This window comes from Pseudomonas sp. RIT411 (genome assembly GCF_003057735.2).
Lineage (GTDB): Bacteria > Pseudomonadota > Gammaproteobacteria > Pseudomonadales > Pseudomonadaceae > Chryseomonas > Chryseomonas oryzihabitans.
This window is the reverse complement of sequence record NZ_QBIZ02000001.1, coordinates 167979-222952: the sequence shown is the minus strand read 5'-3', so window position 1 is coordinate 222952 and position 54974 is coordinate 167979. Positions and strand designations below refer to the sequence as shown.

Here is a 54974-nt window from a genome sequence, read left to right as displayed (position 1 = left end):
GGGCCGAGGTGGGCTCGTCGAACAGCATGATCTCCGGTTCCATCGCCAGCGCACGGGCGATGGCGACCCGTTGCTGCTGACCGCCGGACAGGAAGGCGGGGTACTGTTCGGCGACTCGGGCGGGCAGGCCTACCTTGTCCAGGTACTTGCGTGCGCGGTCTTCGGCTTCCGCCTTGCTCACGCCCAGGGCCTTGCGCGGCGCCAGGGTGATGTTGTCCAGCACGCTCAGGTGACTCCAGAGGTTGAAGTGCTGGAAGACCATGGCCAGGCGGGTGCGCAGATTCTGCAGCTGGGCCGCATCGGCCACCCGGACGGCGCCGCGATCATCGGCCATGCGAACGGTCTCGCCGTCCAGGGTCATGGTCACGGCGTTGGGCTGCTCGAGGAAGTTGATGCAGCGCAGAAAGGTGCTCTTGCCCGAGCCACTGGCGCCGATCAGGCTGACCACATCGCCGGTCTTGGCCTTGAGCGACACGCCCTTGAGCACTTCATGGTCGCCGTAACGCTTGTGCAGGCCTTCGACGGTCAGTTTGTACATGGATAGGGATTCCACAGCAGAAAAGGGGTAGGGATCACGGCGAGAGCAGGTAGCCGCTGCGATAGGCCTCGGTGCCCGCCACATGGGCGATCACCATGCCGGCGGTGGCCATGCGGCGATTGGAGCGCGCATAGAGGATGCCGGCGACCGCGCTGCGCACCTCTTCGACGCGATCGCTGATCGGATCTATGACGTGCGCCAGCACCTGGCCGACCGCGATGCGCTCGCCCACCTGGGCCTTGAGCACCAGCACACCGCCCTGGGTGGTCGCCACCGGCTCCACGGCCGCCAGCGGCGTGGCCGGTTGCAGCAGCGGTGGCAGCGGGGCGGCGGTGCCGCTCAGGAAGCCCTGGTGGCGCAGGTAGTTGACGATGGCCTCGGCATCCGCGGCGGCGAGATCATCACGCACGTCCAGCTGGCCGCGCAGCTCCAGGGTCACCGACAGGCTGCCCAGGGGCAGGCGCTCGCCAAAGCGCTGGTTGAGATTCCACCAGAGCAGGGTGAAGCATTCATCGAAGGACTGGCCGCCCGAATCGGTGGCGAGCAGGCTGGCTTCGGAACCGAAGTAGCGCGCCAGCGGTTCGACCTCGGGCCAGGCTTCCGGCGTGGTGTAGAGGTGGGCCACGGCGTCGAAATCGCAGTGCAGGTCGAGCACCACCTCGGCGTCGCAGGCGAGGCGCTGCAGGGTCAGGCGCTGACTGTCGAGCTGGGTAGTGGCGGATTCCGCGGCCAGGGCCGTGCGGAAGACCTCGCGCACCAGGGCCTGGTTGGCGGCCACGTCATCGCCGAGGCGCTCGGCGATGACGGCCTCCACCTGGGCGGTCATGTCGCGGAAGCGGCGATTGAAGTTCTGCCCCGTCTCCAGCTCGTAGCGACCGAGGTGGACGTCGGCGACCTGCTGGTCCTGGCCGATGGGGTTGGCTACCGGCACCAGCACCACTTCCGCCAGCAGTTCACCGGCGGCTTCCAGCGCCTTGAGGCGCTGCTTGAGGTGCCAGGCGGTAAGCATGCCGGGCAATTCGTCGGCATGCAGCGAGGCCTGGATATAGACCTTGCGACCGCTATCGGCGGGGCCGAAGTGGAAGCTGTGGATGCAGCGCTCGGTGCCCGGGACCGGGGCGACCAGCGGATGGGTGAGATGGCGCATGACAACTCCGGGGCCGCGCCGGGCGCGGCCGCTTGGGTCAGTGGGTCGGGCCGAGGAAGGCCAGCCAGCGGCGCTCCGCCAGGCGGAACAGGCCGATCAGGATGAAGGACACCGCCAGGTACAGCAACGCGGCCAGGCCGAAGGCCTGGAAGGTCAGGAAGGTGGCGGTGTTGGCATCGCGGGCGATCTTGAGCAGGTCCGGCACCGTGGCGGTAAAGGCCAGGGTGGTGGAGTGCAGCATCATGATGACCTCGTTGCTGTAGAACGGCAGCGAGCGGCGCAGCGCTGAGGGCAGGATCACGTGCACATAGAGGCGCCAGCCGTCCAGGCCGTAGGCCTTGGCCGCCTCGACCTCGCCATGGGGGGTGTTGCGGATGGCCCCGGCGAAGATCTCGGTGGTGTAGGCGCAGGTGTTCAGGGCAAAGGCCAGAATGGTGCAGTTCAGGCCGTCGCGAAAGAAACTGCCCAGCATCGGCTGGTCACGCACGAAGCCCAGGCTGTAGATGCCGGTGTAGCAGATCAGCAGCTGCAGGTATAGCGGGGTGCCACGAAAGACGTAGGTATAGAAGCCGATCGGCCAGCGCAGCCAGCGGCGCTCCGAGACCCGGGCTACCGAAAGCGGCACCGAGACGATGAAGCCGATCACCACCGAGGCCACCAGCAGCCAGAGGGTCATGGCCAGGCCGGTGATGTGGTAGCCGTCGGTCCACAGCAGCGGTTTCCAATATTGCTGCAGGAGTTCGATCATCGCTTGGCCTCCCGCACGCCGACGTGGTAGCGCCGTTCCAGCGCCCCGAGGATGGCGTTGGTCACGGCGGTGATGAGCAGATAGATGACGCCGGCGACGATCAGGAAGTAGAACAGCTTGAAGGTGCCCTTGCCGGCCTCCTGGGAGGCGCGGACCAGATCGGCCAGGCCGATGATGGAGACCAGCGCGGTGGCCTTGAGCAGCACCTGCCAGTTGTTGCCGATGCCGGGCAGGGCGAATCTCATCATCTGCGGAAAGGTGATCAGGGTGAAGGTCTGCCAGCGGGTCAGGCCGTAGGCCAGGGCCGCTTCGCCCTGGCCGCGCGGCACCGCGAGGATGGCGCCGCGAAAGGTCTCGGTGAAGTAGGCGCCATAGATGAAGCCGAGGGTGGCGATACCGGCGGCCATGGGATCGATGTCGATGTAGTCCCAGCCCATGTAGTCGGTGAGGGCGCCCAGCCAGTTCTGCAGGCTGTAGAAGATCAGCAGCATCAGCACCAGATCGGGCACGCCCCGGATCAGGGTGGTGTAGCTCTGGGCGATGAAGCGCAGGGGTGCGAGGCGCGACAGCTTGGCCGAGGCGCCGAGCAGGCCGAGGATGACCGCCACGATCAGCGCGAAGCCGGCGAGCTTGAGGGTCGTCAGGGTGCCTTCCAGGATCAGCGGGCCGTAGCCATGCAGGCTGAGCGTGCCCAGTCCGATGGACTGCAAGAAGGAGTCGAAGGAATTCTGCTGCATGCGTCTTGGGAGAATCGCCTGGTGAGGCCGCGGGCGCCACGAGCGCCAACGGTCATACGTAAAACGCCCCCGGTGGCACCGGGGGCGTCTGCCGAACCGACCTTACTTGGGATCGTAGAGGTTCAGGTCGCCGAAGTACTTCTTCTGGATCTTGTCGTAGGTGCCGTCGGCGTGGATGGCCGCGATGCCCTTGTTGACGAAGGTCTTGAACTCGTCGTTGCCCTTGCGGATACCGATGGCGGTATCGGCCGGCAGCAGCTCGTCGTGGATGGCGGTGTTGGTGTAGCCCTTGCCCTGGGGCGACTTCATGAAGCCACCTTCGGCCTGCAGCATGTCCTGCATGGCGACGTCGATACGACCGGACACCAGGTCGGCATAGACCTGATCCTGGTTCTGGTAGCTCTGGACGTTGACGCCGTTGGGCGCCAGCTTCTGCTTGGCGAAGGTTTCCTGGATGGTGCCCTGCTGCACGCCGACGGTCTTGCCCTTCAGGCTTTCCGCGGTGGCCTGCAGGTTGGCGCCTTCCTTGGTGACCATGGAGGAGGGACCCGACCACAGCAGGTCGGAGAAGTCGATCTGCTCGGCACGCGCCGGGGTCTTGGTCAGCGAGGACAGGATGCCGTCGAACTTGCGCGCGCGCAGGCCGGGGATCAGGCCGTCGAAGTCACTCACCACCCACTTGCACTTCACTTCCAGCTTCTCGCAGATGGCGTTGCCCAGCTCGATGTCGAAGCCGACGAAGCTGCCATCGGCGGCCTGGGATTCGAAGGGCGGATAGGTGGTATCCACACCGAAGCGGATCTCTTTCCATTCCTTGGCCATCGCCGAACCGGCGGCCAGACACAGGGCGAGCGCAGAGAGAGTCAGCCAGCTTTTTTTCATGTCGGATCCTAGTGCGAATGTGGATGAAATCATGGCGCCAGTACGACGCCCGTGCCCTCGCGGGAGCAATAAGCTTACCAGTCGGCGAAGATCGTCCCAAATCTGTACGCGGTTGCCGCGTTGGTTACATCCTGTAGCAGCCGACCCAGCCAAGCGGCGCGCATTATGCACCGGAAAGGCGCGGCTTTCCTGCCCGTGGCGGACGAACGCACTGCTTTGGGTCTAAAAAGACACGCGTGCGCCAAAGGTGGGCAAAAAGGTAGCAGAAGACCCGATTCGATAAGACATCGTATCTGCTCGGTAGCAATAGCGGCGTGCGGCTGTGTGCAAAGGAAACGGGAGCGAGGCGAGATGACCTTTCAGGGAGAAGCTGTGGTACCAGGCGATATCCAGGTGGCGACGGTTGATCAGGCTACGGCGGTCGCCCGCGGTTTTCAGGCTTTCGTCAGCGCCCAGCATCCACAGTTGGCCGACGAGTCGGCCGATATCCCGCTCCGATTGGTCGTCGTCGAGGATTCCAAGGTCATTGCTGGCCTCTTGGGTCGCGTGTTCTGGCAGGGTCTGGAGATCGAGGTGCTCTGGGTCGAAGAGCGGCATCGTCAGCGGGGATTAGGGCGGCAGCTCTTGCAGCGGGCGGAAGTCGAAGCTCGCGCCCTGGGGGCCCAGGTGGCCTATCTGCGTACTGCCCAGAGCGCAGCCTTCTATGAACGCTGTGGGTACCAGCACTGCGGCTTTCTGCCGCGACCGCTGGGGACAGGCCTGCACAGCTACCACAAGGCATTGGGCTAGCCGGTGGCGCGAGGCCTGGGCAGGCTGCTGGCGCTGATCGCCCTGGCCGCCCTCTATGGGGCGCTGCATGATCAGGTCAGCTATGGCCTGGGTCCGGATTACTTCACCTGCCTGAAATTTCCGCAATTCGGCCTGCTCGACACGGCGCTGGCGCCTCATTGGCGAGCGGCCAGGGTCGGCCTGCAAGCCGGCGCGGTAGCCGGACTGCCGCTGGGCCTGGCGTTGCTCTGGCTCGCCCGCGGGCGGCCTGCCGGTGACCGCTATCTCTGGCGCGGCAGCGCGGCCGTGCTGCTCGGAGCACTGGGCTGCGCCCTGCTGGGCCTGGGCCTGGGTTTGCTCGCCCTGGAGCTGGGCAGCGTCCTGCGGGTGCCGGCCTGCGTGCAGGATCGTCGTGGTTTCCTGCTGGCGGCCTGGATGCACGATGGCAGCTACCTGGGCGCCTTGCTGGGGTTGCTGGTGTTCGCCTGGCGCAACCGACGTCGCCGTTGAAGGCGGGCGAGTCCCTGTTCGACGCCGGCCTCCAGCGCCAGAAAGAGCAGGGCGACCGCGCCGCCGAGCAGGGTGCTGCCGATCCGTTCGCGGGCGATGCTGGCCTCGGGCGCGCCGGCCAGGCCGACCATCAGTACCGTGGTGCCGGTGATGAACAGCGTCTGCAGCGAATAGCGCCCGTCCTGCAATAGATAGGCGCCCGCCGCACACAGCAGGCAGGCGCCGGCCAGGACGGCAGGGGTGTCATCGAGCCAGACCACCGCGCCTGCCAGCAGGCAACCGGCCAGGGTGCCGCCCAAGCGGCCGAGGCCGCGCCGCCAGGTGTCGCCCAGGCGCGGCTTGAGCACCAGCAGTGCGGTCATCGGCGCCCAGTAGCCGTGACCGTACTCCAGCAGGCCGGTCAGGGTCTGGCAGAGAGCGACCACGGCGGCGGCATAGAAGCCGTAGCGGCCGAGGCGAAACCTGTCCGCGAACAGCACCACGACCTCGTGGAGGTGGGCTTTCAGGGAGCCGGTGCGCAGCCGCCACTGGGAGCGGTAGAGCGCCTTCTGCACCAGGGCGAAGAGCACCAGTTGCAGCAGCCCACCGCCCAGCACCAGGCCGCCCCGCAGCAGCGCCTGCTGCAGGTCACCGGGAAAGCCGCCGGCCACCAGCAGGGCCACCGTCCATTGCTGGGTGATCCACCAGGGGCCGTTGCCAACGGCGAACAGCCAGGCGCAGCAGGCGGCCCAGAGGGCACCGGCCAGAACCAGCGCCGGCAGCTGGTGGCCCAACAGGGAGCCGACCACGGCGGAAAAGGTCATCCCCAGCGCCGCCACCAGCATGGGTGCCAGGGGTTCGGCGGCAAAGCTCTTGTAGGCGCCGAAGCCGACGGTATAGGCGCCGCCCAGGGCCACCACGCAGGGCAGCCAGGCACCCGTCCAGCCGCCGGCGAGCAGGATGATCGCCAGCGCCGGCAGGCAGGCCAACGCCAGGGCCCAGCGCGGTTCCCGCGGGGCCCCTATGTCGCCATCGGCGACCGGCGGCGCGGTCTGACCGGACATGGGCTAGGCCAGCAGATTCTGCAGGATGTCTAGGGTGTCGGCTTCGGCCACCGGCTTGTCGTGACGCCAGCGCAGCATGCGCGGAAAGCGCACCGCGACGCCGCTCTTGTGGCGCTTGGACAGGGCGATGCCCTCGAAGCCCAGTTCGAACACCAGGGTCGGCTCGACGCTGCGCACCGGGCCGAACTTTTCCACCGTGGTGCGCCGGACGATGGCGTCCACCTTGCGCATCTCTTCGTCGGTCAGACCCGAATAGGCCTTGGCAAAGGGCACTAGGGTGCGTTCGCTGCTCTCCGGCGGACCATCCCAGACGGCAAAGGTGTAGTCGGAATAGAGACTGGCGCGTCGCCCGTGGCCGCGCTGGGCATAGATGAGCACCGCATCCACCGAGAAGGGATCGACCTTCCACTTCCACCAGGTGCCCATGTCCTTGGTGCGACCGACGCCATAGAGCGAATCCTGGGCCTTGAGCATCATGCCTTCGACGCCCAGGGTGCGGGAGGCCTCGCGCTGGCGGGCGAGATCCTGCCAGTCGCGCCCGTGCAGCAGCGGCGAGGGTCTCAGCAACGGGCTGGCGCAACGGGCCACCACCCGCTCCAGCTCGGCGCGGCGCTGGCGTTGCGGCTGGCTGCGCAGGTCGTGGCCCTGCCATTCCAGCAGGTCGTAGGCGAGCAGGATGACCGGCACGTCTTCGAGGATCTTCTTGCCCAGGGTCTTGCGGCCGATGCGTTGCTGCAGCAGGGCGAAGGGTTGCACGCCGAAGGGGATGGGCGCGGCCGGATCGCGGCCGTCCTGCTGCTCGCTCACCTCTTCGCTGCTGAGCAGGGTGTCGGGCGCGGCGTCTTCCTTCCAGACCACGATCTCGCCGTCGATCACGGTGCCATCGGGCAGCGCTTCCGCGAGGGGATGCAATTCGGGAAAACGATCGGTGACCAAGTCTTCGCCCCGCGACCAGATCCACAGCCGACCGTCGCGCTTGACCAGCTGGGCGCGGATGCCATCCCACTTCCATTCCACCTGCCAGTCCTCGGCCGGCCCCAGTTGCGCCTCGAACTGCTCCACCGGCAGTTGCAGGGCGTGGGCGAGAAAGAAGGGATAGGGCTGGCCGCCGCGCTGGGCGTGCTCGTCCGGACTTTCCGGGGCGACCAGGCGGGCATAGCCCTCGGCGGTGGGACGGTGGGAGAGATCGGTATAGCCCACCAGGCGCTGGGCGACGCGCTTGGGATCCAGATCCGCCAGGGTGGCCAGGGCCCGGGTCACCAGCAGCTTGGAGACACCGACACGGAATTCGCCGGTGATCAGCTTGATGCAGACCATCAGACTCTGCCGATCCAGCTGGCCCCACAGTGGCGGCAGTCGCTCGGCCAGCTCCTCCGGAGGCAGGCCGCGCAGGGGCAGCAGGTACTCCTCCAGCCAGAAGGCCAGGCCCTCGGCATTGGCGGCATCGGCGGTGGGAATCAGCAGGGCCATGGTCTCCGCCAGGTCACCCACCGCCTGGTAGCTCTCTTCGAACAGCCACTCGGGCAGGCCGGAGAGGGCCATGGTCAATTCGCGCAGCTGCCGGGTCGGCACCAGCCGACGGGGGCGGCCGCCGGCGAGGAAGTACACCGCCCAGGCGGCATCCGCGGCCGGGGCGCTGCCGAAGTAGTCCACCAGGGCCGCGAGCTTGGCATTGCTGGAGGTGGTGGCGTCGAGACGCCCGTAGAGTTCGGCGAAGGCCTTCATGCCTGGGCCTCCGCGGCGACGGGGGTGTCGTCTTCCTCACCGTATTCGGTGGTGAAGCCCTGGGCGTCCAGCCCCTGGTCGCGCAGGTAGCGCACCAGGGTGGCGACCGAGCCATGGGTGACCATCACCCGCTCGGCGCCGGTCTGCTCGATGGCCCACAGCAGGCCCGGCCAGTCGGCGTGGTCGGAGAGCACGAAGCCGCGATCCACGCCGCGCCGGCGGCGGGTGCCGCGCAGCATCATCCATCCACTGGCGAAGGCGTCGCTGTGTTCGCCGAAGCGGCGGATCCAGGTACTGCCCCCGGCCGAGGGCGGGGCGATGATCAGCGCCCGACGCAACGTGGGATCGCTCTTCTTGAAGTCGCCGGCGTAGTGGGTCTCGGGAATGCGGATGCCGGCCTCGCGATAGACCCGGTTGAGCGGCTCCACCGCGCCATGGGCGAGGATGGGGCCGATCTCCGGATCGAGGCCGTGCAGCAGGCGTTGCGCCTTGCCGAAGGCGTAGCTGTAGAGGACGCTGGCCAGCCCCTGGGCCTGGTTGGCGCGCCACCACTGGTTGACCTCGGCGAAGATCTCGGCCTGGGGTCGCCAGCGATAGATCGGCAGGCCAAAGGTGGATTCGGTGATGAAGGTATGGCAGCGCACCGGCTCGAAGGGGGTGCAGGTGCCATCGGGTTCGACCTTGTAGTCCCCCGAGGCCACCCAGACCTCGCCGCGGTATTCCAGGCGTACCTGGGCCGAGCCCAGCACATGGCCGGCCGGATGGAAGCTCAGCCTGACCCCATGGTGGTCGATGACCTCGCCGTATTCCAGGGTCTGGAGGTTGATGTCGGCACCCAGCCGGGCGCGCAGGATGCCGGCACTGGCCGAGGTGGCGAGATAGTGACCGTTGCCTACCCGGGCATGGTCGCCGTGGCCGTGGGTGATGACCGAACGTTCCACCGGATGCCAGGGATCGATGTAGAAGTCGCCGGGCGGGCAGTAGAGGCCGTCCGGGCGAGCGATGACGAGGTCCATGGGCGCCGCTCTGCTGGGGGATTACCCATAGGAACGGCGGCTGGGCTCCGGAGTTCGCCGCTCAGGCCTGGGCGGCGAAGCTCAGGGCCTGTTGCAGGGCGGCCTGGCCGACCACCTCGCCGATCACCAGGATCGCCGGGCTGCGCAGCTGGAAGAGGGCGGCGTCCACCTGCAGATCCTGCAGGGTCGAGCGGCACTCGCGCTGGCTGGGCAGGGAGGCGTTCTCGATCATGGCCACCGGGGTGGTCAGGGCCAGACCGCCGTCCAGCAGGCCCTGCTGGATCTCGGCCAGGCGCGCCACGCCCATGTAGACCACCAGGGTGGTGCCGGTGGCGGCCAGGGCCGGCCAGTTGGGCGCGCTGTCGTCCTGGGTGTGGGCGGTGACCAGGGTCACGCCCCGGGCCACGCCTCTCAGGGTCAGGGAGATGCCGCAGGCGGTGGCGCCGGCCAGGCCGGCGGTGATGCCGTTGACGATCTCGCTGCTGACGCCACGGGCGGCCAGCCATTCGGCTTCCTCGCCAGCGCGACCGAAGATGCAGGGATCGCCGCCCTTGAGCCGGGCCACGCAACGGCCCTGACGGGCATAGCGCAGCATCAGTCGATGGATGAAGGCCTGGGGCGTGGAGCGGCAACCGCCGCGCTTGCCGACGCGGATCACCCGGGCGTTCGGGCAGTGTTCGAGCACTGCCGGATTGACCAGGTCATCGATCATCACCACCTCGGCCTCGCCCAGGGCGCGCACGGCCTTGAGGGTCAGCAACTCGGGATCGCCGGGGCCGGCACCGATCAACCAGACTTTCCCGCTCATGTAGTGACCTCTCGTATCCAGGGTGGCGACTGTAACGCAAAAAAAAGGCGTCCCGCTGCAAGCAGCTGGGACGCCTTTGTCCGGAGGGTCTTTCCTCGCCGTTGAAGAAAGACCTATGTTGTCTGAGGATTTGCAGGCTTCGTGCCAGTTGCTCCTGCGAGACAAACCCTGGGTTTGCGCGCGCGGGAGACCGTAAAATCGCCCCGTTTCGAGGCGTGTTGCCTCGAAACGGGGCGAATCTTCAGGCTACGGCACCGGGGTGGCTGTGCTTCTCGTAGAGGAAGCTCAGCACCGCGTGGCGATAGCCGTTGTAGCGGGGATCGTCGACCAGGGTGATGCGATCGCGCGGCCGCGGCAGGTCGATGGTGAGGATCTCGCCGATGGTGGCCGCCGGGCCGTTGGTCATCATGACGATGCGATCCGAGAGCAGCACCGCCTCGTCCACGTCGTGGGTGATCATCATCACGGTGTTGCGCAGTTCGCTCTGGATGCGCATCACCTCATCCTGCAGATGCGCCCGGGTGAGGGCGTCCAGGGCGCCGAAGGGCTCGTCCAGCAGCAGCACCTTGGGCTCCATGGCCAGGGCCCGGGCGATGCCGACCCGCTGCTTCATGCCACCGGAAATCTCGCTGGGTCTTTTGTGCAGGGCATGGCTCATGTTGACCATTTCCAGGTTGTGCAGCGTCCAGGCATGGCGCTCGGCCTTGCTCTTGGCGCCCCTGAACACCTTGTCCACCGCCAGGGCGACGTTCTCGTAGACCGTCAGCCAGGGCAGCAGCGAGTGGTTCTGGAACACCAGGCTGCGCTCCGGACCAGGACCGCGGACCTCGCGGTTCTCCAGCAGGATGGAGCCGGAGGTGGGTTCGATCAGGCCGGCGACGATGTTGAGCACCGTCGACTTGCCGCAGCCGGAGTGGCCGATGATGGAGATGTATTCGCCGCGTTCGATCTTGAGGTTGACGTCGCGCAGCACCGTGGAGGTCAGGCCGTTGCGGGTGAAGCTCTTGTCGACGTGCTCGATGCTCAGGTAGGGCTGGGCCATGGTGGGAGTCCTCTAGTTCGCGGTGCCGCGGGTGACCAGCCGGCCGATGAGGGCCACCAGCCGGTCGAGCAGGAAGCCGATGACGCCGACGTAGACCAGCGCCAGGATGATGTCGCTGATGCGCGAGGCGTTCCAGGCATCCCAGATGAAGAAGCCGATGCCCACGCCACCGATCAGCATCTCGGCGGCGATGATGGCCAGCCACGACAGACCCACGCCGATGCGCAGACCGGAGAAGATGTAGGGGGCGGCGGCCGGCAGCATGATCTTCTGGAAGTATTCCCAGCCATTCAGGCGCAGGACGCGCGCCACGTTGCGGTAGTCCTCGGGGATGTTGCGGATGCCTACCGAGGTATTGATGATGATCGGCCAGATGGCGGTGATGAAGATGACGAAGAGCGCCGAGGGGTGGCTGTCCTTGAAGCCGGCCAGGGACAGCGGCAGCCAGGCCAGCGGTGGCACGGTGCGCAGGACCTGGAACAGTGGATCGAGGCCGCGCATGGCCCAGGCCGACTGGCCCACCAGCACGCCCAGGGCGATACCCACCACGGCGGCCATCAGGTAGCCGTAGGCGACGCGTTCGAGGCTGGCCAGCAGTTGCCAGGCCATGCCCACGTCATTGCCGCCGTTGTCGTAGAAGGGCTGGGTGATCAGCTCCCAGGTGTCGTTGACCACCTGGCTCGGCGGCGGCAGGGCCGCGCCGGGGCGACTGCACAGCAGTTGCCAGACGATCAGCAGCAGGGCGCCCACCACCAGCGGTGGCAGGCCATTGCGCAGCACCTGCTGGCCGAAGCGACGCAGACGGGTTTGCGGACGAAAGGTCGCGAGGGCCTTGGGCGGCCGGGTGTGGGCGTTCATCGGCGGCACTCCTTGAGGGATGGTGGACGTCAGGCCTTGAGCGTCAGGCTGGCGAGATAGGCCTTGGGATCGGCGGGGTCGAACACCTTGCCGTCGAAGAAGCTTTCCTTGCCGCGCGAGTTGCTGGCGGGAATGTCGCCGGCCGGGACACCGATGGCCGCCGCCGCTTCGCGCCAGAGATCGGCGCGGTTGACCTTGGCGATCAGGCCCTGGGCATCCAGGTCGCCGGGTAGATAGCCCCAGCGCTGGTTCTCGGTGATGAACCAGAGGTCGTGGCTCTGGTAGGGGAAGGAGGCATGCTCGTTCCAGAACTTCATCAGGTGCGGACTGTTCTGCACCACCCGGCCGGTACCGTAGTCGAAGGTGCCCTGCAGGCGGCCGACTACGTCCTCGGCGGGCGCGCCGATCCAGCGCCGCTTGGCGCAGATCTCGGCGACCTTCGGCTTGTTCGCCGCCACGTCGCAGTATTGCTGGGCCTCCAGTACCGCCTTGAGCAGCGCCACGGTGGCCTTGGGATTGGCCTGGACATAGTCGCCGCGCAGGGCCAGGGCCTTCTCGGGGTGATTGGCCCAGAGCTCGCCGGTGGTCAGGGCGCTGTAGCCGATGTTCTGCTTGATCAGCTGGGCGTTCCAGGGCTCGCCGACGCAGAAGGTGTCCATGTTGCCGACCTTCATGTTGGCGACCATCTGCGCCGGGGGCACCACCAGGGTGGTGATGTCCTTGTTCGGGTCGATACCGTTGGCCGCCAGCCAGTAGCGAATCCACAGATCATGGGTGCCGCCTGGGAAGGTCATGGCGGCCGAGGTCTTCTTGCCAGCGGCCTGGCGCGCGGCCAGGGCGGTCTTGAAGCCGCTGGCGTCTAGGCCGACCTTTTGCTCCTTGTAGTCGTTTGACAGGGAGATGCCTTGGCCGTCGACGTTCAGCCGTGCCAGCAGCGCCATGGGCAGCGGCTGGCCGTTGGGGGTGATCTTGCCGGAGGCCAGGTGATAGACCATGGGGGTGAGGATGTGGGCGCCGTCGATGCCATTGGCCGCCGAGCCCAGCACCAGGTTGTCGCGGGTGGTGCCCCAGGAGGATTGCTTGAGCACCTCCACCTCGGTCATGCCGTGCTTGGCGAACAGCCCCAGTTCGTCGGCGACGAACAGCGGCGCGGCATCGGTGAGGGCGATGAAGCCCAGTTTGGCCTTGGTCGTCTCCACGGCATCGCTGCCGGAGGCCCAGGCGGCGGACCTCAGCCCGGGTGGCAGCAGCGTGAGCGCGGCGCCAGCACCTAGTACGCCGAGCGACTGCTTGAGGAAACTGCGGCGGGGGAGTCCGCGACCGGCCTGGTCATCGTTACGCGAGCTGTCGTCCATCGTCCTTCCTTATTTCGCGGGCACAAAAAAAGGCATCCACTCTCGGCAGGCTTGGGCTGCGAGCGTGGACACCTTCGTCCGGGGATTGCTGTGGGAGCGCGAGGCGCTCGCCAGGGCTTTTGCAGGGACTGTGCCAAGCCCGGAATCCCGGGCGACCCAGGCCTTTTGCGGTTCCTGGGCGCACAGTCAGGGGGCGTTTCTCTGCCAGGGTGCGCCCTGGCAGCGCATGGAGGGTGCCGAACGGGCCCGGGCAGTACGATGGCCAATACTGATCGATGAATAGTGCCGACCTAGGGCTCCTGGCCGAGTAGCTGCCGGACCAGTTCGGGCAGCGGCCGGCCGCTGCGCATCGCCAGCCGCTGCAGATGCTGGTGGGCGTCCGCCTCCGGCAGTTGCAGTTGCTGCATGAGCTGCTGCTTGGCGCGCTCCAGCAGCTTGCGCTCGACCAGGGAGCGGCGGGTTTCCTGCAGCTCCGCCTCCACCTCGTGCAGGCGTCGGGTCTGCTCGTGCAGCAATTCGAGGATGCCGAGCTGACCTTCGCCTGGCCGGGCTTCACCCAGCGGATTGGCGGTCAGGCTGAACAGCAGCGGCGTGCTCGGCTCGCGGTCGAGCTCGGCCAGGCGGCGGGACAGCTTGCGATGGCTGTCCAGGTCCGCCCGGGCCTGGGCGATGCTCTTCGCACAGCGCGCGCGGAGTTCCAGGACCAGGTGCTGGGCGACCTCCTGCATGGCGTCCAGGCGGCGAGTATTGAGTTCGAACCAGAGTTCGGCCAGCGCCGGCTCCACCTGGGCACTCGCCGAGGTGCGCTGGGCGACGCCGCGCAGTCGTTCGATCTGCTGCCGCGAGGCGCACTCCTGCACCCCGTGCCAGAGGACCAGGGCCTGGGGATCGGCATGATCGAGGAAACCAGCGAAGCAACGGGCCTGGCCACTGTCCAGGTCGTCGAGACGGGCCAGCAGCACGGCATCGAAATGACCCTGGGCGAAGCCGACCACGCCGGTCGCCCGGGCCTGGCCCGCCAGTTCCTTGCCCTGCATGAAGTTGAACAGCGCCACCAGGGCCCGGCTGAGACCCGGGTCGCTCGCCGTGTCGGCCGCCTCGAAGATGACCGCCAGCAAGCCGCCGATCAGGTGCGAGAAGGCCGCGGTGGCCTCTTCCATCCCCAGGCGCCGGTCGAGCACGCCGCGCCTCAGACCCGGCAGGCCATCGAGCAGGTGCAGGACACAGGCGATGCGGTTGAGCAGGCGCGGGCGATCCTGGGCCAGGCTGGCGTCGAGGGTGTCCAGGCCTTCGCGCAGACGCGTCTCGCTGCAGCGCGTCGTGGCCGAATGCCGTTCCAGGGCGCTGCGATAGCGATCGCTGCCCGTCCCCAGCAGGATATTGCTGAAGCCGCGCTCGCGCTGCAGGTCATGTACCAGTGCGCTGGCGCCCTCCACCAGTTCGCAGGTCAGGGCAAGACCCTCCAGTTGCTGCAGTTCGCAACGGCGGGCCGCCAGCATGAAACGCAGGGCAGGGGGCATCTGGCGATCGGACATGGGGCGAGACTCGAGCAGGAGGCTGGCCACTGGCCTGCAAAAGCTGCTCCAGACCGGGACGCCTCAGTGGCGATAGAGCCACAACAGCCCGAGCACCAAGTTGGCCAGAAGCGACAGGGTCGCGACCACCTGCCAGGTGCGCAGCGGATCGCGGTGCAGCAGCGGCAGGGCGCGGACCGCCGGTTGCCGCTCGCCCTGCTCCAGCAGCAGCAGGGCTTCTTCCGCGGTTTCGAAGCGCTCGGCGGGGTCGACCGCCACGGCCCGCTGCAGCCAGTCGTCGAGCCAGGCGGGTACATCCGGACGCCGGCGCAGGGCGCTGGCCGGCGTGCCGAAGCGTGGGCGCTGGAAGGGCTCCACCTCGCCGTAGGGATAAGCACCGGTCAGCAGCTGATAGAGGGTCACCCCGGCCGCATAGAGATCCTGGGCGGGACTCGGCTCGGCACCTTCGAAGGATTCCGGCGCCCGGTAGCTGGGGGTGCCCGGACTGTCCTGCAGATCCTGGGACAGTTGCGGACAGTAGGCCAGGCCGAAGTCCAGCAGGCGCAGTTCACCATCCTGGCCGCGGTGCAGATTGTCCGGCTTGATGTCGCGGTGAAGGATGTTGCGTCTGTGCAACTGGCCGAGCGCACGCAACAGGCGCGAGGCGACGTCCAGCCAGTCGGCCAGGGCCAGGGGCCCGTCGCTGGTCAGCTGTTGTGCCAGGGTGCGCCCCGGATATTCGCGCTGCACGAAATAGAGGTGGGCGCGCCGTGGCAGCGGATGCACCTCGACGAAGGCGCGGCCGGCGACGCGCCGCAGGAACCACTCCTCCATGAGCAGGGCATGACCGGCCAGGGTGTCGAATTGCAGTGCCGCGGGGAGGGTCTTGAGCAGCCAGGGACGGCCACCCTCGTCGGTGACCCGGTAGAGCAGCGATTGCCGCGACTCGGCGAGGCGCTCCACCACCATCCAGCCCTCGAAGGCCTGGCCGGGTTTCAAGGCGGGCAGCGGCGGCCAGGTGTCCGCGTTGGCCAGGGTATCGGCCAGGGAGATGTCCGGCAGGCGATCGACCCGCACCAGCAGTGCGCTGGCATTGTCCTGGCCGCCGGCATGCAGGGCGCCAGCCACCAGCGCCTGGGCGGTGGCGTCCAGATCGCTGACGCCGTCGACGAGGATGCGCCTCATGCTGTCTTCGCCCAGCGCGGCCCAGACCCCATCGCTCACCAGCAGCAGGGTTTCGCCGGCTTCCAGTTCGCCTTCGCGAAAATCCACCACCAGGTGGTTTTCCAGCCCCAGGGCGCGGGTCAGCACATGCTGCATGCCGGCCTGCTGCCAGACGTGGTCGACGGTGAGACAGGTCAGCCGTTCGCCGTGCCAGCGATAGGCGCGGCAATCGCCGACATGGGCCAGGGTGTAGCGCCGGCCGCGGATCACCAGGGCGGTGAGGGTGGTCAGCAGCGGCTGGCCATTGCCGGCGGCCTGCAACCAGCGATTCTGCGCCAGCAGCAGCCGCTCCAGCGCCTGGGCCACCGGCCAGGTTTCCGGGGTGGAGTAATAGTCCTGGGCCAGGGCCTGAAGGGTGGCGCGCGCCGCCAGGCCACCATCCGGACAACCGCTGACGCCATCGGCGAGGGCGAACAGATGCCCCTTGGTCGCCGCCAGCGCCGCGCTGGGCTGGACACTGCGCAAGGCGTCCTGGTTTTCCTTGCGCGGACCGGTCGCAGTGGCTTCGGCGAAGGCGAGTTCTAGGGGCATGGACGGGGCGCCAGAGGAGAGAGAAGGCGAGCGATGCAAAAGCGATACCCGCTCGACCGACGCCCCTGGTCCGTCACCAGATTTCCACGCGCTGCTCGTCCGGCCGGACCATGGCATCGCCTGCCTTGCAGCTGAAGGCCTGGGCGAAGGCTGGCATGTTGGATGGCGCGCCGATGGCACGGAATCTCATGGGCGCATGGGGATCGGTGTTGAGGAACAGGCGCGCCTGCTCTTCACGGATCGAGCCCCGCCAGACCCGCGCCCAGTTGAGGAAGAAGCGCTGGTCCTGGGTATAGCCGTCGATCTCCCGGGCAGCCTCTTCCGGCTTCTTCGCCAGGGCCAGTTGCAGGGCGTCATAGGCGGCATTGATGCCGCCGAGGTCGCCGATATTCTCGCCCAGGGTGAGCTTGCCGTTGACGTGCAGCTCCGGGTGGTCCGGCAGCGGCCGATAACCGTCGAATTGCTGCACCAGCTTGCCGGTGCGGGCCTCGAAGGCCTTGCGGTCGGCCGGGGTCCACCAGTCCACCTGGTTGCCGGCACCGTCGAACTTGCTGCCCTGGTCGTCGAAGCCATGGCTGGCCTCGTGGCCGATCACCGCGCCGATGCCGCCGTAGTTGATGGCGTCGTCACCGTCCGGATAGAAGAAGGGCGGCTGCAGGATGGCCGCGGGGAAGTTGATGGTGTTGTCGTTGGGGCTGTAGTAGGCGTTGACCGTCTGCGGATACATGCCCCATTCCTTGCGGTCGGTGGGCTTGCCGATCTTGTCCAGGTCATGCCGGTAGTTGAAGCGCGAGGCGGCTTCCAGGTTGGCATAGAATCCCTGGGGCTGGAGGGTCAGGCCGCTCCAGTCACGCCAGCGCTCCGGATAGCCGATCTTGGGCAGGAAGCTATCCCACTTGGCCAGCGCCTTCTGCTTGGTCTCCGGGCTCATCCAGTCGAGCTGCTCGATGCGCGCCTTGAGCGCCAGCATCACGTTGTCCACCAGTTCCTGGGCGCGGGCCTTGGCCTGGGGCGAGAAATGCTCCTGCACATAGAGCTGGCCGAGACCTTCGCCCATGGCGCCGTTGACCGCGCGCAGCACCCGCTTCCAGCGCTCGCTCTGCTGCTGCTGGCCGCTCAGGGTCTTCTGGTTGAACTCGAAGCTCTCCTGCTGGAAGGGTCGGGACAGCAGCGGCGCGGCGTCGTCGATCACATGGGCACGCAGATAGGCCTGCCACTGCTCGACGGGGGTCTCCGCCAGCATCCGGTCGAATTCGGCGAAGAAACCCGGCTGGGACAGCGAAAAGCCCTGCTGGCCGGTGACGCCCTGGCTGGCGAAGAAGGCCTGCCAGTCGAAGTGCGGCGTCACCTGGTTGGCCTCGGCGAAGCTCAGGTAGTGATACTGGTTTTCCGGATTGCGCAGCTCCACCGGCTTGACCGAGGCGCGCGCCAGGCGACTTTCGAAGGCCAGCACCAGTTCGGCCTGGGCGGCGGCCCTGGCCTTGGGTACGCCGGTCAGAACCAGCAGCCGGGCGATGTGGCCCAGATAGGCCTGGCGCAGCTTGGCGTAGTCGGCTTCGGTGTAGTAATCGGGTGTCGGCAGGCCCAGGCCGCCCTGGTAGGCATAGGCGATCTGCTGCTTGGCATTCTGGTAGTCGGCGCCGGAGCCGAAGGAGAACACCTGCATGTCGCCGCGGGCGAAGCTCTGTTGCAGGTACTTCACGACATCGGCGGTGGTGCGCAATCCGTCGATGGCCGCCAGTTGCGCCTGGATCGGTCGATAGCCGGCGCGCTCGATGGCGGCCTCGTCCATGCCCGAGCGATATAGCCAGCCGATCTTCTGTTCCACCGAGCCCGCTGCCGCGCGATCGGCCGTGCGGGCCGCCCGCTGCAGGATGGCGTGCTGGTCGTTGAGCGATTTCTCCCCCAGGGCCATGAAGGAACCCCAGCGCGACTTGTCGGGCGGGATCGGATTGGCGGTAACCCACTTCTGGTTGACGAAGGTGTCGAGGTCGCTGCAGGCGGTGGCGGGGTCACCCAGTTCGGTGACGTCGAAGACAGGGGCGGCGAAGGCCTGGCCGCCGAGCAGCAGGCCGATGGCGAGGGTGAGAGGTTTCAACGCAGGCATGGGAGAAAGGGGTCTCCAGGAAAGGACAGGAAAAGCAGGGTAGGGCGCCGAGGGTAGCGGTCGGGGCGCGACCCTGCCAAGGGCGGGTCTCTTGCGGACCCCAGAAACGACGATCCCCGCCGAAGCGGGGATCGTGGGCGACGTCCTGGATCAGAACACCGTCAGCTGCGCCAGTTGCAGCAGCGGCTGCGGATAGACGCCGAGGACGAAGGTCGCGATGGAAATGGCGATCAGCATCACGCCACCGGCGCGCTGACCCCAGTTCATCGGCGCATCGTGGCGCTGCAGGCCCTGCTCGGTCAGGTACAGGGTGACCATCACGCGCAGGTAATAGAACAGGCCGATGGCGCTGCCCAGCACGATGGCCGCGGTCTGCCACCACATGCCCGCTTCCACGCCCACGGTGATGACGTAGAACTTGCCGATGAAACCGGCGGTGAGCGGGATGCCGGCCAGGGACAGCATCATCACCGTCAGCGCCGCGGTCAGGTACGGGCGGCGCCAGAACAGGCCGCGGTACTCGAACAGGGCATCGGCGTCACGCTGGCCGTTGCTCGGGCTGGACATCAGGGTGATCACGCCGAACGCGCCCAGGCTGGTGAAGACATAGGTCACCAGGTAGACCGCCACGGCTTCCATCGACAGGCCTTCGCCCGAGGCCACAGCCACCAGCAGGTAGCCGAAGTGGGAGATGGAGGAGTAACCCAGCAGACGCTTGAGGTTGCTCTGCATCAGCGCCAGCAGGTTGCCCACCAGCATGGAGGCGATGGCGATGAAGGCGATGGCATCGTGCAGCCAGCCGTCCTCGGTAGCCATGGGCATGGTCTGGAATACCCGTACCAGCACGGCGAAGACGGCGACCTTGCTGGCGGTGGCCAGGAAGGCGCCGACCGGCGCCGGGGCGCCTTCGTAGACGTCCGGGGTCCAGAGGTGGAAGGGCACCAGGGACAGCTTGAAGCCGAGACCGACGATCAGCATGCCCAGGCCGATTTCCATCAGCAGGCCGGTGCTGGCCGGGGCGTCCATCTGCATGCCGATGTCGGCGAAGTTGAGGCTGCCGGACTGGGCATAGAGCAGGGCCATGCCGAACAGCAGGATGGCCGAACCGGCGGCGGACAGCACCAGGTACTTCATGCCGGCTTCCAGGGAGCGGCGATTGAAGTAGCTGTAGGCCACCAGGCCGTAGACCGGTACCGACAGCAGTTCCAGGCCGATGAACAGACCGGCGACGTTCTGCGCCGCCACCAGCACCAGGCCGCCGGTGGCGGAGATCAGCAGCAGCAGGTACAGCTCTTCGCGGTTGCCCGGATAGCCTTCCATGTAGGCATGCGACAGGGTCATGCAGGCCAGGGTGGCGATCAGGATCAGCGCCATGTAGAAGCAGGTGAAGCCGTCGATGCGCAGCAGCGGGGTGACGTCGATGGCGCCGACGCCCAAAGCCGGAATGCAGGACAGCAGGGCCAGGTTGAGACCGATCACGCCCAGGGTCGGGATGATGGTGTGATCCCGCCGCCAGGCGATGCCCAGCATCACCACCACGGCGGTGAAGCCGGTGATGATGATCGGCAGGAGGGCGATGAAGTGTTCGTAGGTAAAGGTCATGGCGCTCTTACCGGGCGGAAACGAGAGAGGAGAAGGCTTCGCCGAGCCACTGCTGGACACCGGCCATGCTCGCGGCCGAGGTATCCAGCACCGGCTGCGGATAGACGCCGAGCAGCACCAGCAGCACGCCAAGCAACAGCAGCATCGACAGTTCCCGTGCGTTCAGACCCGGCAGGGCGCCTTCGGCCTTGGCCGGACCGAAGTAGGCGCGGTGGATCATGATCAGCGAGTAGACCGAGGCGAACACCAGGCCGAAGGTGGCGATGACGGTGATCATCGGCACCACCGGGAAGGCGCCCAGCAGGATCAGGAATTCGCCGACGAAGTTGCCGGTACCCGGCAGACCCAGCGAAGCCGAGGCGAAGAACAGACTCAGGGCGGGCAGGTAGGGCACCCGCGCCCAGAGCCCGCCCATCTGGCGCATGTCACGGGTGTGCATGCGCTCATAGAGCTGGCCGCAGAGGATGAACAGGCCGGCGGCGGAGAGGCCGTGGGCGATCATCTGGACCACCACGCCCTGCAGCGCCTGGGGGCTGCCGGAGTAGATGCCGATCAGCACGAAGCCCATGTGCGAGACGCTGGAGTAGGCCACCAGGCGCTTGATGTCGGTCTGGGCGAACGACAGGATGGCACCGTAGAAGATGCCGATGATGCCCAGCCACATGGCGATCGGCGCGAATTCCGCCGAGGCGTTGGGGAACAGCGGGATGGCGAAGCGCAGCAGGCCGTAGGCGGCGGTCTTGAGCAGGATGCCGGCGAGGTCGACGGAACCGGCGGTCGGCGCCTGGGCGTGGGCATCCGGCAGCCAGGAGTGTACCGGCACCACCGGCAGCTTCACCGCGAAGGCGATGAAGAAGCCCAACATCAGCAGGTATTCCAGCTTGGGATCCAGTTGCAGCTGCAGCAGGTCTCCGTAGTCGAAGGTCAGGACGCCGGTCGCACCGTAGTTCACCAGCACCAGGGCGATGATCGCCACCAGCATGATCAGACCGCTGGCCTGGGTGAAGATGAAGAACTTGGTGGCGGCGGTGATGCGGCTCTTCTTGCCGTCCGCGGAGCTATGGCCCCACAGCGCGATCAGGAAGTACATCGGCACTAGCATCATTTCCCAGAAGAAGAAGAACAGGAACAGGTCCAGCGCCAGGAACACCCCCACCACGCCGCCGATGATCCACAGCAGGTTGAGGTGGAAGAAGCCGACGTGGCGCTGCACTTCGCGCCAGGAGCAGGTCACCGCCAGCACACCGAGCAGGCCGGTGAGCAGGATCATCAGCAGCGACAGGCCGTCGAGACCGAAGTGCAGGCTGATGCCGAAGCGCGGAATCCAGTTCATCTGGAATTCCGCGGTCCAGGCGGTTTCGGCGCCAGGGGCCGGAGCCAGGCTGTAGTCGCCGTGGGCCCACAGCCACAGGCCGAGCACCAGCTCCAGCAGCATGGTGAACAGAGCGATCCAGCGGGGCACCAGCGGGCCGGTCTTTTCCGTGAGGAAGCAGAGCAGGCCGCCGATGAAGGGGATCAGGATTAGCCAGGGCAGAAGCATGACGTGTACTTATCCTTAGTCAGGGGGTCAGGCCAGCAGCAGCGCGCCGAGCAGCAGCACGGCGCCTCCCACGATGGAAGCCGCGTACCAGCGCAGACGGCCGTTCTCGGTGATGCTCAGTGCCAGGTTGCCACCGCGCGCCAGCATCGGGATCAGGCCGATGGCCTGGTCGATGGGATCGCGGCGCAGCAGGCGGGCCAGCAGCAGGTACGGCTTGACGAAGATCAGGTCGTACAGCCAGTCGAAGCCCCAGGCGTGATACCACCAGGTCCCGAAGAAGCGACCCGGTGCGCTCTTGGCCAGGCCGTTCACGAAGGAACGCTTGCCGAGGAAGAGCAGGGCGGCCAGCAGGATACCGGCGATGGCGATGGCCCCCGAGGTGATCTCCAGCGAGTGCTTGGCTTCGCCACCGGCATGGCCGATGGATTCCGGAAGCACACCGGCCAGCGGCGGCACGATCATCGCGCCGACGAAGGTCGAGAGCACCAGCAGCACCGCCAGCGGCAGGTTGTGGGCGATGCCGTGGCCGGCATGGGCCTCGGTGTGCGCCTGGCCGTGGAAGGTGATGAAGATCAGGCGGAAGGTGTAGATCGAGGTCAGGAAGGCACCGGCCAGGCCTGCATAGAGCAGGTAGGTGTGGCCGCTGGCCATGGCTTCCCAGAGGATCTCGTCCTTGGAGTAGAAGCCGGCGGTAACCAGCGGCAGCGCCGCCAGGGCCGAACCACCCACCACGAAGCTGGCGTAGGCCAAGGGGATCTTCTTCCACAGGCCGCCCATCTTGAAGATGTTCTGCTCGTGGTGGCAGGCGAGGATCACCGAACCCGAGGCGAGGAACAGCAGCGCCTTGAAGAAGGCGTGGATCATCAGGTGGAAGATCGCCGGTTGCCAGGCGCCGACACCCAGGGCCAGGAACATGTAGCCGATCTGGCTCATGGTCGAATAGGCCAGGATGCGCTTGATGTCGGTCTGCACCAGGGCGGCGAAGCCAGCCAGCACCAGGGTCACGGCACCGACGATGCCGACCAGGTGCAGGATCTCCGGGGCCAGCAGGAACAGGCCATGGGTCCGGGCGATCAGGTAGACGCCCGCGGTCACCATGGTCGCCGCGTGGATCAGGGCGGAGACCGGAGTGGGACCGGCCATGGCGTCCGCCAGCCAGGTCTGCAGCGGCAGCTGGGCCGACTTGCCGACGGCGCCGCCGAGCAGGGCCAGGGTGGCCAGCACGATCAACGGATCGCCGCTGGCGAAGACGTCGGGCGCCTTCTGCAGCAGCTCCTGGATGTCCAGGGTGCCCAGGGTCATGAACAGGATGAACAGACCGAAGGCCATGAAGACGTCACCAACACGGGTGACGATGAAGGCCTTCAGCGCCGCGTTGCCGTTGGCGCGCTCGCTGTAGTAGAAGCCGATCAGCAGATAGCTGCACAGGCCCACGCCTTCCCAACCGAAGTACAGCAGCAGCAGGTTGTCGCCGAGAACCAGCAGCAACATGCTGAAGATGAACAGGTTGGTGTAGGCGAAGAAGCGCGAGTAGCCCTCTTCACCGCGCATGTACCAGGAGGCGAACAGGTGGATCAGGAAGCCGACGCCGGTGACCACGCCGAGCATGGTCAGCGACAGGCCGTCCAGGTAGAGCGCCATGTTGGGCGCGAAGCCCTCCACGTTTATCCACTGCCAGAGGACGAGGGTCAGATGACCGTCGGCGGGCGGCGCGACGTGGAAGTTCCAGCCGACCCAGGCGGCGACCAGCGCCGCCAGGCCCACCGAACCCACGCCGATCAGCGCGGAGAGATTCTCCGACAGCCGACCGCGGGAAAAGGCCAGCAGGAAGTAGCCGACCAGGGGAAAGGCGAAGGTGAGGGGTAGCAGGTTCATCCGTGCATCTCGCTGGCGGCATCGACGTCGAGGGTGTGGAAGCGGCGATAGAGCTGCAGCAGGATCGCCAGGCCGATACTGGCCTCGGCGGCGGCCAGGCTCAGCACCAGGATGAACATCACCTGGCCGTCGGGGGCGCCCCAACGGCTACCCGCGACCACGAAGGCCAGGGCGGCGGCGTTCATCATGATTTCCAGACTCATGAGCACGAAGAGGATGTTGCGGCGGACCATCAGGCCCACCAGGCCAAGGGCGAACAGGGCGCCGGCGAGGGCCAGGCCGTGTTCCAGAGGTATGGCGTTCATTGGCTGTTCTCCAGTCCTTGGCGACTCACTCGCCGATCCCGTCTTTGACGTCGCTGCGACCCAGGTGATAGGCCGCGACCAGGGCACCCAGCAGCAGCATGGAGGCCAGTTCGACCGCCAGCAGATAGGGTCCGAACAGGCTGATGCCTACGGCCTTGGCTTCCACCGAGGTGTGGCCGATGGCGGCGCCGCCCGGAGTACGCGACAGCACCACCAGCAGTTCCACCAGCAGCGCACCGGCGAGGATCGACGGACCGATCCAGACCTTGGGGGTCAGCCACTTGCGCTCCTGCTCGGCCACGACCGGCCCGAGGTTGAGCATCATCACCACGAAGACGAACAGCACCATGATGGCGCCGGCGTAGACGATGATCTCCAGGGCCCCGGCGAAGGGTGCGCCCAGGGCGAAAAACACCATGGACACGGCCAGCAGTGAGATGATCAGGTACAGCAGCGCATGCACCGGATTGGTGTTGGTGATCACCCGGAAGGTGGCCAGGACGGCCACCCCAGCGGAGAAATAGAAGGCGAATTCCACGACAGCTCCTTAGGGCAGCAGGCTCTTCACGTTGATCGGCTCTGCCTCGCTCTGCGCGGCACCCTTGGGCTTGCCCGCGATGGCCATACCGGCCACGCGGTAGAAGTTGTATTCCGGATACTTGCCCGGACCCGAGATCAGCAGGTCCTGCTTCTCGTACACCAGCTCCTGGCGCTTGAACTCGGACATCTCGAAATCCGGGGTCAGCTGGATGGCGGTGGTGGGGCAGGCCTCCTCGCACATGCCGCAGAAGATGCAGCGCGAGAAGTTGATGCGGAAGAACTCGGGGTACCAGCGACCGTCTTCGGCTTCTGTCTTCTGCAGCGAGATGCAGCCGACCGGGCAGGCCACGGCGCACAGGTTGCACGCCACGCAGCGCTCCTGGCCGTCGGGGTCACGGGTGAGCACGATGCGGCCGCGGTAGCGCGGGGGCAGGTACACGGGTTCCTCGGGGTATTGCAGGGTGTCGCGCTTGCGGAAGGCGTGGCCGAAGACCATCACCACGCTGCGCAACTGGGTGTAGGTGCCATGCAGGACGTGCAGGATTTCCTTGATCATGACGGATACCTCACTGGCCGATGGCCGGCGTGGCGCTATAGAGCACCACCGCACCGGTCACCAGCAGGTTGATCAGGGTCAGGGGCAGGCAGAACTTCCAGCTGAAGGCCATTACCTGGTCGTAGCGCGGACGCGGAATGGACGCACGCAACAGGATGAAGATCATGATGAAGAAGGCGGTCTTCAGGGCGAACCAGACAAAGGACAGCCAGGGCAGGGTATCCAGGAAGGGACCGTGCCAGCCGCCAAAGAACAGGGTCACCAGTAGCGCCGAGATCAGCACGATGCCGATGTACTCGCCGACGAAGAACATGCCCCACTTCATGCCCGCGTATTCGATGTGGTAACCGTCGGCGAGCTCCTGCTCGGCTTCCGGCTGATCGAAGGGGTGACGGTGGGTGACGGCGATGCCGGCGATGAAGAAGGTGCAGAAGCCGAAGAACTGGGGAATGATGAACCACCAGCCCTGGTGCTGCGCCTCGACGATGTCCCTCATGTTGAAGGAGCCGGTCACCGCGACGATGCCCATTACCGACAGACCCATGAACACCTCGTAGGAGAGGGTCTGGGCCGAGGCGCGCATGGCGCCCAGCAGCGAGAACTTATTGTTGCTCGCCCAGCCGGCGAAGAGCACCGCATAGACGTTGACGCCGGCCATGGCGAAGAAGAACAACAGGCCGATGTTCAGGTCCGCCACGCCCCAGGTGGGGGTGATCGGGATGACCGAGAAGGCCACCAGCAGCGAGCCCATGGCGATCACCGGTGCCAGGGCGAAGATCATCTTGTCGGCGAACGGGGGCGTCCAGTCCTCCTTGAAGAACATCTTTAGCATGTCGGCGCCCAGCTGGAAGGCGCCGAAGGGACCGACCCGGTTGGGACCGTGGCGGTCCTGCCAGAGACCCAGCAGGCGCCGTTCGACGAAGCTCAGCAGCGCCCCGCAGATGACCACCGCCAGCAGGATGACGATGGCCTTGAGGACGCCGATCACCACGGCGATGAGGGTGGGGGTGAGCCAGGTCATGCCGCGGCCTCCTGCAGTCCTTCCACGGTGAGGCCGGCGAAGTCCACCGGAATCCCTTCGAAGCCGGCGGGCAGACCGACCAGGCCGGCGGACAGCTCGGGCTTGATCTGCAGCGGCAGGCGCAATTCCTGACCGGCGACCTGCAGGCGCAGCAGGGCACCTTCGTTGACGCCCAGGCGGTCGGCATCGGCCTTGGCCAGCGCCACGTAGGCGGCCGGGATGCGCTCACGCACCGGCTCGGCGCGCGAAGAGGTCTCTTCGCTGCCGAACAGGTGGTACAGCGGCACGGCCTGGAAGCCGGACGCGGTACCGCGCACGGCAGCGGCCGGGACGGCGAACCAGTTCAGGCGATCGCCCTGGGTCTCGATCAGGCGCACGCCCGGATCGCCGGCGCGCAGATGACCACCGACCTCGTCCTGGAACTTGTTCCAGGCCTGGGGCGAGTTCCAGCCCGGGGACCAGGCGAAGGGGATCTGCTGACGCGGCTCGGCGCTGCCGGCATAGCCTTCCATGGAGAAGGCGAAGGCGGTGTCGGCGTCCTGGGGCGCGCGCGGCTCGTGCACGCTGAGGTTGGCGCGCATGGAGGTGCGGCCGCTGTAGCGGTGCGGTTCGCGGGCGAGCTTGAGGCCCTTCACCCGGAAGCTGGCGTTGGGCGCGGCGTCGCGGATGCCGTCCAGTTGCGGCGCGGCAGTGGCCACGGCGTCGGTGACATGATCCAGCTGGGTCCAGTCCACCGGACGGTTGTCCAGGGTGTTGCGCAGGGCGTGCAGCCAGCGCCAGCCTTCGCGGACCAGGCTGGAGGGATCGTAGTAGCTCGGCTCATAGACCTGGAAGAAGCGCTGGGCGCGACCTTCCTGGCTGACCAGGGTACCGTCGCCTTCGGCGAAGCTCGCCGCCGGCAGCACCAGATCGGCGCGCTGGGCGGTGGCGGTGCGCTGGTGATCCAGCACCACCAGCACCTGGGCGCGGGCCAGGGCCTGATCCACCTGCTGGGCAGGGGCGCGGCGATAGAGGTCGTTCTCCAGCACCACCAGGGCATCGGCCTGGCCGTTTTCCAGGGCCGCGAAGGCGTCTTCGACGGACTCGCCGCCATAGAGCGCCAGACCCAGGCTGTTGGCTTCGGGCACCACCAGACTCAGGGAGCCGGCCTTGCCCTTGGCGGCCAGAGCCTTGGCCAGGTTGGCGGCGGCTTCGATCAGAGCCGGTTCACCCAGGGAGGTACCGGATACCACCAGTGGACGTTCGGCCGCCAGCAGGGTCTCGGCCAGCAGACGCGCCTGCTCGGCGACTTCGTCGCTCAGGCCGTCGACGGCCGGGGCGCTGGCGTCGATGGCATGGGCCACGGCATGGCCGAAACGGGCCAGTTCCAGCGGCGAGCCATGCAGACGGGCGTCGGCGACGTCGTCCAGGCGGGTGGCGGCGACGCTGGCGATGAACAGCGGATTGCGCTCGCTCTGGCCGATATTCTGCACGGCCGCGTTGAGCCAGGGCTGGATCTTCTGCGCCGCGGCCATGGCCTCGGGCTTGCCCTTGACGGACTGCCGCAGGGACAGCGCCAGGCGGGCCGCGGTCTGGGTCAGGTCCTCGCCGAGGACGAAGACGGCGTCATGCTTTTCCATGGCGCGCAGGGTCGGGACGGGCAGGGGGCTGTCCTTGAGCACCTGCAGCACCAGGCGCACATTGGCCAGGTCACGGGCGCTCATGCCGCTGTAGAAGTTCTCGGCGCCGACCAGTTCGCGCAGGGCGTGGTTGCTTTCCAGGCTGGCACGCGGCGAGCCGATGCCGATCACCTTCTTGCCGCGCAGCAGCAGGGCGGCGCGATCCAGGGCGGCGTCGATCCCGGTTTCCAGGCTGCCATCTTTCAGCAGGGCCTGGCGCGGACGATCCTTGCGATTGACATAGCCATAGCCGAAGCGGCCACGGTCGCAGAGGAAATACTGGTTCACCGAACCGTTGAAGCGGTTCTCGATGCGGCGCAGTTCGCCATAGCGCTCGCCGGGGCTGATGTTGCAGCCCGACGAGCAGCCATGGCAGATGCTCGGGGCGAACTGCATGTCCCACTTGCGGTTGTAGCGCTCGGAGTGGGTCTTATCGGTGAACACCCCGGTGGGGCAGACCTCGGTCAGGTTGCCGGAGAATTCGCTCTCCAGGGCACCGTCCTCGACGCGGCCGAAATAGACGTTGTCGTGGGCGCCATAGACGCCCAGGTCGGTACCGCCGGCGTAATCCTTGTAGTAGCGCACGCAGCGATAGCAGGCGATGCAGCGGTTCATCTCGTGAGCGACGAACGGGCCGAGGTCCTGGTTCTGGTGGGTACGCTTGGTGAAGCGATAGCGGCGCTTGTTGTGGCCAGTCATCACCGTCATGTCCTGCAGGTGGCAGTGGCCGCCTTCTTCGCAGACCGGACAGTCGTGGGGATGGTTGGTCATCAGCCATTCGATGACCGAGCTGCGGAATTCCTTGGCTTCGGCGTCTTCGATGGAGATGTAGGTCTTGTCGCTGGACGGGGTCATGCAGGACATGACCAGGCGCCCGCGGGTGTCGTTCTCGTCGGCGAACTGCTTCACCGCGCACTGGCGGCAGGCGCCGACGCTGCCCAGCGCTGGGTGCCAGCAGAAATAGGGGATGTCGAGCCCCAGGGACAGGCAGGCTTCGAGGAGGTTGTCCGCCCCGTCGACCTCGTACGTCTTGCCGTCTACGTGGATAGTGGCCATAGGGTTTTCTTCTCACCCGCGCAGGGCGGGTCTGGCTAATGGGAAAACGTTCGCGCCGACCTGGCGATCGCCAGAGGCAGCGCCGGCCGGAACGGGTCCGGCCAGAAAGCGATGGAAGCGGCCCCCGCGGGGGCCGATCCTCAGGTCACGCTCGCCGAAGCAGTCGGTCGCGGCTCGCTGGGCGCCTTGCGCACACCGGCCTCGAACTCTTCGCGGAAATACTTGATGGCACTACCCAGGGGCTCGACGGCACCCGGTGCGTGGGCACAGAACGTCTTGCCCGGGCCGAGGAAGTTGACCAGCTGCAGCAGGGTGTCCAGATCGCCCTGCTGCCCCTCGCCCTTCTCCAGGCTGCGCAGGAGCTTGACGCTCCAGGGCAGGCCGTCGCGGCAGGGGGTGCACCAGCCGCAGGATTCCCGGGCGAAGAATTCTTCCATGTTGCGCAGCAGCGAGACCATGTTGACGCTGTCGTCCACGGCCAGGGCCAGACCGGTACCCATGCGGGTGCCGACCTTGCCGATGCCGCCGGCGTACATCTGCGCCGAGAGGTGCTCGGGCAGCAGGAAGCCGGTACCGGCGCCACCGGGCTGCCAGCACTTGAGCTTGAAGCCGTCGCGCATGCCGCCGGCGTAGTCCTCGAACAGCTCCTGGGCGGTGATGCCGAAGGGCAATTCCCAGACGCCAGGGTTCTTCACCTTGCCGGAGAAGCCCATGAGCTTGGTGCCCATGTCTTCGCTGCCTTCGCGAGCCAGGCTCTTGTACCAGTCGACGCCGCCCGCGACGATGCCCGGCACGTTGCACAGGGTCTCGACGTTGTTGACGCAGGTCGGCTTGCCCCAGACGCCGACGGCGGCGGGGAAGGGCGGCTTGGAGCGCGGGTTGGCGCGGCGGCCTTCCAGGGAGTTGATCAGCGCGGTCTCTTCGCCACAGATGTAGCGACCGGCGCCGGTGTGGACGAACAGCTCGAAGTCGAAGCCGCTACCGAGGATGTTCTTGCCCAGCAGGCCGGCCGCCTTGGCTTCTTCCACCGCGCGCCGCAGGTTGGCGGCGGCGTCGACGTATTCGCCGCGCAGGAAGATGTAGCCGCGATAGGCCTTGAGCGCCCGGGCACTGATCAGCATGCCTTCCACCAGCAGGTGCGGCAGCTGCTCCATGAGCAGGCGGTCCTTCCAGGTGTTGGGTTCCATCTCGTCCGCGTTGCACAGCAGGTAGCGGATATCGAGGGATTCGTCCTTGGGCATCAGGCCCCACTTCACGCCGGTGGGGAAACCCGCGCCGCCGCGGCCCTTGAGGCCGGAGTCCTTGACTTCCTGGACGATGGCATCGGGAGCCAGCTCGGTCAGCGCCTTGCGCGCCGCGGCATAGCCGTCCTTCGCCTGGTATTCCTCCAGCCAAACCGGAGCGCCGTCTTCACGCAGGCGCCAGGTCAGGGGATGGGTCTCGGGGGTACGGGCAATGCTGTTGGCAGGCCCGAAGGAGGTCAGTCTCATGCGTATCCCTCCAGCAGTTTGGCCACGCCCGCGGGTTGGACATCGCCATGGGTGTCGTCGTCGATCATCAGCGCCGGGGCCTTGTCGCAATTGCCCAGGCAGCAGACCGGCAGCAGGGTGAAGCGGCTGTCGGCGGTGGTCTGGCCCAGGCCGATGCCCAGCTGGCGCTGGATCTCGCCGACCACGGATTCGTGGCCGCCGATGTAGCAGGTCATGCTGTCGCACACCCGAATGATGTGGCGGCCGACCGGTACGCGAAAGATCTGGCTATAGAAGGTGGCCACGCCCTCGACGTCGCTGGCAGGAATGCCCAGCACTTCGCCGATGGCGTAGATGGCGCCGTCCGGCACCCAGCCACGTTCCTTCTGGACGATCTTCAGGGCCTCGATGGACGCCGCGCGCGGGTCCTCGTAGTGGTGCATCTCGTGCTCGATGGCCGAGCGCTCGGTTTCGCTCAGGACGAAACGGTCGGTTTGGATCAGGGTTTCGGTGCTCATGCTCAGCGGTCCACGTCGGCCATGACGAAGTCGATACTGCCCAGGTAGGCAATCAGGTCGGACACCATGCTGCCGCGGATGACGGCCGGGATCTGCTGCAGGTGCGGGAAGCTCGGCGTCCGGATGCGGGTGCGGTAGCTCATGGTGCTGCCATCGCTCGTCAGGTAGTAGCTGTTGGCGCCCTTGGTCGCCTCGATCATCTGGAAGGCTTCGCCGGCCGGCATCACCGGACCCCAGGACACTTGCAGGAAGTGGGTGATCAGGGTCTCGATGTGCTGCAGGGTGCGCTCCTTGGGCGGCGGCGTGGTCAGCGGGTGATCCGCCTTGTACGGGCCCTCGGGCATGTGCTGCAGGCACTGCTCGATGATGCGCAGGCTCTGGCGCATCTCCTCGACGCGCAGCATGCCGCGGTCGTAGCAGTCGCCGTTGTGGGCGATGGGCACTTCGAATTCGAAGTTCTCGTAACCGGAGTAGGGGCGGGCCTTGCGCAGGTCGAAGTCCAGACCGGTCGCGCGCAGGTTGGGACCGGTGACGCCCCACTCGAGGGCTTCCTTGGTGTTGTAGACGGCGACGCTCTTGGTCCGGCCGATGAGGATGCTGTTCTTCATCGCGGCCTTTTCGTACTCGTCCAGACGCTTGGGCATCCAATCGAGGAATTCGCGGACCAGCTTGTCCCAGCCACGTGGCAGGTCATGGGCGACGCCGCCGATGCGGAACCAGGCGGGGTGCATGCGGAAGCCGGTGATGGCCTCGATCACCTTGTAGGCGCGCTGACGGTCGGTGAAGGTAAAGAACACCGGGGTCATGGCACCGACGTCCTGGATATAGGTACCCAGGTACAGCAGGTGACTGTTGATGCGGAAGAACTCGGCCATCATCACGCGGATGAAGTCGACCCGCGACGGCACCTTGATGCCGGCGAGCTTTTCCACCGAGAGGACGTAGGGCAGGTTGTTCATCACCCCACCCAGGTAGTCGATCCGGTCGGTGTAGGGGATGTAGCTGTGCCAGGACTGGCGCTCGGCCATCTTCTCGGCGCCCCGGTGGTGGTAGCCGATCTCCGGCACGCAGTCGACGATCTCTTCGCCGTCCAGCTGCAGGATGATGCGGAAGGCACCGTGGGCGGAGGGGTGGTTCGGACCCAGGTTGAGGAACATGAAGTCGGAATTCTCCGCATGCTCCTTCATGCCCCATTCCTCGGGCTTGAATCTCAGGGTTTCCTGTTCGAGGTCCTGCTTGGCGGCATTTAGCGCATAGGGATCGAACTCGGTCGCGCGCGCCGGATAGTCCTTGCGCAGCGGATGACCCTGCCAGTTGTCGGCCATCAGCATGCGCTTGGGCAGCGGGTGTCCGTCGAAGTGGATGCCGTACATGTCCAGCACTTCCCGCTCGTACCAGTTGGCATTGGGGAAGATGCCGGTGGCGGTGGGCAGGCGCAGGTCGTTGGCGGAGAGGGCCACCTTGAGCATTACATCGCTATTACGGTCGATGGACAGCAGGTGGTAGAAAACGGTGAAGTCCGCGTTGGGCAGGCCGCGGCGGTGGGTCCGCAGCCGCTCGTCCACGCCATGCAGGTCATAGAGCATGACGTAGGGGCGGGGCAGATTGCGCAGGAAGCGCAGTACTTCGATGATTCGTTCGCGTGCCACCCAGATCACCGGCATGCCGGTACGGGTGTCTTGCAGGGTCAGGGCGTCGGCGCCGAATTGGCCCTGGAGTTCGCCAACCACCGACGCTTCGCCGGCAGGGGCGAGCGCAGAGGCGGACAGAGCGGTGTCTGCGGTCATGATGTTCCGTCGCTAATCGATCGTCGTCAGCGTGCAGGTCCCGAAGGGGACTTACACTTCGTCTGGGCTGCGCAGGTTGGTGACCTGGATGCGGCGCTCGCGGTTCTGCTCGCGCTGCGAAGGCATCTCGGCGCGGTAGATACCCTGGTCGCCCACCACCCAGGAAAGGGGGCGGCGTTCTTCACCGATGGAGTCCTGCAGGAGCATCAGGCCCTGGAGGAAGGCTTCGGGGCGAGGCGGGCAGCCGGGCACGTAGACGTCGACGGGCAGAAACTTGTCCACGCCCTGAACGACCGAGTAGATGTCGTACATACCGCCGGAGTTGGCGCAGGCGCCCATGGAGATCACCCACTTGGGTTCCAGCATCTGCTCGTACAGGCGCTGGATGACCGGGGCCATCTTCATGAAGGGGGTGCCGGCGATGACCATGAAGTCGGCCTGACGCGGCGAGGCCCGGATGACTTCGGCGCCGAAGCGGGCGATGTCGTGGGGCGCCGTGAAGGCGGTGGTCATTTCCACATAGCAGCAGGACAGGCCGAAGTTGTACGGCCACAGGGAATTCTTGCGTCCCCAATTGACCGCGCCCCGCAGGACATCTTCGAGCTTGCCCATGAAGATGCTGCGGTTGACCTGACTTTCGACGGGGTCGGCCACGGTTTCCCGCTGGCCGGCCGGATAGCGGTCTACTGCCGCATCGGGATCAATCCGGGTGAGATTGTATTGCATTGCCAAAGCCTCATTGTTTCGACTTCGCCTGCCGCTCGCGACGGCTCGCAGGCGCCCAATCGAGCGCTCCGATTCGCCACAGGTAGACAAGACCCGCCAACAGAATTGCTATGAAAATGGAGGCTTCCACGAAGCCGGCCCATCCCGATTCACGGATGGACACCGACCAGGCGAAGAGAAAGAGGGCTTCGACGTCGAAGATCACGAAGAGCATCGCGACCAGGTAGAACTTGGCAGAGAGACGGAGACGGGCACCCCCGGTGGGGACGATGCCGGACTCGAAGGGGTCGTTCTTGCTGCGGCCCACGGCTTTGCTGCCGAGCAGGCTCGAGACTCCGAGCATGAAGGCGATCAGACCAACCACGCCCAGGAGAAATACCGCGAAGCTCCAGTTGTGGGTCAGTAGGCTGATCGACTCAGACATGCTTTGAATCCTTAATTATTGGGTATCAGGCGCTATCAGTGCGACACGGTGTCGCAAGACAGACAGATTTTATGCTCTATCGATTCATTCTGTAAATTTATTGGTCCAAAAAGATTCTATTGGACTGCTTTGAATCAAACTAAACAGAACTTCCGGTTTATTTGAGAATGAATATAAGAATTATTCTCAAATAACTTCCTTCTGTTCCTGTGTCCTAGATTGCCAGCCGCGGCAGGAGTTCTGCCGTTCGCCGGTTTGCTAGTCGATGAGATCGGCGCGGATGCTCAGCTGACGGTCGTCACGGCCTTCGGTGGAGTAGTGGCGGACAAGGCCGCTCTGGTCGCCCTCGATCTGCTGCCGGAAGCCGCCCAGGTCCAGCCACTGGCCCAGGGGGCCGCTGATGCGGGTGGCGGCGCTCTGGGTCTGCACCGTGCCCGGACGCATGGCGGCGGCCCGGTCATCGACGCTGCTGATGTCCAGGTGCACCAGATTGCCGCTCAGGCGGGCGGTGACCTGAAAGCCCCGGTCGAGGCGGCGGTAATCGGTCTGGGCGTAGCTCTGACCATAGGGCGAGGTCTGGTAGGTGGTCACCGGGACGTCTTCACCGAAGCGGATGAAGGCGGGGTAGCCCTCGGTGACCTGGACGCGCTGGGCGCCATCCTCCTTCTGGCCGGTGCTATCTTCGATGATGCGTACCTGGGGCGCACGCACGTCGCCGTTTACCGAATAACCCTGACTGGCGCCCGAGCTGCCGGCGCGGGTGGCCAGGGTGATAAGCAGGCGCCGTGGCTGGGTGTCCAGCTGGGCGAGCAGACTCTTGAGTTCGGCCAGCTTGGCCGGCTCGGCATTGACGATCAGCTGATTGCCGTAGACGTTGACCTTGCCTTCGCTGCCAAGGACGGCTTGCAAGGTAGGCAGCAGATCGTCGGCGGTGCGGTATTGCAGGGGTATGACCTCGGTACGAGGCGCCGCCCAGGCGGCGGTCGTCAGCAGCAACAGGAACGCCAGCAGACCTTTCACAGCACCATCCTCCGCAATTCCTGATCCGGCTGGCTGCTGGCCCAGAGGCGATCGAAGACCTGCTGCTGAACCTTGACGGCGGCGCGGTCGCCGTAGCGGACGAAGCCGGTGGGCGCGCTGCCCGTGCGGCGCAGCAGGGCCTGGTCGTCGACGATGAGGCAGCTGCCTTCCGGTTGCTGATCGGCCGGTGGCCGCCGGATCAGCAGATTGCTGGTCAGGCGTTGCGCCAGGGCGATGAGTCGGTGCCCCTGGCGCATGGCGAGGGCACTGTCGTTGATGAGGATGCGGACCTGATGCCGCGGATGGCCCAGCAGCAGACGCTTGATCGCCGCCTCGACGGCGAGATTGTCGTAGAGCGGTGCTTCCAGGTCGGGCGTCTGGATGCTCAGCTGGCGGCTGGCTTGGCCGATGAGGCGGACACCGTGCTCACGCAGGGCGTCCAGGCCTTCGAGGCGCAGGGCGAGGTCCTGGCCGAGCTGGGGTTCGGGCAATCCGTCCAGGGTCAGATCGGCAAAGGACTCGTCCACGGCGGCTCCCTATCACTCGTCGTCGTCTTCTCCGGCGAAGATCAGGCTGCCCTGCTGGAGCAGTTCGCGGATCAGGCGCATGGCATCGTCGTCCTGCAGCCAGGGCGCGAGATTGGCCTCGTGCAGGACGTCCGCCGAGCATAGCAGGTCGAGCAGCGGTTGCAGCCGCATGGGCAGCAGGCGGCTCTGGCCGCTGGCGAAGACCATTACCTCGTCTTCCAGGCGACTCCAGGCGATGCGCCCGCTGGGGTTGCGCATCAGCAGGGCGCCTTCGTCGAGTTCCTTGCGCAGCTGCTTGGCGCTGAGGTTTTCTCCGGCGACGCGCTCCGGGTAGCGCGGCTCGGTCATGTGCTGGCCGAACCAGGCCAGCAGCAGGCGATCGTCGCTCAGGTGACGCTCCATCAGGCCGCGCAGCCGCTCGATGGCCTCGGGCGGAATCTCCGCCGGATGCTCGCTGGCCGGGGCGCAGCCGGCGTCGCTGTAGCGCTCGTCCTCGGGGATGAACTGGTTGAGGAAGTCGGTGAAGTGGGTGAGCACCTCGCCGGCACTGGGGGCGCGGAAGCCGATGGAGTAGGTCATGCACTCGTCTTCGGCGATGCCGTCGTGGGCCAGGCCCGGCGGCAGATAGAGCATGTCGCCCGGTTCCAGCACCCATTCGTCGGTCTGCTGGAAGTCGGCGAGGATCTTCAGCTCCAGGCCGTCGATCAGCGGGCTGTCGGCGGTGCACGGCTGACCGATGCGCCAGCGACGGCGGCCATGGCCCTGCAGCAGGAAGACGTCATAGTGATCGTAGTGGGGGCCGACACCGCCACCGGGGGCGGCGTAGCTGATCATGACGTCGTCGACGCGCCAGCTGGGCAGGAAGCGGAAGGCCTCCAGCACCTCGGCCACCTCGGGGACGAACTGGTCGACCGATTGCACCAGCAGGGTCCAGTCGCGCTCGGGCAGGCCGGCGAAGGTGTCTTCCGGCAGCGGGCCGCGGCGCAGCTCCCAGGTGCGGTCCTGGCCGATGATCAGGCGGGATTCGATTTCCTCTTCCAGCGACAGGCCGGCCAGCTCGTCCGGTTCCAGGGGGCTCTGGAAATCCGGGATGGCCTGGCGGATCAGCAGGGGTTTCTGCTGCCAGTAGTCGCGGAGGAATTCACGGGCGGTCAGGCCGCCGAGCAGTTGCAGGGGTTGATCCGGGTTCATGCACACCTCGCGCAATGAAAAACGCCCGGCGAGGCCGGGCGTGAAAAAGAAGGCAGCCTCAGAACCTGTTCACAATTTCGCGAGCTAGAGCCAAACAAGGCCTGGGCGGCCCCGCGAAAACACCTGAGGAAGCGGAGTTTACGAGTGGTAAATGAGCATTCCGAAGGCATTTTCAACGCCGTTTGGCCGACGCGCAGCAGATCGTGGGCAGGTTCTCAGACCCGACGGGCCTGCTCGGCAGCGTTACCGATATAGCCGGCCGGGGTCAGCTGGCGCAGTTCGGCCTTGGCGGCTTCAGGGATTTCCAGGCCGTCGATGAAGTCCTGCAGGGCGCTGGCGCTGATGCCCTTGCCGCGGGTCAGCTCCTTGAGCTTCTCGTAGGGGTTGGCCACGCCATAGCGGCGCATCACGGTCTGCACCGGCTCGGCCAGGACTTCCCAGCAGGCATCCAGGTCTTCGGCGATGCGCGCGGCGTTGAGCTCCAGCTTGCCGATGCCCTTGAGGGTGGCTTCGTAGGCGATCACGCCGTGGGCCAGGCCGGTGCCCAGGTTGCGCAGCACGGTGGAATCGGTCAGGTCGCGCTGCCAGCGGGAGATCGGCAGCTTGCTGGCCAGGTGCTGGAGGATGGCGTTGGCGATGCCCAGGTTGCCTTCGGAGTTCTCGAAGTCGATGGGGTTGACCTTGTGCGGCATGGTCGAGGAGCCGATCTCGCCGGCCACGGTCTTCTGCTTGAAGTAGCCGAGGGAGATGTAGCCCCAGACGTCCCGATCGAAGTCGATCAGGATGGTGTTGAAGCGGGCGATGGCGTCGAACAGCTCGGCGATGTAGTCGTGCGGCTCGATCTGGGTGGTGTAGGGATTCAGGGTCAGGCCGAGGTCGTCTTCGATGAAGGTGCGCGCATTGGCCTCCCAGTCGACGTCCGGGTAGGCGGACAGGTGGGCGTTGTAGTTGCCCACGGCACCGTTGATCTTGCCCAGCGGGCGGATGGCGGCGATCTGCTCGATCTGGCGCTCCAGGCGATAGACCACGTTGGCCAGTTCCTTGCCCAGGCTGGTGGGGGAGGCGGGCTGGCCGTGGGTGCGCGAGAGCATGGGCACGTCGGCGAAGCGATGGGCCAGCACGCGGATCTCGCCGGCGATCTGGCGCATCAGCGGCAGCAGCACCTGGTCACGGCCTTCGCGCAGCATCAGCGCGTGGGACAGGTTGTTGATGTCCTCGGAGGTGCAGGCGAAGTGGATGAATTCGCTCACCGCGGCCAGTTCCGGCAGGCCGGCGACCTCTTCCTTGAGCAGGTACTCGATGGCCTTGACGTCGTGGTTGGTGGTGCGCTCGATGTCCTTGACCCGCTGCGCCTGCTCGACGCTGAACTCGGTGGCCAGCTTGTCCAGCAGGGCATTGGCCTCGGTGGAGAAGGGCGCGACCTCGGGAATGCCCGCGTGAGCGGCCAGGCGCTGCAGCCAGCGGACCTCGACCTGGGCGCGGAAACGGATCAGGCCGAATTCGCTGAAGATGGGGCGCAGGGCGGCGGTCTTGCCGGCGTAACGGCCGTCGATGGGCGATACGGCGGTGAGCGAGGAGAGCTGCATGGGCATTCTCTTGGTAGCGGGGGAGAAAGGGGCGGAATTCTACACGCAAAGACCGGGGCTTTAGTACCGCCGCCGGCCGGTCCGGGATCAGCCGTTGCGCAGGGGATAGAGGCTGTCGAGCAGCTTGCGGCGATTGAGCACCAGTTGCCAGCGGTGACCGCCGAGCTGGCGCCACAGGCGGGCCGAGCGAATGCCGGCCAGCAGCAGGGCACGCACTCGCGAGGCGGTTGCTGATTGCTGCAGGTAGCGCATCTCGCCGTGCACCTGGATGCGCTGCTTGAAGGTGCTCAGGGTGTCCTCGTAGAGACCCCCGCAGGCAGCGATGACGTTCTCGTGAGCGACCCCGAAGTGCTCGACCTGGGACTGGATCTGGGTGAGGCGCCGGCCGATGAGATCGAGCAGGTCGCCGCGCTTCTCCAGCTTGCGTTCCAGGGCGGTCATCGCCAGGGCGTAGCGCAAGGGCTCGCGCTGCAGGCTGTTGGGGTTGCGCTCCAGCGTGCTGGAGAGGGCGCCAAGGCCTTCGCGCAAGGGCGCGACCTGGCCGCCGTAGACCTCCAGGGTGCTGCCCGGATCGCGCACCAGCAGGCTGCCGAGCAGACAGGCGAGGGGTTCTTCCGCGACCTGGCCGGTGCGTGCCAGCTGGTCGACCAGCACGGCGGCCTGGAAGACACCGCCCAGGGCGATGAGTTGTTCCTGGGTGCGATTCATGCGGCGGGCGCCTCGGCGCAGGCGGGTTGATAATGTTCGATCACGCCGCCGCCCAGGCAGACGTCGCCGTCGTAGAAGACCACCGACTGACCGGGGGTCACGGCGCGCTGGGGTTCGTCGAAGACTACCCGGTAGCCGGCGCCCTGGCGCTCGATCTGGCAGGGCTGGTCCTGCTGGCGATAGCGGACCTTGGCGGTGAGGCGGCGCGGTTGGGCGAGCTCCAGCTCATTGACCCAGAACATCTCGCTGACGGTCAGGGCCTCGGCGAACAGCCAGGGATGGGCGTTGCCCTGGCCGACGATCAGCACGTTGCGGGTCAGGTCCTTGCTCAGCACGTACCAGGGATCGTCACCGGCGTCCTTCATGCCGCCGATGCCCAGGCCCTGGCGCTGGCCGATGGTGTGGTACATCAGGCCGTGGTGGCGGCCGATGACCTCGCCGGTGGTGGTCTCGATGTCGCCCGGCTGCGCCGGCAGGTACTGCTTGAGGAAGTCGCTGAAGCGACGCTCGCCGATAAAGCAGATGCCGGTGGAGTCCTTCTTGCGCGCGGTGGCCAGGCCATGCAGCTCGGCGATGGCGCGGACCTCGGGCTTTTCCAGTTCGCCCACCGGGAAGAGGGTGCGCGCCAGCTGCTCCCCGCCCACGGCGTGGAGGAAATAGCTCTGGTCCTTGTTGGCGTCCAGCCCCTTGAGCAGCAGGGTCTGGCCGTCGATGTCGCGACGGCGCACATAGTGGCCGGTGGCGATCAGGTCGGCGCCCAGGGCCAGGGCATAGTCGAGGAAGGCCTTGAACTTGATCTCGCGGTTGCAGAGGATGTCCGGATTCGGCGTCCGGCCGGCCTTGTATTCGGCGAGGAAGTGCTCGAAGACGTGATCCCAGTACTCGGCGGCGAAGTTGGCCGTGTGCAGCTTGATGCCGATGCGGTCGCAGACCGCCTGGGCATCGGCGAGGTCTTCCTTGGCCGTGCAGTACTCGGTGCCGTCATCCTCGTCCCAGTTCTTCATGAACAGGCCCTCGACCTGATAGCCCTGCTCCTTGAGCAAGAGGGCCGAGACCGAGGAATCCACTCCGCCGGACATGCCGACGATGACGCGGGTGCCGTTCACTTCAAAAACCTCTCATATCTACGATCATCGACAGGGGATAGCGGTGCCCGTCCAGGTACTTCTCGATGGCGTCCAGGACCAGGGGGCTGCGCAGCCGGGCCTGCTCGGCGCGGATCTCGTCGAGGGTCAGCCACACCGCGCGGGTGATGTCGGCATCCAGGGCGCGCTCCGGCTGGTGGGCCAGGGGGCGGGCATGGAAGGCCGTGCGATAGTAGGTGACGCCATTGGCCGGGGCGACATAGAGGCCGATGCCAATCACGCCCAGGATCTCCACCTGCCAGGCGGTTTCTTCCAGGGTTTCGCGCCGCGCCGCCTCGATCAGGCTCTCGCCCGGCTCCAGGTGCCCGGCCGGCTGGTTAAGCACCAGGCGACCCTGCTTCTCTTCTTCCACCAGCAGGAAGCGACCGGCGTCTTCCACCACGGTGGCCACGGTGACGTGGGCGTGCCAATCCATCTCGGACTCCGCTATCGGTAATCGCGCAGTATACGCCTTAAGCTTTGCGTGCCCCAAATGCAGCGAACCCCGGCCGGGGCCGGGGTTCGCTGTGATCAGCCATTCAGGCTGCGGGCGCAGCCCTCAGGTTCAGCCCTTGAGCTGTTCCAGGGCGGCGTTGAGCGTGGCGCTCGGACGCATGGCCTGGCGGGTCTTGGCCTGGTCGGGGTGGTAGTAGCCACCGATGTCAACGGCCTGGCCCTGGACGCCATTCAGCTCGGCGACCACCTTGGCTTCGTCAGCGGTCAGCGACTTGGCCACCGGCTCGAACTGGGCCTTGAGCTGGGCGTCTTCGCTCTGCTCGGCCAGGGCCTGGATCCAGTACAGCGCCAGGTAGAAGTGGCTGCCGCGGTTGTCCAGTTCACCGGCCTTGCGCGACGGCGACTTGTTGCTGTCAAGGAACTTGCCGTTGGCCTGGTCCAGGGTCTTGGCCAGGATCTTGGCCTTGGCGTTGCCGGTGGTCTCGCCCAGGTGGTTCAGGGATTCGGCCAGGGCCAGGAACTCGCCCAGGGAATCCCAGCGCAGGTGGTTTTCCTGCACGAACTGCTGGACGTGCTTGGGCGCGGAGCCGCCGGCACCGGTCTCGAACAGGCCGCCGCCGTTCATCAGCGGGACGATGGACAGCATCTTGGCGCTGGTGCCCAGTTCCATGATGGGGAAGAGGTCGGTCAGGTAGTCGCGCAGGACGTTACCGGTCACCGAGATGGTGTCCTCGCCCTTGCGGATGCGCTCCAGGGACACGCGGGTGGCTTCCTCGGGCGCCAGGACACGGATGTCCAGACCGTTGGTGTCGTGGTCCTTGAGGTAGCGCTCGACCTTGGCGATGACCTGGGCGTCGTGGGCGCGATTCTGGTCCAGCCAGAAGATGGCCGGGGTGCTGCTGGCACGAGCGCGGTTGACGGCCAGTTTGACCCAGTCCTGGATCGGCGCGTCCTTGGTCTGGCACATGCGCCAGATGTCACCGGCCTCGACCGGATGCTCGAAGACCACCTTGCCCTGGTCGTCGGTCACGCGCACGGTGCCGTCGGTGGGGATCTGGAAGGTCTTGTCGTGGGAGCCGTATTCCTCGGCCTTCTGCGCCATCAGGCCGACGTTGGGCACGCTGCCCATGGTGCTGGGATTGAAGGCGCCGTGCTGCTTGCAGTCCTCGATCACCACCTGGTAGACGCCGGCATAGCAGCGGTCGGGGATGATGGCCTTGGTGTCCTGCAGGTTGCCTTCGGCGTTCCACATCTTGCCGGAGTCACGGATCATGGCCGGCATGGAGGCGTCGACGATGACGTCGCTCGGCACGTGCAGGTTGGTGATGCCCTTGTCGGAGTTGACCATGGCCAGCGCCGGGCGCTGGGCGTACTGGGCGTCGAAATCGGCCTTGATGGCGGCCTGGGTGGCTTCCGGCAGGCTGGACAGGCGGGCGTAGAGGTCGCCGATGCCGTTGTTGCGATCGAAGCCGGCTTCTTTCAGGGCGGCTTCGTGCTTGGCCAGGACGTCCTTGTAGAACTCGCCGACGATGATGCCGAACATGATGGGGTCGGAGACCTTCATCATGGTGGCCTTCAGGTGCACGGAGAACAGCACGCCCTGGGCCTTGGCGTCTTCGATCTGGGCGGCGATGAAGCTCTGCAGGGCCTTGCGGCTCATGGTCGAGGCGTCGACGATCTCGCCGGCCTTGACCGCGGTCTTCTCTTTCAGGACCTTGCTGCTGCCGTCCTTGCCGATCAGTTCGATCTTCAGGCTGCCGGCGTTCTCGATGGTGGCCGAGCGCTCGCTGCCATAGAAGTCATGGGCGTCCATGTGGGCGACGTGGGACTTGGAGTCGGCGCTCCAGGCACCCATGCGATGGGGGTGCTTGCGGGCGTAGTTCTTGACCGACAGCGGCGCGCGGCGGTCGGAGTTGCCTTCGCGCAGGACCGGGTTCACGGCGCTGCCCTTGACCTTGTCGTAACGCGCCTTGACGTCCTTTTCCTTGTCGTCCTTGGGCTCGTCCGGATAGTCCGGCAGGGCGTAGCCCTGACCCTGCAGTTCCTTGATCGCCGCCTTGAGCTGCGGGACCGAGGCGCTGATGTTGGGCAGCTTGATGATGTTGGCTTCGGGAGTGGTGGCCAGTTCGCCGAGTTCGGCGAGGTGGTCGGAGATGCGCTGCTCTTCCTTCAGGTACTCGGGGAAGAGGGCGATTATGCGGCCGGCAAGGGAGATGTCACGGGTTTCGAGGGCGACGCCGGAGGAGGCGGTGATGGCCTCGACGATGGGTAGCAGCGAATAGGTCGCCAGGGCGGGCGCTTCGTCGGTCAGGGTGTAGATGATCTTCGACGTGGTGGACATGTCTTGCTTTAACTCCTCTTTATCACAGCTGTGGCGCGAAGCCGGGCGAGCGAGGATCGACCCTAGAGTCGATAGACGCCCCAAGAAGGCGTTATCGGGCCGCGCGACAGGCGCGGCGGCGATGGACGTGCGATGCGACAAAGCGTCGCTGCGGAAATTGCGGGATCGGCCGATACAGCCAGCGGAACCGGCAGGGCCTGCAGCGACCCGTCAGTCGGCGGAGTATATCAGCGCGGCGCCTGGCGTGCATTCGTACTGCCGCGGCCTGGCTGTGGGCAGATGTTGCGGCTGTGACGGGTCTGGTAGAAGCGCACAGCCGCATCGAGCAACCAGGTCAAGAGGCTTGACCATTCGACGGCTGGCGCTGCACGGCAGTTGCTTAAGGGACTAAACTATTGCCCCTCTTAATCTGATGAGGTCGTTATGAAAACCAAGGACAATGCGTCCAAGAGTCGTTCCTGGGCTATCGTCGGGCTGGAAACGCTCGTGATCGTCGCCCTGTCGCTGTACGTCGCCTTCGGCGCCGGGCTGTTCATCAAGCACCACTGCTGGGACACCCTGACCCCGCAGCAGCAAGACCAGATCCTCGAGCAGATGAGCCGCAGTGCTCAGGAAAATACCCTGCTCACCTGATTCGCCTTCGCTCGAATCCCTTCTTTTCAAACAATAAGAATCCTTCTTTTTCTCCCGCGCACTCCCTGGGTGTCGAGGGGGCCTCGTCACGTCCGCAGTTCTAGCAGACCAGGTGTTTGCCTGGACTCACGGGGGCGGTGGGGGTGGCCTTGGGCAGCACGCTGGGCGAGTAGGTCGCCACGGGTCTGGCGCGACGTGCCAGGCGCAGCATGGCCCAGAGTATGGCCAGCGCCAGGGCCAGCCAGCCCAGAATCAGAAGAAGGATGTAGGTCGCAGGAGTCATTGACGTTCACCGTACGGCTGTCTCGGAAAGGTGTCTCTGCTGGGACACATTTCACTAGACTCGTCAATAGCTATCCTGTTCAGGCTTTCCCGACGAGGGGTCCGACCGGGCGCCGCCGATGCGGCGCCCGGTCGGCGCGGATCACAGGAACAGGTGCGCCAGCCAGAACAGGCCGGCGGAGAGGGCCATGGAGGCCGGCAGCGTCAGGACCCAGGCCATCAGGATGTTGCGCACCGTGCTGCCCTGCAGGCCGCTGCGATTGGCGACCATGGTGCCGGCCACGCCCGAGGACAGCACGTGGGTGGTGGAGACGGGCAGGGCGAAGACGTTGGCCATGCCGATGGCGGCCACGGCCGTCACCTGGGCGCTGACGCCCTGGGCATAGGTCATGCCCTGGCGCCCGATCTTCTCGCCGACGGTCAGCACCACCCGGCGCCAGCCGACCATGGTACCGATGCCCAGGGCCAGGGCGACCGCGATGATGACCCAGAAGGGCGCGTATTCGGTGGTGCTGGTGAGATCCTTGCGCAGACGACTGAGGTCGTCGCGATCGCGCGCGGTCAACACCGGCAGCTTGCTCACCTTCTTGGCGGTGTCGTCCAGGCACAGCAGGTAGCGGCGCACCTGCTGGCGATGGTCGTCGCTCATGGCGCGGTAGTCGGTGATGCCTTCCAGATCGGCCAGCAGTGCCTGCAGGGTCGGCACGGTCATGTGCGGGGCGCAGCGGAATTCCTGGGGCAGGTCGCGATTGCCGGGCACTTCGGCGAGGAAGTCCTTGAGGTTGTCGCCCTGGCGCTCGTAGAACTGACCCAGGTGGATGGCGGCGTCGCGGGTGCGCTCGATCTGGTAGGTGGTGCTGTCCAGGTCCAGTACGAACTTGGCCGGGACGATGCCGATCAGCACCAGCATGATCAGGCCGATGCCTTTCTGGCCGTCGTTGGAGCCGTGCACGAAGCTCATGCCCATGGCCGAGAGGACCAGCATCAGACGATTCCAGAACGGCGGGTGCTTCTTGGCGTCCACTTCGCGGCGCTGTTCCGGGGTCTTGTGCATCTTCGACAGCGGCCGCCAGCGCTTGAGGGCGAGCAGCAGCAGGCCGGCGACGGCGAAGCCGGCCAGCGGCGAGAAGATCAGCGACAGGCCGATGTCGATCGCCTTCTGCCAGTTCACCCCTTCGCTCATCGGGATGCCGGTGAGCAGGGCGTTGGTCACGCCGACACCGAGAATGGAGCCGATCAGGGTGTGGGAGCTGGAGGCGGGGATGCCGAAGTACCAGGTGCCCAGGTTCCAGGTGATGGCCGCGGCGAGCAGGGAAAACACCATGGCCAGGCCGTGGCCGGTGTTGACGTTGATCAGCAGCTCCACCGGCAGCAGGTGGACGATGGCGTAGGCGACGCCAACGCCGCCGAGCAGCACACCGAGGAAATTGAAGATGCCGGAGAAGAACACCGCGAGGTGCGGCGGCATGGCCTTGGTGTAGATCACCGTGGCGACGGCGTTGGCGGTGTCGTGGAAGCCGTTGATGAATTCAAAGGCCAGCACAAAGGCCAGGGCCAAGACGAGGCTGATGGCGACCCAGGCGTGGAGTCCGCTGAAAAGTTCGAACATGGGGATACGTCGACAGTTGGCAGGCGCGAATTATGGCAGAAAAATGACTGCCGCCATCGCCACCTTGAATGGGAGGGGCGAATTAGTCGCCGCGGTAGATGCAGCCGCAGGTGCAGGTCTCATGGACGCGGACCTGGCTGAGCTCGGGCAGCTGGGGCTTGAGTTGTTGCCAGATCCAGCGGGCGAGCACCTCGCTGGTGGGGTTCTCGAGGCCCGGGATGTCGTTCAGATAGTGATGGTCGAGACGCTCGTACAGGGGTTTGAAGACGGCCTTGATGTCGGCGAAATCCCGGACCCAGCCGGTATGGGGATCGACCTCGCCTTCGATGTGCAGGCCTACCTTGAAGGAATGCCCATGGAGACGGCCGCACTTGTGACCTGCCGGAACATTGGGCAGGAAGTGCGCGGCTTCGAAAATGAATTCTTTGAAAATTTCCACGATAACCACTCGCGTTGGGCCACGGGGTGTGGCGGCTGCGGGGCGGCAGTCTATCAGCTCGACAGCGCCTTGCCGAACCTAGCGCTGCCCGGCAGCGGCCAGCGGCTAGCCCGGCATCGACCAGGGTTCCAGCAGATGGCCGTCGTGCGCCAGTTCCAGGCGGGTCCGTTCGATCAGCGCGGCGAGGTGGCCGGCATGGCTGTACTGGCTGCGGGCGACGTGGGCGACCGAGGCCAGGACCTGGCTGCCGTCCGTCACCGCGAAGGAAAAGCTGGCGTCGCTGGGGTCTTCACGGACCTCGCCGTGCAGCGGCAGAAAGGCCTTTTCGACGATGTGGACGGCGCGGGCGAGATCTATGGTCATGGACGGATTCCTCTGCAGATCGCCTTCTATAGAGGACCGGGTGGCGGAGAAATTCTGATTTGCCAACGCCTGCGGGCTTAGGCAGTCTCCCGGTCTTTGTCTGGACGTTTCCCCATGCGCAACAGCAATCCTCGTACCTTCTGGGCTCTGGTCGGCCTGGCCGCGGTCTTCGGTCTCGCCGGCCTGATCGGCAATCGGGTGGGCTGGGAGCGACTGGAGATCGGCTATCGGACGGTGCCGTCGCCCAGTGGCCTGGACATCGGCGTGGCGGGGCAGGTCATCACCGGTCTGCCGTCGCTGTGCATAGCCCTGGCGCTGGTCACGATAGTGACGGCGCTGATCATCCGCGGTGGCCGCCGCTTCCGTTCGCGGCTGCCCCTGCCGGTGACGGCGGCCATTCTCTGGGTGCTGCTGGCGGGCCTGCTGGTGCTCTTCTATCCCAGTACCCTGGCGTTCCAGTGGGAGAACCATCGCAGCGCGGCGGACATCGACTTCTATGTGCTGCAGGAGCGCCAGGGTCCGTTCCAGGGCACGGTGCAGAAAAGCCAGCGCCTGACCTACTACCGCGACTGCGGTGCCACCGGGCAGACAGCCTGCCCGGTGTTCGAGTGCGTGGTGGAAAGACGCAGCTGGCTGGGCGGCCTGCAGAGGATCGAAGGCTTCTACCCGGGGCTGGACCAGGAGCGTCAGTTGGAGCTGCTGCGCACCCGCTGCCTGCCCGGCACGCCGTGACCGACGAAACCGCCGGTCTGGTGGCGCCATAGGCGGGCATAGAGACCGTTGTAGGCGATCAGCTCGTCGTGGGAACCCATCTCGACGATCTGGCCGCGCTCCATGACCACCAGGCGGTCCATGCGCGAGATGGTCGACAGCCGGTGGGCGATGGCGATCACCGTCTTGCCTTCCATCAGGGTCTCCAGACTCTCCTGAATGGCCGCTTCCACCTCGGAGTCGAGGGCGGAGGTGGCTTCGTCGAGCAGCAGGATGGGCGCGTCCTTGAGCAGGGTGCGGGCGATGGCGATGCGCTGACGCTGGCCGCCGGAGAGCTTGACGCCGCGCTCACCCACCTGGGCGTCCAGGCCGGTACGGCCATGGGCATCGGTGATGCGGGCGATGAAGTCGTCGGCCTTGGCCTTGCGCAGGGCCGCGTGCAGCTCCTCGTCGGTGGCCTCGGGGCGGCCGTAGAGCAGGTTCTCGCGAATCGAACGGTGCAGCAGCGAGGTGTCCTGGGTGACCACGCCGATCTGGCATCTCAGGCTTTCCTGGGTGACGTGGGCGATGTCCTGGCCATCGACCAGGATGCGACCGCCTTCCAGGTCATAGAGGCGCAGCAGGACGTTGATCAGGGTGGACTTGCCGGCGCCCGAGGGGCCGACCAGGCCGATCTTCTCGCCCGGGGCCACGTCGAGGGTCAGGCCTTCGATGATGCCGGCGCCCTTGCCGTAGTGGAAATGGATGTCCTCGAACAGCACGGCGCCACGGCTCACCTGCAAGGGCTTGGCGTCCGGGGCATCGCCGACCTGGCGCGGCTTGGCGATGGTGCTCATGCCGTCCTGCACCATGCCGATGTTCTCGAAGATGCCGTTGACCACCCACATGATCCAGCCGGACATGCTGTTGATACGGATCACCAGGCCGGTGGCCAGGGCGATGGCGCCCACGCTGATGACGCCCTGGTGCCAGAGCCAGAGGGCGAGGCCGGTGGTGCCGGCGATGAGGAAGCCGCTGAGGATGGCGATGGTCACGCCCATGGCGGTGATCAGGCGCGCAGCGCTCTCGGCCTTTTCGGTCTGCTCTTCCATGGCCTGGCGGGCGTATTGCTCCTCCTGAGCCGAATGGGAGAACAGCTTGAGGGTGGAGATGTTGGTGTAGCCGTCGACGATGCGTCCGGAGAGCTGCGAGCGGGCTTCGGAGGCGATGGCCGAGCGCTCCTTGGTCTGGGGCACGAAATACCAGAGGGCGATGACGTAGCCGATGATCCAGAGGACCAGGGGCACCATCAGCCAGACGTCGGCCTGGGCGAACAGGATCAGCGAGGTGACGGCAAAGATCAGCACGTGCCAGATGGCGTCCACCGCCTGCACCGCCGAATCGCGCAGGGAGACACCGGTCTGCATGATGCGGTTGGAGATGCGCCCGGCGAAGTCGCTGTGGAAGAAGCCCAGGCTCTGCTTGAGCACATAGCGATGGTTCTGCCAGCGGATCAGGGTGGTGAGGCTCGGGGTGATGGTCTGGTGCACCAGCAGGTCGTGCAGGCTGATGAACAGCGGCCGGATGACCAGGGTGACCACCGCCATCCAGATCAGGGTGCCGCCGTGCTCCTGGAAGAACACCGTGCTGTTGGGCGCGCTGCCGGCCAGATCGACGATCTGGCCGATGAAGTTGAACAGGGCGACCTCGATCAGGGCGCCGATCAGACCGACCGCCAACAGCAGGGCGAAGGCCGGCCAGGCTTGCTTGAGGAAGTGGAGATAGAAGGCGCCGACGCCAGTGGGCGGCATTTCATCGGGGGCTTCCCGAAATGCATCGATGAGGCGTTCGAAGCGGCGAAAGATCATGCGGGGTCCTTGTGAGGAGGAGACGGCGTCTCGCACTGGGGCCTCGCCTGGTTGACCGGACGACCGCCAGCGGATCGTCCGGCAGGACGGGTCGGCTACAGCCGTTTGGCAGCGAGAATCATGACCGGTTCACGGGGAATGTCGCGCAGCATGCCCTGGCGGGTGGTCTGCACCCCGGCGATCTGGTCGACGACTTCCATGCCGCGCACGACCTTGCCGAACACCGCATAGCCGAAGTCGCGCGAGCCGTGGTCGAGGAAGGCATTGTTCTCGACGTTGATGAAGAATTGACTGGTAGCGGAATTGACGTCCGAGGTCCGCGCCATGGCCAGGGTGCCGCGCAAATTCTTCAGGCCGTTGTCGGCTTCGTTCTTGATCGGCGCCTTGGTGCGCTTTTCCTGCATGTCGCGGGTGTAGCCGCCACCCTGGATCATGAAACCGGGGATGACCCGGTGGAACAGGGTGCCCTTGTAGAAGCCGCTGTCGACATAGCCGAGGAAGTTCTCGGTGCTGACCGGAGCCTTGGCCGCGTCCAGCTCGACCTCGATGTCACCCTTGTTGGTGCTGATGAGCACGTGCGGATTGTCCGCGGCCCAGGTGGAGGAGGCGACGAACAGCGCGCAGGCGGCAAGCAGGGCTTTGAACATGATGGATCCTTGAGTGGCAGAGACGACTGGCGAACGATAGCAACCCGGCCGGCACCCCGCCACGGTCAGCGTGGCAGGGCATGCTTGCGCAGCAGGTTCATGAGGATCTGCGAGGCCGGGCCCAGCTCGTGCTGGCGGGTCTTGTAGAGCTGGAAGGGATGGAAGCGCTGGGCGCCCTGTTCCAGGGGCAGCGGCTTGAGCAGACCGGCCTCGAGATCGGTCTGGATGGCGTCCCGGGGCAGCCAGGCGAAGCCCAGGCCGTCGCGCAGGAAGGTCGCCGCGGTGCTGATGCTGCCCACCGTCCAGCGCTGCTCGGCGGCCAGCCAGCCGGCATCCCGCGGCTGGGCGCGGCCGCTGTCGCGGATCACGATCTGCAGCTGTTCTTCCAGATCGGCGGTCACCAGGGTGCGCTGCAGCTGGTGCAGCGGATGCTCGGGATGGGCGACGGCGACGAATTCCACGGTGCCGAGGGAGGCCCCCAGGTGCGCGGCGATCACCAGCCCGGTGATCGCCAGGTCCGCCGAGCCGTCGAGCAGGGCCTCTTCCACGCCGGACAGCACCTCTTCGCGCAGCCGTACCCGGCAGCCACGACTTTGCGGCATGAATTCGCGCAGGCACAGCAGCAGGGGACGGGTGGGGTAGGCGGCGTCCACCACCAGCCGCACCTCGGACTCCCAGCCCTGTTCCATGTGGTAGGCCAGTTCCTCCAGCTGGCTGGCCTGCTGCACCAGGCGGCGCGAGCGGCGCAGGAGCACGGCGCCGGCATCGGTCAGCACGGCGCGGCGTCCCTCTAGGCGCAACAGCGGCACGCCGAGCTGCTCCTGCATGCGCGCGACGGTATAGCTGACCGACGACTGGGAGCGATGCAGCACCTCGGCGGCCTGGGCGTAGCCGCCGTGATCCACCACCGCCTGCAGGGTCCGCCACTGATCGAGGGAAACGCGAGGAGTCTTCATCAAGCGCTCTGGGCTCACGAAAGGGCGCATGTTAGTGCCTAGCCTGGCAATGGCAAAACGCGGCGTCCATCACGGCATGAAAAAATGTCGGCTGGCGGGTCAAATGTCCCGCCGACGCCAGCCTCCAAGCCTGCCGATGAGTTTCCCACTCTAGGCAAGACAAGGAGTCTCCATGTCGTCATTCAAGGCGTTGCTGGGTTGCTGTCTGGTCATCGCACCGCTGCTGGTCCAGGCCGAGGAATCTCGCGCGGCGGCCGCTGACCCCATCGATATCGAAGGCATGAACATCACCCGGACCCTCGACTGCGAGGGGCGCGACGTGTCCCTGTCCGGCGAGGGCAATACCCTGACCCTGAAAGGCCAGTGCGGTGAGGTGTCGGTCTATGGCAGCCATCATCGCCTGGTGCTCGACAGCGCCCGGGCGCTGACCATCCATGGCCTGGGCAGCGTGACCACGGTCAGGGGCGCGGTGGCCAGCCTGAGCATCGGCGGCGGCTATCAGCAGGTGCAGGCCAATGTGCGCGGCAGCGATGGCCTGGCCAAGGTCGATGCCTACGGCTACGGCGCCAAGGCGCGCCTGACCCTGCTCAGCCAGGCCGACATCGCCGTGGGCGGTTCCAGTCAGCAGGTCTACTGGTCCCGCGCGGCCGGGGTGGCCGAGCCCAAGACGCTGGTCTCGGGTGCCGACAACGTGCTGCAGGCCAACCAGTCGGTGGCGGGCCTCACCGGCGGCGAACCCTCGGGCCTGAACGCCACCCGCTAGGCCGTGAAGGGCCGGGGGTTTCCCTCGGGCGGCGGGCACGTTAAGGTCGCGCACCTTTTTCGTGCGCCGCCGTCATGCCTTATCTCCTGCTCGTCACCCTCATCTGGGCGTTTTCCTTCAGCCTGATCGGCGAATACCTCGCCGGTCGGGTCGACAGTGACTTCGCCGTGCTGGTCCGCGTGGCCATCGCCTTCGTGCTGTTCCTGCCTTTCACCCGTTGGCGCGGGGTGCCGGGACGCTTCGCCCTGGGGCTGATGGCGGCGGGCGCGCTGCAATTCGGCATCACCTATCTGTGCCTGTATCGCAGCTTCGCGGTGCTGACGGTGCCCGAGGTGCTGCTGTTCACCGTGCTCACGCCCATCTACGTGACCCTGCTGGACGACGCCTGGCAGCGGCACTTGCGAATCTGGTCGCTGCTCGCCGCCGTGGTGGCGGTGGGCGGCGCCGCCTTGATCCGCTTCCAGCCGCTGACCGGTGACTACCTGCTGGGTTTTCTCCTGCTGCAGGTGGCCAACCTGACCTTTGCCGCCGGCCAGGTGCTGTGCAAGCACCTGGGGCATGCCTATGCCGGGCAGGGCGCCCTGCATCGCCATTTCGGGCTGTTCTTTCTCGGCGCCCTGCTGGTGGCGGCGCTGTCCTTTCTGCTGTTCGGCAATCCGGCGCGGCTGCCCAGCACCCTGTTGCAGTGGGGCGTACTGGTGTGGATGGGCGTCTTCGCCACGGCGCTCGGCCTCTACTGGTGGACCCTGGGCTCGTTGCGGGTCAACGGCGGCACCCTGGCGATCATGAACGAAGCCCATGTGCCGGCGGGCCTGCTGGTCAGCCTGCTGATCTGGCAGCACCCGGCCGATCTGCCTAGGCTGTTGCTGGGCGGTGGGATCATCCTGCTGTCGCTATTCATCAATCGTCTGGGGCGTCAGTCATGAACGTGCTGTCCGGCAAGGGCCTGGGCCTTTCGGTGCTGTCGTCGGTGCTGTTCGCGCTGATGCCGGTGTACTTCGCCTGGCTGGCGCCGTTGGACGGCCTGCAGGTGGTGGCCCTGCGGGTGGTCTGGTCGCTGCCCATGGTGCTCCTGCTGGTGCTGCTGCTGCGGGAGGGCAGGGCCCTGTGGGGCACGCTCAAGCGACTGGTGCGCGAGCCCCGGCTATGCCTGGCGATCCCGGCGGCGGCGCTGCTGATGGGCATCCAGTGGTGGGTGTTCGTCTGGGCGACCATGAACGGCGAGGCCATGGCCATGTCGCTGGGCTACTTCCTCTTGCCCCTGGCCATCGTGCTGACCGGCCGGCTGGTCTATGGCGAGCGCCTGCGACCGCTGCAGCGGCTGGCGGTCGGCTGCGCGCTGCTGGGGGTGGTCAACGAGGTCTGGGTAACCGGGGCGCTGTCCTGGGTCAGCCTGCTGCCAGTGGTGGGCTATCCGCCGTATTTCGTCCTGCGCCGCTGGATGGCGGTGGACGCCTTGTCCGGGTTCGTCCTGGAGATGGTCTGCCTGCTGCCCTTCGCGCTGCTCGCCCTGCACTGGTTCTCGCCCGGCGTCATCCTGCAGCAGTCGCCCTGGCTCTGGGCGCTCCTGCCAGGCCTGGGCCTGCTCAGTGCCATCGCCTTCGCCGCCATGCTGGCGTCGAGTCGCATGCTGCCGCTGAGTCTGTTCGGCATCCTCAGCTATGTGGAGCCGGCGCTGCTGGTGTTCGTCGCCCTCTATGTGCTCGGCGAGCAGCTGCCGGAGGGCGCGATCTGGACCTATGGCCCCATCTGGCTGGCGGTGGCCTGGGTCTGCCTGGACAGTGCGCGCCTGCTGCGCAAGCAGCTCAGGCGCGCACCAGTGGCGCCCTAGAGCGCCAGGGTCGGGCACTCCGCGGCCGCGAAAAAGAACTCGTCGCAGTTGGGCAGACTGCCGGCGCGATCGACGATGAGGAATTCATCCTCGTCGCGCAGGGCCAGCACAGGGTGGTGCCAGACGCCGGCATGGTAGTTGATGCCCTGGCGACCATCGGTGCGGAAGACGCGGATGGCGCCGGCATCCGGGACCGTCGCCGGCGGCGCCACCACCACCAGGAAAGGCTCGCCGCGCAGCGGCACGAAGGCCTGGCTGCCGTGGGGATGGCGTTCGAGCATGGCGATGGTCAGCGGATAGTCCAGCCGCCGGGCGCGAAAGATGCTGATGATCGCCGCGCCGTCCGCCGGCCCCGTCTCGACTCGCGCCAGGGCGTGGTATCTCTGGGTCGAGCCGTTGTTGATGGGATACCAGTCCCGGTCCGCCGTCTCTATGACCTCGCCGAAGGGCGCGAAGCCCTCGGCGGTCAGCGGCTCGATGCGCAGTGGCCGGCTCATGCCTGGCCCCGCGCCACCTTGCCGAACAGTCGCAGTCGGCTGACGCCGCCGTCCGGGAAGATGTTCAGGCGCACGTGGGTGATGGGGCCGAGGTCGCGCACCTGCTCGCGGAAGCTGTGCTCCTGGTGCATCTGCAGCTTTTGCGGCGGCAGCAGCTCCTTCCAGAAGAGACTCTGGGTCTCGATCTGACCGTCGGTGCCGCCACGCACATAGGCGCCCTGGATCTGGCAGCTGTCCGGGTAGTTGCCCTTGAAGTGCAGGGTGTCCACCAGGATTTCCTCGACGATGCCGGCGTGGCCCAGGGCGACGATCACCCAGTCGTTGCCGGGGGTGCGGCGGCGCGCGGTTTCCCAGCCGTCGGCCATGCTGGCGGCGCGGCCCGGGTTGAGGATGTTGCTCATGCGGCCATAGTGCTCGTCGTTGCAGGCCAGGGCGCGACCGCCGTTGAGGGCGGCGGCCAGATCCAGCACCTCGTCGTCGGCCTGGGCCGACCAGTCGCGGTGGGGAATGCCATAGACCCGCAGGCGCGCCACGCCGCCATCGGGATAGATGTTCAGGCGCAGGTGCGTCCAGGGGCGATCGTCGCTGATGGCATGGTAGTGGTGGCTGTTGCCCTGCATCTCGATGGCCGGCAGCACCTCGGTCCAGGCGGCATCGGCGGCCGGGTCGCCCTCGGCGCAGAAGCAGGCTTCCAGGGAGGCCGAGGGCGGGTAGTTGCCGGTGAACCAGCGGGTGTCGATGTCGACGCCCTTGATCGAGCCGGGCACGCCCAGGCGGATGACCGCATGGTCGTAGCCTTCGAAGCGCTTGCGCCGCGACTCCCAGCCGTCCATCCACTTGCCGTTGTCGTCGTAGACGCCTTCCTTCCATTCCGGCTCGTGGGGCTGGAGCATGCGGTCGGCGGCGGCGAACCAGTCGTCGGTGACGCTGATGACACGGGTGCCGAGGCGGGCATCGGCGAGGTTGAGGTACTTCTCGAAGGGCGCAGCGTAGGTGCGTTTCATGGGGGGCTCTTGTCGGGGGAGGGGTCAGAGGGTCTGCAGGCGGAAGAGGGCGATGCGGTCAATCTCGGCCAGGGCACGCTGGAATTCCTGCTCCGGACTGTTGGGCAGGCGTTCCTCGAAGGCGGCCAGGATCAGGTGCCGGTTGCTGCCCTTCACCGCCATGATGAAGGGGAAGCCGAATTTGGCGCGGTAGGCTTCGTTGTGGCGGGTGAAGCGTTCGAGTTCGTCCGGGGTGCATTGATCGAGGCCGGCACCGGCCTGTTCGCCACTGCTGGCGGCGGTCAGTTCTCCAGCCAGGGCGGCGCGTCCGGCGAGATCCGGGTGCGCCTGGATCAGCGCCAGCTGTTCGGCCTGGCTGGCGCGGGCGACCTGGGCGGCGAGGCGCTGGTGCAGGGCTTCGACGCTGTCCGGCAACGGCTGGCGCTCGTCGAAGGCGCGCTCGGCGACCCAGGCGGAATGCTCGTAGATGCCGCCAAAGGTCGCGACGAAGGCAGCGCGCTCCAACTGGCTGGGGGTGACGGTCTGGAAGGTGCTCATGCCGGCGGATGCTCACTGTGCCAGTGACGGGCGATGTCCACCCGACGGGCGAACCAGACGCGCTCATGGCTCTGGGCGTATTCGAGGAAGCGCTTGAGGCCCACCAGGCGACCGGGGCGACCGATCAGCCGGCAATGCAGACCGATGGAAAGCATCTTGGGCGCGGTGGCGCCTTCTTCGTAGAGGGTGTCGAAGGCGTCCTTGAGGTACTGGAAGAATTGCTCGGCGGTGTGGAAACCCTGGACCTGGGTGAATCTCATGTCGTTGGTGTC

Annotated in this window: 54 protein-coding genes (2 of these 54 cut by a window edge); 7 read left to right on the top strand and 47 right to left on the bottom strand. The window is 66.4% G+C overall.

What is annotated here, in order from left to right; translation table 11 throughout:
• From DBY63_RS01060 to DBY63_RS01040, 5 genes are all read right to left on the bottom strand, one after another.
• Positions 1 to 538: the 5' portion of an ATP-binding cassette domain-containing protein gene (locus DBY63_RS01060; RefSeq protein ID WP_007158914.1), read on the bottom strand. The gene continues 227 nt to the left of window position 1, outside the view; the window shows 538 of its 765 coding nt (coding positions 1–538); it begins with the start codon at positions 536 to 538; its stop codon lies beyond the left edge, outside the window.
• Between the two features lie 34 nt (positions 539 to 572).
• On the bottom strand, positions 573 to 1685 hold the full coding sequence (locus DBY63_RS01055) for a succinylglutamate desuccinylase/aspartoacylase family protein (RefSeq protein WP_108581065.1): 1113 nt from the start codon (positions 1683 to 1685) through the stop codon (positions 573 to 575).
• Positions 1686 to 1722: 37 nt separating this feature from the next.
• A complete protein-coding gene (locus DBY63_RS01050; protein ID WP_007158912.1) occupies positions 1723 to 2433 on the bottom strand; it encodes an ABC transporter permease in 711 nt (236 codons plus the stop codon).
• Positions 2430 to 3170 carry an ABC transporter permease gene (locus DBY63_RS01045; RefSeq protein ID WP_007158911.1) on the bottom strand — a complete coding sequence of 247 codons (741 nt, stop codon included), beginning with the start codon at positions 3168 to 3170 and terminating at the stop codon, positions 2430 to 2432. Before DBY63_RS01045 ends, DBY63_RS01050 begins: the two co-directional genes overlap by 4 nt.
• 102 nt (positions 3171 to 3272) lie before the next feature.
• Positions 3273 to 4052, bottom strand: a complete 780-nt coding sequence (locus tag DBY63_RS01040; RefSeq protein WP_007158910.1) for a transporter substrate-binding domain-containing protein — start codon at positions 4050 to 4052, stop codon at positions 3273 to 3275.
• 351 nt (positions 4053 to 4403) lie between these two features.
• Between DBY63_RS01040 and DBY63_RS01035 the strand changes: the two genes are divergently transcribed.
• On the top strand, positions 4404 to 4841 hold the full coding sequence (locus DBY63_RS01035) for a GNAT family N-acetyltransferase (RefSeq protein WP_158541716.1): 438 nt from the start codon (positions 4404 to 4406) through the stop codon (positions 4839 to 4841).
• 3 nt (positions 4842 to 4844) lie between these two features.
• Positions 4845 to 5330 carry a hypothetical protein gene (locus tag DBY63_RS01030; protein WP_108581063.1) on the top strand — a complete coding sequence of 162 codons (486 nt, stop codon included), beginning with the start codon at positions 4845 to 4847 and terminating at the stop codon, positions 5328 to 5330.
• Here DBY63_RS01030 and DBY63_RS01025 read toward each other — a convergent pair.
• The 31 genes from DBY63_RS01025 to DBY63_RS00875 form a co-directional block, all read right to left on the bottom strand.
• Positions 5270 to 6373: an FUSC family protein gene (locus DBY63_RS01025; RefSeq protein WP_108581062.1), complete on the bottom strand. Its 1104-nt coding sequence runs from the start codon at positions 6371 to 6373 to the stop codon at positions 5270 to 5272. The two genes, DBY63_RS01030 and DBY63_RS01025, sit on opposite strands and share 61 nt — an antisense overlap.
• Before the next feature lie 3 nt (positions 6374 to 6376).
• A complete protein-coding gene (locus tag DBY63_RS01020) occupies positions 6377 to 8098 on the bottom strand; it encodes an ATP-dependent DNA ligase (RefSeq protein WP_042133461.1) in 1722 nt (573 codons plus the stop codon).
• Positions 8095 to 9114, bottom strand: a complete 1020-nt coding sequence (locus tag DBY63_RS01015) for a ligase-associated DNA damage response exonuclease (RefSeq protein WP_108581061.1) — start codon at positions 9112 to 9114, stop codon at positions 8095 to 8097. Before DBY63_RS01015 ends, DBY63_RS01020 begins: the two co-directional genes overlap by 4 nt.
• Positions 9115 to 9175: 61 nt before the next feature.
• Positions 9176 to 9922 carry a uroporphyrinogen-III C-methyltransferase gene (gene cobA, locus DBY63_RS01010; protein WP_007158904.1) on the bottom strand — a complete coding sequence of 249 codons (747 nt, stop codon included), beginning with the start codon at positions 9920 to 9922 and terminating at the stop codon, positions 9176 to 9178.
• 241 nt (positions 9923 to 10163) lie between these two features.
• Positions 10164 to 10964 (bottom strand): ABC transporter ATP-binding protein, encoded by an 801-nt coding sequence (locus DBY63_RS01005; RefSeq protein WP_017642296.1) that lies wholly within the window; start codon positions 10962 to 10964, stop codon positions 10164 to 10166.
• Between the two features lie 12 nt (positions 10965 to 10976).
• Complete coding sequence (gene ntrB / locus DBY63_RS01000; RefSeq protein ID WP_017642297.1) at positions 10977 to 11822, bottom strand: nitrate ABC transporter permease; 846 nt, start codon at positions 11820 to 11822, stop codon at positions 10977 to 10979.
• 29 nt (positions 11823 to 11851) lie between these two features.
• The gene (locus DBY63_RS00995; RefSeq protein WP_027601927.1) at positions 11852 to 13177 is read right to left on the bottom strand and encodes a CmpA/NrtA family ABC transporter substrate-binding protein; all 1326 of its coding nucleotides are present in this window, start codon (positions 13175 to 13177) and stop codon (positions 11852 to 11854) included.
• Positions 13178 to 13467: 290 nt separating this feature from the next.
• Positions 13468 to 14712 carry a nitrate regulatory protein gene (locus tag DBY63_RS00990; RefSeq protein ID WP_108581060.1) on the bottom strand — a complete coding sequence of 415 codons (1245 nt, stop codon included), beginning with the start codon at positions 14710 to 14712 and terminating at the stop codon, positions 13468 to 13470.
• 63 nt (positions 14713 to 14775) lie between these two features.
• Positions 14776 to 16446 (bottom strand): bifunctional protein-serine/threonine kinase/phosphatase, encoded by a 1671-nt coding sequence (locus DBY63_RS00985; RefSeq protein WP_108581059.1) that lies wholly within the window; start codon positions 16444 to 16446, stop codon positions 14776 to 14778.
• Between the two features lie 73 nt (positions 16447 to 16519).
• The gene (locus DBY63_RS00980) at positions 16520 to 18553 is read right to left on the bottom strand and encodes a M13 family metallopeptidase (protein WP_177411416.1); all 2034 of its coding nucleotides are present in this window, start codon (positions 18551 to 18553) and stop codon (positions 16520 to 16522) included.
• A 150-nt stretch (positions 18554 to 18703) separates the two neighbouring features.
• Positions 18704 to 20155 carry an NADH-quinone oxidoreductase subunit NuoN gene (gene nuoN, locus DBY63_RS00975; protein ID WP_027599801.1) on the bottom strand — a complete coding sequence of 484 codons (1452 nt, stop codon included), beginning with the start codon at positions 20153 to 20155 and terminating at the stop codon, positions 18704 to 18706.
• 7 nt (positions 20156 to 20162) lie between these two features.
• Positions 20163 to 21695: an NADH-quinone oxidoreductase subunit M gene (gene nuoM, locus DBY63_RS00970; RefSeq protein ID WP_108581057.1), complete on the bottom strand. Its 1533-nt coding sequence runs from the start codon at positions 21693 to 21695 to the stop codon at positions 20163 to 20165.
• A gap of 27 nt (positions 21696 to 21722) precedes the next feature.
• A complete protein-coding gene (nuoL, locus tag DBY63_RS00965) occupies positions 21723 to 23570 on the bottom strand; it encodes an NADH-quinone oxidoreductase subunit L (RefSeq protein ID WP_108581056.1) in 1848 nt (615 codons plus the stop codon).
• Positions 23567 to 23875, bottom strand: a complete 309-nt coding sequence (gene nuoK, locus DBY63_RS00960; RefSeq protein ID WP_007158894.1) for an NADH-quinone oxidoreductase subunit NuoK — start codon at positions 23873 to 23875, stop codon at positions 23567 to 23569. Before nuoK ends, nuoL begins: the two co-directional genes overlap by 4 nt.
• A 25-nt stretch (positions 23876 to 23900) precedes the next feature.
• Positions 23901 to 24413 (bottom strand): NADH-quinone oxidoreductase subunit J, encoded by a 513-nt coding sequence (nuoJ, locus tag DBY63_RS00955; RefSeq protein ID WP_027599799.1) that lies wholly within the window; start codon positions 24411 to 24413, stop codon positions 23901 to 23903.
• A gap of 9 nt (positions 24414 to 24422) precedes the next feature.
• Positions 24423 to 24971: an NADH-quinone oxidoreductase subunit NuoI gene (gene nuoI, locus DBY63_RS00950; protein WP_007158892.1), complete on the bottom strand. Its 549-nt coding sequence runs from the start codon at positions 24969 to 24971 to the stop codon at positions 24423 to 24425.
• Positions 24972 to 24981: 10 nt separating this feature from the next.
• Positions 24982 to 25992: an NADH-quinone oxidoreductase subunit NuoH gene (gene nuoH / locus DBY63_RS00945; protein WP_007158891.1), complete on the bottom strand. Its 1011-nt coding sequence runs from the start codon at positions 25990 to 25992 to the stop codon at positions 24982 to 24984.
• Positions 25989 to 28706, bottom strand: a complete 2718-nt coding sequence (nuoG, locus tag DBY63_RS00940; RefSeq protein WP_027601934.1) for an NADH-quinone oxidoreductase subunit NuoG — start codon at positions 28704 to 28706, stop codon at positions 25989 to 25991. The genes nuoH and nuoG overlap by 4 nt, the downstream gene beginning before the upstream one ends.
• A gap of 140 nt (positions 28707 to 28846) precedes the next feature.
• Complete coding sequence (gene nuoF, locus DBY63_RS00935) at positions 28847 to 30196, bottom strand: NADH-quinone oxidoreductase subunit NuoF (RefSeq protein ID WP_017642309.1); 1350 nt, start codon at positions 30194 to 30196, stop codon at positions 28847 to 28849.
• Positions 30193 to 30693, bottom strand: coding sequence for an NADH-quinone oxidoreductase subunit NuoE (gene nuoE / locus DBY63_RS00930; protein ID WP_007158888.1), 501 nt, complete (start codon positions 30691 to 30693; stop codon positions 30193 to 30195). Before nuoE ends, nuoF begins: the two co-directional genes overlap by 4 nt.
• A 2-nt stretch (positions 30694 to 30695) precedes the next feature.
• Positions 30696 to 32480 (bottom strand): NADH-quinone oxidoreductase subunit C/D, encoded by a 1785-nt coding sequence (gene nuoC, locus DBY63_RS00925; RefSeq protein WP_108581055.1) that lies wholly within the window; start codon positions 32478 to 32480, stop codon positions 30696 to 30698.
• Between the two features lie 51 nt (positions 32481 to 32531).
• Positions 32532 to 33206: an NADH-quinone oxidoreductase subunit B gene (locus tag DBY63_RS00920; RefSeq protein ID WP_007158886.1), complete on the bottom strand. Its 675-nt coding sequence runs from the start codon at positions 33204 to 33206 to the stop codon at positions 32532 to 32534.
• A gap of 10 nt (positions 33207 to 33216) precedes the next feature.
• Entirely contained in the window at positions 33217 to 33630 is a 414-nt protein-coding gene (locus tag DBY63_RS00915) for an NADH-quinone oxidoreductase subunit A (RefSeq protein WP_007158885.1), read from the bottom strand.
• A gap of 258 nt (positions 33631 to 33888) precedes the next feature.
• The gene (locus DBY63_RS00910; RefSeq protein ID WP_108581054.1) at positions 33889 to 34650 is read right to left on the bottom strand and encodes a secretin N-terminal domain-containing protein; all 762 of its coding nucleotides are present in this window, start codon (positions 34648 to 34650) and stop codon (positions 33889 to 33891) included.
• Positions 34647 to 35177, bottom strand: coding sequence for a hypothetical protein (locus DBY63_RS00905; RefSeq protein WP_074583072.1), 531 nt, complete (start codon positions 35175 to 35177; stop codon positions 34647 to 34649). The genes DBY63_RS00910 and DBY63_RS00905 overlap by 4 nt, the downstream gene beginning before the upstream one ends.
• Before the next feature lie 12 nt (positions 35178 to 35189).
• Positions 35190 to 36368 carry a cupin domain-containing protein gene (locus DBY63_RS00900; protein WP_044342796.1) on the bottom strand — a complete coding sequence of 393 codons (1179 nt, stop codon included), beginning with the start codon at positions 36366 to 36368 and terminating at the stop codon, positions 35190 to 35192.
• A gap of 215 nt (positions 36369 to 36583) precedes the next feature.
• Positions 36584 to 37954 (bottom strand): adenylosuccinate lyase, encoded by a 1371-nt coding sequence (gene purB / locus DBY63_RS00895; protein ID WP_108581053.1) that lies wholly within the window; start codon positions 37952 to 37954, stop codon positions 36584 to 36586.
• A gap of 87 nt (positions 37955 to 38041) precedes the next feature.
• Positions 38042 to 38662, bottom strand: coding sequence for a high frequency lysogenization protein HflD (gene hflD, locus DBY63_RS00890; RefSeq protein ID WP_108581052.1), 621 nt, complete (start codon positions 38660 to 38662; stop codon positions 38042 to 38044).
• Positions 38659 to 39768, bottom strand: coding sequence for a tRNA 2-thiouridine(34) synthase MnmA (mnmA, locus tag DBY63_RS00885; RefSeq protein ID WP_108581051.1), 1110 nt, complete (start codon positions 39766 to 39768; stop codon positions 38659 to 38661). The genes hflD and mnmA overlap by 4 nt, the downstream gene beginning before the upstream one ends.
• 1 nt (position 39769) lies before the next feature.
• Positions 39770 to 40222, bottom strand: a complete 453-nt coding sequence (locus tag DBY63_RS00880) for an NUDIX hydrolase (protein WP_007158878.1) — start codon at positions 40220 to 40222, stop codon at positions 39770 to 39772.
• A 129-nt stretch (positions 40223 to 40351) separates the two neighbouring features.
• Positions 40352 to 42583, bottom strand: a complete 2232-nt coding sequence (locus DBY63_RS00875; RefSeq protein ID WP_042133497.1) for an NADP-dependent isocitrate dehydrogenase — start codon at positions 42581 to 42583, stop codon at positions 40352 to 40354.
• 423 nt (positions 42584 to 43006) lie between these two features.
• On the opposite strand from DBY63_RS00875, the gene DBY63_RS00870 reads away from it, so the two are divergent.
• The gene (locus DBY63_RS00870; RefSeq protein ID WP_007158876.1) at positions 43007 to 43216 is read left to right on the top strand and encodes a hypothetical protein; all 210 of its coding nucleotides are present in this window, start codon (positions 43007 to 43009) and stop codon (positions 43214 to 43216) included.
• A gap of 100 nt (positions 43217 to 43316) precedes the next feature.
• On the opposite strand, the gene DBY63_RS00865 is transcribed toward DBY63_RS00870, so the two are convergent.
• From DBY63_RS00865 to DBY63_RS00850, 4 genes are all read right to left on the bottom strand, one after another.
• Complete coding sequence (locus DBY63_RS00865) at positions 43317 to 43499, bottom strand: hypothetical protein (protein ID WP_108581050.1); 183 nt, start codon at positions 43497 to 43499, stop codon at positions 43317 to 43319.
• Positions 43500 to 43640: 141 nt separating this feature from the next.
• Positions 43641 to 45107, bottom strand: a complete 1467-nt coding sequence (locus DBY63_RS00860; RefSeq protein ID WP_007158874.1) for an inorganic phosphate transporter — start codon at positions 45105 to 45107, stop codon at positions 43641 to 43643.
• A gap of 82 nt (positions 45108 to 45189) precedes the next feature.
• Positions 45190 to 45546 (bottom strand): 6-carboxytetrahydropterin synthase QueD, encoded by a 357-nt coding sequence (gene queD / locus DBY63_RS00855; RefSeq protein ID WP_081320902.1) that lies wholly within the window; start codon positions 45544 to 45546, stop codon positions 45190 to 45192.
• A gap of 105 nt (positions 45547 to 45651) precedes the next feature.
• The gene (locus DBY63_RS00850; protein ID WP_007158872.1) at positions 45652 to 45909 is read right to left on the bottom strand and encodes a hypothetical protein; all 258 of its coding nucleotides are present in this window, start codon (positions 45907 to 45909) and stop codon (positions 45652 to 45654) included.
• A gap of 114 nt (positions 45910 to 46023) precedes the next feature.
• Between DBY63_RS00850 and DBY63_RS00845 the strand changes: the two genes are divergently transcribed.
• On the top strand, positions 46024 to 46641 hold the full coding sequence (locus DBY63_RS00845; RefSeq protein WP_108581049.1) for a hypothetical protein: 618 nt from the start codon (positions 46024 to 46026) through the stop codon (positions 46639 to 46641).
• Here the strand turns inward: DBY63_RS00845 and DBY63_RS00840 are convergent.
• The 3 genes from DBY63_RS00840 to DBY63_RS00830 form a co-directional block, all read right to left on the bottom strand.
• Positions 46596 to 48467 (bottom strand): ABC transporter ATP-binding protein, encoded by a 1872-nt coding sequence (locus DBY63_RS00840; protein WP_027599789.1) that lies wholly within the window; start codon positions 48465 to 48467, stop codon positions 46596 to 46598. The two genes, DBY63_RS00845 and DBY63_RS00840, sit on opposite strands and share 46 nt — an antisense overlap.
• A gap of 95 nt (positions 48468 to 48562) precedes the next feature.
• The gene (locus DBY63_RS00835) at positions 48563 to 49114 is read right to left on the bottom strand and encodes a peptidylprolyl isomerase (protein WP_007158869.1); all 552 of its coding nucleotides are present in this window, start codon (positions 49112 to 49114) and stop codon (positions 48563 to 48565) included.
• A 65-nt stretch (positions 49115 to 49179) separates the two neighbouring features.
• Positions 49180 to 50070, bottom strand: coding sequence for a LysR family transcriptional regulator (locus DBY63_RS00830; protein ID WP_007158868.1), 891 nt, complete (start codon positions 50068 to 50070; stop codon positions 49180 to 49182).
• 172 nt (positions 50071 to 50242) lie between these two features.
• On the opposite strand from DBY63_RS00830, the gene DBY63_RS00825 reads away from it, so the two are divergent.
• The 3 genes from DBY63_RS00825 to rarD all read left to right on the top strand — a co-directional run bounded on the left by DBY63_RS00825 (position 50243) and on the right by rarD (position 52664).
• A complete protein-coding gene (locus DBY63_RS00825; protein WP_077172526.1) occupies positions 50243 to 50833 on the top strand; it encodes a DUF3060 domain-containing protein in 591 nt (196 codons plus the stop codon).
• Positions 50834 to 50907: 74 nt separating this feature from the next.
• The gene (locus DBY63_RS00820) at positions 50908 to 51759 is read left to right on the top strand and encodes an EamA family transporter (RefSeq protein ID WP_108581048.1); all 852 of its coding nucleotides are present in this window, start codon (positions 50908 to 50910) and stop codon (positions 51757 to 51759) included.
• The gene (rarD, locus tag DBY63_RS00815) at positions 51756 to 52664 is read left to right on the top strand and encodes an EamA family transporter RarD (RefSeq protein WP_027599786.1); all 909 of its coding nucleotides are present in this window, start codon (positions 51756 to 51758) and stop codon (positions 52662 to 52664) included. The genes DBY63_RS00820 and rarD overlap by 4 nt, the downstream gene beginning before the upstream one ends.
• On the opposite strand, the gene DBY63_RS00810 is transcribed toward rarD, so the two are convergent.
• The 4 genes in view from DBY63_RS00810 to puuE are tightly spaced (at most 24 nt apart) and all read right to left on the bottom strand, a layout consistent with a single transcriptional unit that may run on beyond the window.
• Positions 52661 to 53161 (bottom strand): ureidoglycolate lyase, encoded by a 501-nt coding sequence (locus DBY63_RS00810; RefSeq protein WP_027599785.1) that lies wholly within the window; start codon positions 53159 to 53161, stop codon positions 52661 to 52663. The two genes, rarD and DBY63_RS00810, sit on opposite strands and share 4 nt — an antisense overlap.
• Positions 53158 to 54165, bottom strand: coding sequence for an allantoicase (alc, locus tag DBY63_RS00805; protein ID WP_027599784.1), 1008 nt, complete (start codon positions 54163 to 54165; stop codon positions 53158 to 53160). The genes DBY63_RS00810 and alc overlap by 4 nt, the downstream gene beginning before the upstream one ends.
• 24 nt (positions 54166 to 54189) lie before the next feature.
• A complete protein-coding gene (uraD, locus tag DBY63_RS00800) occupies positions 54190 to 54702 on the bottom strand; it encodes a 2-oxo-4-hydroxy-4-carboxy-5-ureidoimidazoline decarboxylase (RefSeq protein ID WP_108581047.1) in 513 nt (170 codons plus the stop codon).
• On the bottom strand, positions 54699 to 54974 hold the end of the coding sequence (puuE, locus tag DBY63_RS00795; protein WP_108581046.1) for an allantoinase PuuE. The gene runs 633 nt beyond the window's last position; 276 of the gene's 909 nt are visible here — the last part of the coding sequence; its start codon lies off the right edge, out of view; it ends in the stop codon at positions 54699 to 54701. The genes uraD and puuE overlap by 4 nt, the downstream gene beginning before the upstream one ends.

What these genes read in the sequence shown, in the direction of transcription:
- nuoC (WP_108581055.1), bottom strand. Translation starts at nt 32,480, where the DNA reads ATGACCGCAGACACCGCTCTGTCCGCCTCTGCGCTCGCCCCTGCCGGC.
- DBY63_RS00830 (WP_007158868.1), bottom strand. Translation starts at nt 50,070, where the DNA reads ATGAAGACTCCTCGCGTTTCCCTCGATCAGTGGCGGACCCTGCAGGCG.
- DBY63_RS01050 (WP_007158912.1), bottom strand. Translation starts at nt 2,433, where the DNA reads ATGATCGAACTCCTGCAGCAATATTGGAAACCGCTGCTGTGGACCGAC.
- nuoK (WP_007158894.1), bottom strand. Translation starts at nt 23,875, where the DNA reads ATGAACGCCATACCTCTGGAACACGGCCTGGCCCTCGCCGGCGCCCTG.
- alc (WP_027599784.1), bottom strand. Translation starts at nt 54,165, where the DNA reads ATGAAACGCACCTACGCTGCGCCCTTCGAGAAGTACCTCAACCTCGCC.
- uraD (WP_108581047.1), bottom strand. Translation starts at nt 54,702, where the DNA reads ATGAGCACCTTCCAGACCGTCACCCCCAGCCAGTTGGAGCGCGCTGCC.
- DBY63_RS01020 (WP_042133461.1), bottom strand. Translation starts at nt 8,098, where the DNA reads ATGAAGGCCTTCGCCGAACTCTACGGGCGTCTCGACGCCACCACCTCC.
- DBY63_RS00990 (WP_108581060.1), bottom strand. Translation starts at nt 14,712, where the DNA reads ATGTCCGATCGCCAGATGCCCCCTGCCCTGCGTTTCATGCTGGCGGCC.
- DBY63_RS00980 (WP_177411416.1), bottom strand. Translation starts at nt 18,553, where the DNA reads ATGCCTGCGTTGAAACCTCTCACCCTCGCCATCGGCCTGCTGCTCGGC.
- DBY63_RS01005 (WP_017642296.1), bottom strand. Translation starts at nt 10,964, where the DNA reads ATGGCCCAGCCCTACCTGAGCATCGAGCACGTCGACAAGAGCTTCACC.
- DBY63_RS00985 (WP_108581059.1), bottom strand. Translation starts at nt 16,446, where the DNA reads ATGCCCCTAGAACTCGCCTTCGCCGAAGCCACTGCGACCGGTCCGCGC.
- DBY63_RS00900 (WP_044342796.1), bottom strand. Translation starts at nt 36,368, where the DNA reads ATGAACCCGGATCAACCCCTGCAACTGCTCGGCGGCCTGACCGCCCGT.
- nuoE (WP_007158888.1), bottom strand. Translation starts at nt 30,693, where the DNA reads ATGAGCACCGAAACCCTGATCCAAACCGACCGTTTCGTCCTGAGCGAA.
- DBY63_RS01040 (WP_007158910.1), bottom strand. Translation starts at nt 4,052, where the DNA reads ATGAAAAAAAGCTGGCTGACTCTCTCTGCGCTCGCCCTGTGTCTGGCC.
- DBY63_RS00920 (WP_007158886.1), bottom strand. Translation starts at nt 33,206, where the DNA reads ATGCAATACAATCTCACCCGGATTGATCCCGATGCGGCAGTAGACCGC.
- DBY63_RS00835 (WP_007158869.1), bottom strand. Translation starts at nt 49,114, where the DNA reads ATGTTCAAAGCCCTGCTTGCCGCCTGCGCGCTGTTCGTCGCCTCCTCC.
- DBY63_RS00915 (WP_007158885.1), bottom strand. Translation starts at nt 33,630, where the DNA reads ATGTCTGAGTCGATCAGCCTACTGACCCACAACTGGAGCTTCGCGGTA.
- DBY63_RS00860 (WP_007158874.1), bottom strand. Translation starts at nt 45,107, where the DNA reads ATGTTCGAACTTTTCAGCGGACTCCACGCCTGGGTCGCCATCAGCCTC.
- DBY63_RS00850 (WP_007158872.1), bottom strand. Translation starts at nt 45,909, where the DNA reads ATGACCATAGATCTCGCCCGCGCCGTCCACATCGTCGAAAAGGCCTTT.
- DBY63_RS00870 (WP_007158876.1), top strand. Translation starts at nt 43,007, where the DNA reads ATGAAAACCAAGGACAATGCGTCCAAGAGTCGTTCCTGGGCTATCGTC.
- DBY63_RS00810 (WP_027599785.1), bottom strand. Translation starts at nt 53,161, where the DNA reads ATGAGCCGGCCACTGCGCATCGAGCCGCTGACCGCCGAGGGCTTCGCG.
- nuoN (WP_027599801.1), bottom strand. Translation starts at nt 20,155, where the DNA reads ATGACCTTTACCTACGAACACTTCATCGCCCTCCTGCCGATCATCATC.
- nuoL (WP_108581056.1), bottom strand. Translation starts at nt 23,570, where the DNA reads ATGAACCTGCTACCCCTCACCTTCGCCTTTCCCCTGGTCGGCTACTTC.
- DBY63_RS01015 (WP_108581061.1), bottom strand. Translation starts at nt 9,114, where the DNA reads ATGGACCTCGTCATCGCTCGCCCGGACGGCCTCTACTGCCCGCCCGGC.
- DBY63_RS00995 (WP_027601927.1), bottom strand. Translation starts at nt 13,177, where the DNA reads ATGGACGACAGCTCGCGTAACGATGACCAGGCCGGTCGCGGACTCCCC.
- DBY63_RS00865 (WP_108581050.1), bottom strand. Translation starts at nt 43,499, where the DNA reads ATGACTCCTGCGACCTACATCCTTCTTCTGATTCTGGGCTGGCTGGCC.
- DBY63_RS00840 (WP_027599789.1), bottom strand. Translation starts at nt 48,467, where the DNA reads ATGATCTTTCGCCGCTTCGAACGCCTCATCGATGCATTTCGGGAAGCC.
- nuoG (WP_027601934.1), bottom strand. Translation starts at nt 28,706, where the DNA reads ATGGCCACTATCCACGTAGACGGCAAGACGTACGAGGTCGACGGGGCG.
- DBY63_RS00880 (WP_007158878.1), bottom strand. Translation starts at nt 40,222, where the DNA reads ATGGATTGGCACGCCCACGTCACCGTGGCCACCGTGGTGGAAGACGCC.
- rarD (WP_027599786.1), top strand. Translation starts at nt 51,756, where the DNA reads ATGAACGTGCTGTCCGGCAAGGGCCTGGGCCTTTCGGTGCTGTCGTCG.
- hflD (WP_108581052.1), bottom strand. Translation starts at nt 38,662, where the DNA reads ATGAATCGCACCCAGGAACAACTCATCGCCCTGGGCGGTGTCTTCCAG.
- DBY63_RS01045 (WP_007158911.1), bottom strand. Translation starts at nt 3,170, where the DNA reads ATGCAGCAGAATTCCTTCGACTCCTTCTTGCAGTCCATCGGACTGGGC.
- DBY63_RS00820 (WP_108581048.1), top strand. Translation starts at nt 50,908, where the DNA reads ATGCCTTATCTCCTGCTCGTCACCCTCATCTGGGCGTTTTCCTTCAGC.
- DBY63_RS01035 (WP_158541716.1), top strand. Translation starts at nt 4,404, where the DNA reads ATGACCTTTCAGGGAGAAGCTGTGGTACCAGGCGATATCCAGGTGGCG.
- DBY63_RS00845 (WP_108581049.1), top strand. Translation starts at nt 46,024, where the DNA reads ATGCGCAACAGCAATCCTCGTACCTTCTGGGCTCTGGTCGGCCTGGCC.
- DBY63_RS01025 (WP_108581062.1), bottom strand. Translation starts at nt 6,373, where the DNA reads ATGTCCGGTCAGACCGCGCCGCCGGTCGCCGATGGCGACATAGGGGCC.
- nuoF (WP_017642309.1), bottom strand. Translation starts at nt 30,196, where the DNA reads ATGAGACTGACCTCCTTCGGGCCTGCCAACAGCATTGCCCGTACCCCC.
- DBY63_RS00825 (WP_077172526.1), top strand. Translation starts at nt 50,243, where the DNA reads ATGTCGTCATTCAAGGCGTTGCTGGGTTGCTGTCTGGTCATCGCACCG.
- nuoI (WP_007158892.1), bottom strand. Translation starts at nt 24,971, where the DNA reads ATGATCAAGGAAATCCTGCACGTCCTGCATGGCACCTACACCCAGTTG.
- cobA (WP_007158904.1), bottom strand. Translation starts at nt 9,922, where the DNA reads ATGAGCGGGAAAGTCTGGTTGATCGGTGCCGGCCCCGGCGATCCCGAG.
- DBY63_RS01055 (WP_108581065.1), bottom strand. Translation starts at nt 1,685, where the DNA reads ATGCGCCATCTCACCCATCCGCTGGTCGCCCCGGTCCCGGGCACCGAG.
- DBY63_RS00875 (WP_042133497.1), bottom strand. Translation starts at nt 42,583, where the DNA reads ATGTCCACCACGTCGAAGATCATCTACACCCTGACCGACGAAGCGCCC.
- nuoM (WP_108581057.1), bottom strand. Translation starts at nt 21,695, where the DNA reads ATGCTTCTGCCCTGGCTAATCCTGATCCCCTTCATCGGCGGCCTGCTC.
- purB (WP_108581053.1), bottom strand. Translation starts at nt 37,954, where the DNA reads ATGCAGCTCTCCTCGCTCACCGCCGTATCGCCCATCGACGGCCGTTAC.
- ntrB (WP_017642297.1), bottom strand. Translation starts at nt 11,822, where the DNA reads ATGAACGCCCACACCCGGCCGCCCAAGGCCCTCGCGACCTTTCGTCCG.
- nuoH (WP_007158891.1), bottom strand. Translation starts at nt 25,992, where the DNA reads ATGACCTGGCTCACCCCCACCCTCATCGCCGTGGTGATCGGCGTCCTC.